The organism is Albimonas pacifica (assembly GCF_900113695.1).
Classification (GTDB): Bacteria; Pseudomonadota; Alphaproteobacteria; order Rhodobacterales; family Rhodobacteraceae; genus Albimonas; species Albimonas pacifica.
In genome coordinates this window covers 217,722-274,226 of record NZ_FOQH01000010.1, presented here as the reverse complement: position 1 = coordinate 274,226, position 56,505 = coordinate 217,722, and the positions used below count along the sequence as shown (strand labels likewise).

General features: G+C 71.9%; 50 protein-coding genes (2 of these 50 running past the window's edge). 22 read left to right on the top strand and 28 right to left on the bottom strand.

Features of this window, described 5'->3' with window-relative positions; all coding sequences use genetic code 11:
• From BM064_RS21550 to BM064_RS21525, 8 genes are all read right to left on the bottom strand, one after another.
• Nucleotides 1-95: the start of a hypothetical protein gene (locus BM064_RS21550; RefSeq protein WP_092863723.1), read on the bottom strand. Its footprint begins 145 nt before the window's first position; the window shows 95 of its 240 coding nt (coding positions 1-95); the start codon lies at nt 93-95; its stop codon lies off the left edge, out of view.
• Nucleotides 85-516: a hypothetical protein gene (locus BM064_RS21545; RefSeq protein ID WP_143103409.1), complete on the bottom strand. Its 432-nt coding sequence runs from the start codon at nt 514-516 to the stop codon at nt 85-87. The genes BM064_RS21550 and BM064_RS21545 overlap by 11 nt, the downstream gene beginning before the upstream one ends.
• Nucleotides 517-1,726: 1,210 nt before the next feature.
• Entirely contained in the window at nt 1,727-4,060 is a 2,334-nt protein-coding gene (locus tag BM064_RS21540) for a DUF5906 domain-containing protein (protein ID WP_177236359.1), read from the bottom strand.
• On the bottom strand, nt 4,057-4,290 hold the full coding sequence (locus BM064_RS27635; RefSeq protein WP_177236358.1) for a helix-turn-helix domain-containing protein: 234 nt from the start codon (nt 4,288-4,290) through the stop codon (nt 4,057-4,059). The genes BM064_RS21540 and BM064_RS27635 overlap by 4 nt, the downstream gene beginning before the upstream one ends.
• A gap of 215 nt (nt 4,291-4,505) precedes the next feature.
• Nucleotides 4,506-4,883 carry a hypothetical protein gene (locus BM064_RS21535; RefSeq protein ID WP_092863714.1) on the bottom strand — a complete coding sequence of 126 codons (378 nt, stop codon included), beginning with the start codon at nt 4,881-4,883 and terminating at the stop codon, nt 4,506-4,508.
• On the bottom strand, nt 4,880-5,044 hold the full coding sequence (locus tag BM064_RS28520) for a helix-turn-helix domain-containing protein (protein WP_143103414.1): 165 nt from the start codon (nt 5,042-5,044) through the stop codon (nt 4,880-4,882). The genes BM064_RS21535 and BM064_RS28520 overlap by 4 nt, the downstream gene beginning before the upstream one ends.
• A 264-nt stretch (nt 5,045-5,308) precedes the next feature.
• Entirely contained in the window at nt 5,309-6,439 is a 1,131-nt protein-coding gene (locus tag BM064_RS21530; protein WP_092863711.1) for a tyrosine-type recombinase/integrase, read from the bottom strand.
• A 265-nt stretch (nt 6,440-6,704) separates the two neighbouring features.
• A complete protein-coding gene (locus BM064_RS21525; RefSeq protein WP_092863708.1) occupies nt 6,705-7,583 on the bottom strand; it encodes a LysR substrate-binding domain-containing protein in 879 nt (292 codons plus the stop codon).
• A gap of 141 nt (nt 7,584-7,724) precedes the next feature.
• Between BM064_RS21525 and BM064_RS21520 the strand changes: the two genes are divergently transcribed.
• From BM064_RS21520 to BM064_RS21510, 3 genes are all read left to right on the top strand, one after another.
• Complete coding sequence (locus BM064_RS21520) at nt 7,725-8,954, top strand: aromatic ring-hydroxylating oxygenase subunit alpha (protein ID WP_092863705.1); 1,230 nt, start codon at nt 7,725-7,727, stop codon at nt 8,952-8,954.
• Nucleotides 8,951-10,027 (top strand): FAD-binding oxidoreductase, encoded by a 1,077-nt coding sequence (locus tag BM064_RS21515; RefSeq protein WP_218161099.1) that lies wholly within the window; start codon nt 8,951-8,953, stop codon nt 10,025-10,027. The genes BM064_RS21520 and BM064_RS21515 overlap by 4 nt, the downstream gene beginning before the upstream one ends.
• 193 nt (nt 10,028-10,220) lie before the next feature.
• Nucleotides 10,221-12,260, top strand: coding sequence for an NADH:flavin oxidoreductase (locus BM064_RS21510; RefSeq protein WP_092863702.1), 2,040 nt, complete (start codon nt 10,221-10,223; stop codon nt 12,258-12,260).
• 255 nt (nt 12,261-12,515) lie between these two features.
• Here the strand turns inward: BM064_RS21510 and BM064_RS21505 are convergent, their stop codons facing one another.
• Nucleotides 12,516-13,409 carry a helix-turn-helix domain-containing protein gene (locus BM064_RS21505; RefSeq protein WP_092863699.1) on the bottom strand — a complete coding sequence of 298 codons (894 nt, stop codon included), beginning with the start codon at nt 13,407-13,409 and terminating at the stop codon, nt 12,516-12,518.
• Nucleotides 13,410-13,586: 177 nt separating this feature from the next.
• Between BM064_RS21505 and BM064_RS21500 the strand changes: the two genes are divergently transcribed.
• The 11 genes from BM064_RS21500 to BM064_RS21450 all read left to right on the top strand — a co-directional run bounded on the left by BM064_RS21500 (nt 13,587) and on the right by BM064_RS21450 (nt 28,684).
• Entirely contained in the window at nt 13,587-14,864 is a 1,278-nt protein-coding gene (locus BM064_RS21500; protein ID WP_092863696.1) for an amidase, read from the top strand.
• A 90-nt stretch (nt 14,865-14,954) separates the two neighbouring features.
• Nucleotides 14,955-16,631 carry a class I adenylate-forming enzyme family protein gene (locus BM064_RS21495; RefSeq protein ID WP_092863693.1) on the top strand — a complete coding sequence of 559 codons (1,677 nt, stop codon included), beginning with the start codon at nt 14,955-14,957 and terminating at the stop codon, nt 16,629-16,631.
• 14 nt (nt 16,632-16,645) lie between these two features.
• Nucleotides 16,646-17,656, top strand: a complete 1,011-nt coding sequence (locus BM064_RS21490) for an NADPH:quinone oxidoreductase family protein (RefSeq protein WP_092863690.1) — start codon at nt 16,646-16,648, stop codon at nt 17,654-17,656.
• A 273-nt stretch (nt 17,657-17,929) separates the two neighbouring features.
• Nucleotides 17,930-18,919 (top strand): TAXI family TRAP transporter solute-binding subunit, encoded by a 990-nt coding sequence (locus BM064_RS21485; RefSeq protein WP_092863687.1) that lies wholly within the window; start codon nt 17,930-17,932, stop codon nt 18,917-18,919.
• A gap of 217 nt (nt 18,920-19,136) precedes the next feature.
• Nucleotides 19,137-21,059, top strand: coding sequence for a TRAP transporter permease (locus BM064_RS21480; protein ID WP_092863684.1), 1,923 nt, complete (start codon nt 19,137-19,139; stop codon nt 21,057-21,059).
• The gene (locus BM064_RS21475; protein WP_092863681.1) at nt 21,049-23,373 is read left to right on the top strand and encodes a xanthine dehydrogenase family protein molybdopterin-binding subunit; all 2,325 of its coding nucleotides are present in this window, start codon (nt 21,049-21,051) and stop codon (nt 23,371-23,373) included. The genes BM064_RS21480 and BM064_RS21475 overlap by 11 nt, the downstream gene beginning before the upstream one ends.
• Nucleotides 23,370-25,712 (top strand): xanthine dehydrogenase family protein molybdopterin-binding subunit, encoded by a 2,343-nt coding sequence (locus BM064_RS21470; RefSeq protein ID WP_092863678.1) that lies wholly within the window; start codon nt 23,370-23,372, stop codon nt 25,710-25,712. Before BM064_RS21475 ends, BM064_RS21470 begins: the two co-directional genes overlap by 4 nt.
• Nucleotides 25,709-26,434: a class II aldolase/adducin family protein gene (locus tag BM064_RS21465; RefSeq protein WP_092863675.1), complete on the top strand. Its 726-nt coding sequence runs from the start codon at nt 25,709-25,711 to the stop codon at nt 26,432-26,434. The genes BM064_RS21470 and BM064_RS21465 overlap by 4 nt, the downstream gene beginning before the upstream one ends.
• Entirely contained in the window at nt 26,431-27,303 is an 873-nt protein-coding gene (locus BM064_RS21460; protein WP_092863672.1) for an FAD binding domain-containing protein, read from the top strand. The genes BM064_RS21465 and BM064_RS21460 overlap by 4 nt, the downstream gene beginning before the upstream one ends.
• Nucleotides 27,300-27,782 (top strand): (2Fe-2S)-binding protein, encoded by a 483-nt coding sequence (locus tag BM064_RS21455; RefSeq protein ID WP_092863670.1) that lies wholly within the window; start codon nt 27,300-27,302, stop codon nt 27,780-27,782. Before BM064_RS21460 ends, BM064_RS21455 begins: the two co-directional genes overlap by 4 nt.
• A gap of 11 nt (nt 27,783-27,793) precedes the next feature.
• Nucleotides 27,794-28,684: a polysaccharide deacetylase family protein gene (locus BM064_RS21450; protein ID WP_092863667.1), complete on the top strand. Its 891-nt coding sequence runs from the start codon at nt 27,794-27,796 to the stop codon at nt 28,682-28,684.
• A gap of 134 nt (nt 28,685-28,818) precedes the next feature.
• Here the strand turns inward: BM064_RS21450 and BM064_RS21445 are convergent, their stop codons facing one another.
• Nucleotides 28,819-29,418 carry a thiamine pyrophosphate-dependent enzyme gene (locus BM064_RS21445; RefSeq protein ID WP_092863664.1) on the bottom strand — a complete coding sequence of 200 codons (600 nt, stop codon included), beginning with the start codon at nt 29,416-29,418 and terminating at the stop codon, nt 28,819-28,821.
• Nucleotides 29,412-29,948, bottom strand: a complete 537-nt coding sequence (locus tag BM064_RS21440) for a thiamine pyrophosphate-binding protein (RefSeq protein WP_092863662.1) — start codon at nt 29,946-29,948, stop codon at nt 29,412-29,414. The genes BM064_RS21445 and BM064_RS21440 overlap by 7 nt, the downstream gene beginning before the upstream one ends.
• 284 nt (nt 29,949-30,232) lie before the next feature.
• Here BM064_RS21440 and BM064_RS21435 point away from each other — a divergent pair, with 284 nt between their 5' ends.
• The gene (locus tag BM064_RS21435; RefSeq protein ID WP_092863659.1) at nt 30,233-31,783 is read left to right on the top strand and encodes an acetolactate synthase large subunit; all 1,551 of its coding nucleotides are present in this window, start codon (nt 30,233-30,235) and stop codon (nt 31,781-31,783) included.
• Nucleotides 31,784-32,058: 275 nt separating this feature from the next.
• Here BM064_RS21435 and BM064_RS21430 read toward each other — a convergent pair whose 3' ends face one another.
• From BM064_RS21430 to coxB, 9 genes are all read right to left on the bottom strand, one after another.
• A complete protein-coding gene (locus BM064_RS21430; RefSeq protein ID WP_092863656.1) occupies nt 32,059-33,396 on the bottom strand; it encodes a TrkH family potassium uptake protein in 1,338 nt (445 codons plus the stop codon).
• Between the two features lie 7 nt (nt 33,397-33,403).
• Nucleotides 33,404-34,063, bottom strand: a complete 660-nt coding sequence (locus tag BM064_RS21425; RefSeq protein ID WP_092863653.1) for a potassium channel family protein — start codon at nt 34,061-34,063, stop codon at nt 33,404-33,406.
• 72 nt (nt 34,064-34,135) lie between these two features.
• Nucleotides 34,136-35,182, bottom strand: coding sequence for an MBL fold metallo-hydrolase (locus BM064_RS21420; protein WP_092863650.1), 1,047 nt, complete (start codon nt 35,180-35,182; stop codon nt 34,136-34,138).
• A gap of 317 nt (nt 35,183-35,499) precedes the next feature.
• Entirely contained in the window at nt 35,500-36,189 is a 690-nt protein-coding gene (locus BM064_RS21415; RefSeq protein WP_092863647.1) for an SURF1 family protein, read from the bottom strand.
• A 152-nt stretch (nt 36,190-36,341) separates the two neighbouring features.
• On the bottom strand, nt 36,342-37,142 hold the full coding sequence (locus tag BM064_RS21410; protein ID WP_092863644.1) for a cytochrome c oxidase subunit 3: 801 nt from the start codon (nt 37,140-37,142) through the stop codon (nt 36,342-36,344).
• 51 nt (nt 37,143-37,193) lie between these two features.
• Nucleotides 37,194-37,808 (bottom strand): cytochrome c oxidase assembly protein, encoded by a 615-nt coding sequence (locus tag BM064_RS21405; RefSeq protein WP_092863642.1) that lies wholly within the window; start codon nt 37,806-37,808, stop codon nt 37,194-37,196.
• A 1-nt stretch (nt 37,809) separates the two neighbouring features.
• The gene (locus BM064_RS27630; RefSeq protein WP_177236357.1) at nt 37,810-37,962 is read right to left on the bottom strand and encodes a hypothetical protein; all 153 of its coding nucleotides are present in this window, start codon (nt 37,960-37,962) and stop codon (nt 37,810-37,812) included.
• A gap of 24 nt (nt 37,963-37,986) precedes the next feature.
• Entirely contained in the window at nt 37,987-38,961 is a 975-nt protein-coding gene (locus BM064_RS21400) for a heme o synthase (RefSeq protein ID WP_092863639.1), read from the bottom strand.
• A gap of 199 nt (nt 38,962-39,160) precedes the next feature.
• Entirely contained in the window at nt 39,161-40,063 is a 903-nt protein-coding gene (gene coxB / locus BM064_RS21395) for a cytochrome c oxidase subunit II (RefSeq protein WP_245779240.1), read from the bottom strand.
• 261 nt (nt 40,064-40,324) lie between these two features.
• Between coxB and tldD the strand changes: the two genes are divergently transcribed.
• The 4 genes from tldD to BM064_RS21375 all read left to right on the top strand — a co-directional run bounded on the left by tldD (nt 40,325) and on the right by BM064_RS21375 (nt 44,087).
• Complete coding sequence (gene tldD / locus BM064_RS21390) at nt 40,325-41,758, top strand: metalloprotease TldD (RefSeq protein WP_092863633.1); 1,434 nt, start codon at nt 40,325-40,327, stop codon at nt 41,756-41,758.
• Nucleotides 41,759-41,953: 195 nt separating this feature from the next.
• Nucleotides 41,954-42,832, top strand: a complete 879-nt coding sequence (locus tag BM064_RS21385) for a calcium-binding protein (protein WP_092863629.1) — start codon at nt 41,954-41,956, stop codon at nt 42,830-42,832.
• A gap of 409 nt (nt 42,833-43,241) precedes the next feature.
• Nucleotides 43,242-43,595 carry a hypothetical protein gene (locus BM064_RS21380; protein ID WP_092863626.1) on the top strand — a complete coding sequence of 118 codons (354 nt, stop codon included), beginning with the start codon at nt 43,242-43,244 and terminating at the stop codon, nt 43,593-43,595.
• Nucleotides 43,596-43,637: 42 nt separating this feature from the next.
• On the top strand, nt 43,638-44,087 hold the full coding sequence (locus BM064_RS21375) for a hypothetical protein (RefSeq protein WP_092863623.1): 450 nt from the start codon (nt 43,638-43,640) through the stop codon (nt 44,085-44,087).
• A 16-nt stretch (nt 44,088-44,103) separates the two neighbouring features.
• Here the strand turns inward: BM064_RS21375 and BM064_RS21370 are convergent, their stop codons facing one another.
• From BM064_RS21370 to BM064_RS21360, 3 genes are all read right to left on the bottom strand, one after another.
• On the bottom strand, nt 44,104-45,489 hold the full coding sequence (locus BM064_RS21370; RefSeq protein ID WP_092863619.1) for a glutamate--cysteine ligase: 1,386 nt from the start codon (nt 45,487-45,489) through the stop codon (nt 44,104-44,106).
• A 92-nt stretch (nt 45,490-45,581) separates the two neighbouring features.
• Nucleotides 45,582-46,157, bottom strand: a complete 576-nt coding sequence (locus BM064_RS21365; RefSeq protein ID WP_143103407.1) for a hypothetical protein — start codon at nt 46,155-46,157, stop codon at nt 45,582-45,584.
• A complete protein-coding gene (locus BM064_RS21360) occupies nt 46,154-46,945 on the bottom strand; it encodes a 16S rRNA (uracil(1498)-N(3))-methyltransferase (protein WP_092863613.1) in 792 nt (263 codons plus the stop codon). Before BM064_RS21360 ends, BM064_RS21365 begins: the two co-directional genes overlap by 4 nt.
• 10 nt (nt 46,946-46,955) lie before the next feature.
• On the opposite strand from BM064_RS21360, the gene ubiA reads away from it, so the two are divergent.
• Nucleotides 46,956-47,945 carry a 4-hydroxybenzoate octaprenyltransferase gene (gene ubiA, locus BM064_RS21355; protein ID WP_092863610.1) on the top strand — a complete coding sequence of 330 codons (990 nt, stop codon included), beginning with the start codon at nt 46,956-46,958 and terminating at the stop codon, nt 47,943-47,945.
• Between the two features lie 95 nt (nt 47,946-48,040).
• The gene (locus BM064_RS21350) at nt 48,041-49,327 is read left to right on the top strand and encodes a CAP domain-containing protein (RefSeq protein WP_092863607.1); all 1,287 of its coding nucleotides are present in this window, start codon (nt 48,041-48,043) and stop codon (nt 49,325-49,327) included.
• A 221-nt stretch (nt 49,328-49,548) separates the two neighbouring features.
• On the opposite strand, the gene BM064_RS27110 is transcribed toward BM064_RS21350, so the two are convergent.
• The 4 genes from BM064_RS27110 to BM064_RS21330 form a co-directional block, all read right to left on the bottom strand.
• Nucleotides 49,549-50,730 carry a leishmanolysin-related zinc metalloendopeptidase gene (locus tag BM064_RS27110; protein WP_143103406.1) on the bottom strand — a complete coding sequence of 394 codons (1,182 nt, stop codon included), beginning with the start codon at nt 50,728-50,730 and terminating at the stop codon, nt 49,549-49,551.
• A 161-nt stretch (nt 50,731-50,891) separates the two neighbouring features.
• Entirely contained in the window at nt 50,892-51,941 is a 1,050-nt protein-coding gene (gene lipA, locus BM064_RS21340; protein WP_092863604.1) for a lipoyl synthase, read from the bottom strand.
• An 81-nt stretch (nt 51,942-52,022) separates the two neighbouring features.
• Nucleotides 52,023-52,856, bottom strand: coding sequence for a metallophosphoesterase (locus BM064_RS21335; protein ID WP_092863601.1), 834 nt, complete (start codon nt 52,854-52,856; stop codon nt 52,023-52,025).
• A 52-nt stretch (nt 52,857-52,908) separates the two neighbouring features.
• Entirely contained in the window at nt 52,909-55,221 is a 2,313-nt protein-coding gene (locus tag BM064_RS21330; protein WP_342741387.1) for a xanthine dehydrogenase family protein molybdopterin-binding subunit, read from the bottom strand.
• Between the two features lie 343 nt (nt 55,222-55,564).
• Here BM064_RS21330 and BM064_RS21325 point away from each other — a divergent pair, with 343 nt between their 5' ends.
• Nucleotides 55,565-55,819 (top strand): DUF3253 domain-containing protein, encoded by a 255-nt coding sequence (locus BM064_RS21325; RefSeq protein ID WP_092863598.1) that lies wholly within the window; start codon nt 55,565-55,567, stop codon nt 55,817-55,819.
• Between the two features lie 388 nt (nt 55,820-56,207).
• Here BM064_RS21325 and BM064_RS21320 read toward each other — a convergent pair whose 3' ends face one another.
• Nucleotides 56,208-56,505, bottom strand: the 3' end of a protein-coding gene (locus BM064_RS21320) for an NAD(P)(+) transhydrogenase (Re/Si-specific) subunit beta (RefSeq protein ID WP_092863595.1). It continues 1,136 nt past the right edge of the window; 298 of the gene's 1,434 nt are visible here — the last part of the coding sequence; its start codon lies beyond the right edge, outside the window — the gene reads right to left on this strand; its stop codon occupies nt 56,208-56,210.

Sequence of the window (56,505 nt, the reverse complement as noted above, 5' to 3'; positions counted from 1 at the left end):
CCGTCGCCGTTCCCTGGGGCGCATCGGACGCGGACCCCAGCCATCATGTAGCACCCGTCCTCGCCGATGAACTGAACGTAAACCTCAGCCGTCATGGGCCTGCTCCCCTTCCGCGCTCTCCGCCTCGTCCACGTCGAGACGCCTCCCGTCGACGCCGACGAGAACGACTTTGTGGGTCTGCGCGGTCACGTGGGGCGTCGAGTTGATGGAGACGACGTTGGTGACCGGCGAAGAAGGAGGCTCGAGAGAGGAGCGCATTTCCCGTCTGGTCCCGTTCAGGTCCTTCAGGGGGATGGTGCTGACCTTGATCCTCTCGAAGTTCTCGTCGAGGACATAGTTGCCGTCGCCGTCGCGCTTGTATTCCCACCCGTCGTCGAGATGCATCTCGATGTGCTGGTCCACCTTGAAGCCAAGCCGGGTCGCCCGATCCTGCGAGGCGAAGGCAAGCGCCTGCTGGAGGCGCCGGTCGAACTCGGCGTCCCGCTCCCTGTGCCGATACAGGACCACTCTGCTCATGCCCGCCCTGCGGCACGCGTCCGAAATGTTCCCGCCAGTCTCGAGGACCAGCGCCAGAAATTCGTCGGCGCGCTCAGGGACGGCCAGGATGGCGGGACTGTCGACCGGAAGCGGGATGATCCGATCCGCGGCCCTGTTGTGCTCGTCGCCCATCCTTCTCGACCCTCCGCTCGGTGTCCAACTCTGTGCTCGCCAGGCCTGACGGGTCGCAACCCATTGCCCTCAATGGACTTCCGGGCGCAGCGCCCTCTGATCCTTGATCCCTGGGGCTCCAGGTTCGGCGGGGACTGAGAGGGCGGACGCGGCGACCATACGCGTGCGCGAAGCAGAGTGCCGCCATGCGGGCGCCTAGTAAGCCAGCAATTAAGCCCCTGTAACCCTTGCAACCCCTGTAACCCTTGCAACCCCTGTAACCCTTGCAACCCCTGTAACGCCCCCCCCCCTGTAACGCCTCGCCGAAAAGGGCGAAATCCATAGAATAGAGGCGCGTCTTCCAATCCAATCGATCCCGGTGACACGTTGACGCTTAGGCCCAAGAAGGGAGGCTCTAAGCGTCAACGGGCTAAGGGGTTGTTTTATTTAATCTATTTCTTAGTTGATGACACTTATGACACTTATGACACTTATTTTTAACTTACGGCCGGATAAACATCGCACCGGACCCCTGGTTGTAACGCCCCTCATGACCGGGAGAGCGACGCGCGGTCTGCCGGAAACTTAAAAATAAGCGTCAACGTAGCGCAAGCGTCATTATGTAGCGATTTCATGCACTTAGGTAGTGACGCTTGTTTTTCCCATGTGTCATAAGCGTCACCACTCATCGCGAGGCCCATTAGCTCCGCTCCGAACTCGGGGTCTTTTCTCAGCCTTGCGAGCCTTACAAGCCTTCCCGCTCTTCCCGCCCTTCCCGCTCTTGCCGCCCCCTTGGGCTCCCCTGCCGAAATCAGCGCCCCTTAACGCCCGGACGATCTTGGTCACGACCACCTAAGGCGCCCAGCCCAATCAGCCTCCCTGGGTCCATCCAGGCGCGGCCCTGCGCCCCCTAACGCCCGGACGATCTTGGTCACGACCACCTAAGGCTCCCAGCCCAATCAGCCTCTCTGGCCCCTCGCCGAAAAGAGGAAAGCTCGACGCGGAGTTTCCATTCCACGCCGAGCCCATCCTGTATGCTGGAGCGGCCCCAAGCCAAAGGCGCTAGGGCGCCAGGGCGTCAGTCCTCGCCGTCGAAATACCCCGCCGAGAGGCCGAAGTGCTTCTCGAACCTCCTGCGCGCTTCAGCGAGAGGTGGCACCACCCAGCGCCGCTCGCTCCCTCCCCGTCGACGCGGCGTCGTATCCAATCCCAGGCACCTCCCCGCCCCTAGGAGCGCTTTGTGGCTGACCTTGGTGGCGAGGGCGCGCCTCTTGAGAACGAAGGCCTCGGCGGCGTCGAGGAGGGCGGTCTTCTGCGCCGGACTCAGCTCCAGCGCCTGGTCGCATTCCTCGGACCATTCGACGTCTTCGTCTACCTGCAAGATTAGGCTCGCAAGATCGCCACGGGCGAGACGCTGCTCCCAGAACTGGGTGAGGGGATCGGCGCTCATCAACTTCTGCTCGCCAAGAGCGGAGGTGGAGGGAGGGTTCGCGGGCGTCCAGTCGCCCAGGTCCATCGCCAGCATGTCGTGAAGCATGGCCTCGTAGCCGCCCGCCTCCATCTGCTTCCAGAGGCGCCCGAAGAACCCGCGATCGTTCCGCCTGGCGTCCGAGACCTCGGAGACGTAGTAGCGACGGGCCTCGGGTCCCGCGGGCACCACCCAACGCTCGTTCGACGCCATCATGATGTGGACCATGTTGCGCCCGGGGACGATGTCCTTGCCCTTTCCCTCGTAGGAGATGACGGGCTCGGTGACCAACTGCTTGAGGACCGAGTTGCCTTCCTTGTCGGTGGGCGCCACCGCCTCGTCGGCGAACAGGAAGACGACGTCCCGCAGGTGGGCGTTGAAGCGTCCCGCGAACTGCTGGCTGCTGGAGACGGTCAGTCCGTGGGCGCCGGCGATGCGCATGAGCGCCCTGGCCAGCGTGCCCTTGCCCGTGCCCTCCTTGCCGCGGAAGACGATGGCGGCCTCGGGGCTCAGCCAAGGCTTCTGGAACATGTAGGCGATCCAGCGGCGGACGTATCGCGCCCCCTCCCTGTCCCCGTCGCACAGGACCTTGTCGATCAGCTCCCGCATAAGCGACCAGTCGCCCGGCTTCGGCTCCACCGCCCAACCCCTCCAGAGGTTCAGCTTGGCGTCGTTCTCCCTGCGGCTCTCCGGGTCCAGCACGATGCCCCGATATTTTCGGCGATCGGGGCTCTTGAGCCAGACGTCCGCCTTGCTGGGGAACTTCGACCTGGGCGTGTCGGGCAGCGGGACCCTCTCGTCTTCGTAGAACTGGGCGAACGCCTCGCGGCTATAGGGCACCCAGACGTCGCGATGGAAGGCGTCGTCGTGCTCCATCATGAAGACCTGGAACTTGCCCCCGTGGAGAACGCCGCAGTGCGTCTCGTTCATCTCGGCGACGAGGGCGTCCTGGGGCTTGCCCGAGGCTTTCGGCGCCTCGGCGCCTAGGTCGACCTCGAGGTCGTCGTCGAAGTCGTCCGCGGCGTCCCCCGTCATGCCGGGGATAGCGTCCTCGCGGCCGGCGTCGCGCAGCGCCTTGTGCAACGTGCGATAGGTCACGCCGTCCGCCCTGGAGGCGTCCAGGCTGTCCCACCTGCGGCCGATGATCCAGGCGTCTTCCGCATACTTGGGGTCGCCGGTGGACCACTCCACGAACTCCGTCCTGCCTTCGCCGGCGGTGGCATGATGGCAGGCCTGCATGAGGGCGAGCCAGGCAGCCTGGTCCTGGAAGTCCTCGGGCTCCAACGCGCCGAGCATGTCCGCCAGCTCTTCGGCCGTATGCTGGCCAGGCTCGACGGGGGCGCCGATGGACCGCTCGGGCCTGCGGGCGACGTCGAGGATCGCCTCCGGCGCCTCGGGCAGGCCCAGGAAGATGTCGTCGGGATCGGCCTCCCACACGCCTTCGACCTTCAGCCACTCATACGGCCTGCCCTGATCGGGATGGATCGACCCGGGGGCAACGACCTGCCTGCCCCTGGTCTTGAACTCGACGCCCGGAAAGGCTTCCAGGCTGTCGATCAGCAGGACCTCGGGGGGCTTGGCCAAGTAGATATGGAGGCCGCCGCCGCCGGTTTGAACGGCGGGCCACAGGAGAGGATCGGCGCCGGTCCAGAGGATCAACTCGTCGAGGGCCGATCCGGTGGGGTCGTTGCGAGGATCGTAGTCGATGACCAGGTGCTCGGAGCCCAGGCGGACCCCCACGTTGATCCCCGTCTTCGCCGCTTCGGCCATGACCTGGTCCGCGACGTAGGGGCGCCGAACCCAGTCTTTGTCCCGGGGACGCTTCCCGTCCTTTCGGTCCCGCCCCTGCTTGTCGCTGCTGGTTCGGTTCCAAGGGTGAAGCGGGATCAGGGGAAAGCCGGCGTCGGCCAGCGGGCGCATCTGCGACGTATCGACGGACGTCATTTGCCCGCCCTCCGCCGCTGGAGCCATGCCTCGCACTCGGCCTGGGAGTAGAAGATGGAGCCCTGGACCCGCTGGAACGCGGGGCCTCGGCTCAGGCCCTTCTTTCGAAGCTGGCGATACTGGGCCAACGTGGCGACGGTCAGGCCGCAGAATTCGGAGGCTTCCCGCACGTCGAGCCAGACGTGCTTTGCTGGTTTTTCTGCGCGAGCGGGCGCGTTATCATAATCCATGTTCGACCCTGTGTGTTCTAGGCGCCTGGAGAAGGGCGCAGGGGTTGAGCGGTCAGTTGTCCAAACTGTCATTCGGCGCGGTGGTGTTGCTGGCCCACCGCGCCGACACTTCTTCAGAATGTCGAGTTCGACTCTTGCGGGTGACCAGCAAAACGCAGCGGAGCGCAAAACGCTGGCGCGCTGGAGGCCTGTTCGCTCGCCAGCGAAAGACCCGATCAGCTCTCCGCCCGCCCCCTCTCGATACGACGCGCCCACTCGACGACGTCCGGCCCCAGGTGTTCGAAGTCCAGATGATGGCTCGAATTGAGGAGCCCCCTGGCGTCGGCGTAATAGTCCCCCGAGCGCACGTAGAAGATGCCCCACACGCTGGCGAGGGTGTCGTCGACCAGCCAGTGATGCTTGCCAAGGCCCGCCTCTTCGGCGGCGTCTTCAAGGCTCCGGCGAACCGCGAACCTCGCCTCGTCTGCGTCTTCGAACGGTGGGTGGAGCGACAGGATTTCCGCCGACCTGTTCATCAGGTAGACGCAGGCGTTCCAGTCGTCGATGGGCCAGTCGTTCAGCGACCCTGCGGGCGGTCTCTCCGAGGTCTTCATCGCTGGACCTCCCCGCGCGCGAAGGCGTCGAGGTCGTCTCGGTGGTAGCGCACAAGGCGCCTGCCGACGACCTGGTAGTTCGGGCCCTTCCCCTTACAGCGCCACGCCTTCATCGTCGCGGGGCGGAGCACCAAGTAAGAGGCGGCGGCGTCGGTATCCATCCAGGGGGATGTTGAACCTCGAGCGCCCTCGAGAGGGCCGTTTTCGACAGACATGCAAGTTTCCCGCATAAGGGTTTCAGACGAACTTCCCCTCGCTTTCTATGTCGCGATCGGTCCCTCGCCGCCTTGCTCTCGGCGGCGAGGGACCGGTCGCACGTCATGGGTGGTCAATGCTTGTCGAGGTTGCTGAGGTGTGTTGAAGTATACTGGCGCATGCGAGGGGGAAGATACTAACGTTTGCGTCCCCCTCGCGATTGTCGCCCGCTAGCGCGCGTCGACCTTAGCCCCCTTCAAGACGAGGTCCTCGAAGGCCTGAGCGTGGGGGCGGAGGCTTTCGACGAGCATCTGCGGGTGGACGTAGCCTCCAGATGCGCCTGGAAGGCGTTGACCAAGCAGGAGGGCGGACTCGGCGTATCCAACCCCTGCGGCGATCATCATGGACCTGGCGACGTGGCGCAGCCTGTGAGGAGACGGAACGCCCTCTCGCTTGGGCTCCTCGATGTGGCCGCTGGCGCTGGTTGGGCTCGGCCAAATCCATTCCAGCGCCAGGGGCTCGTCGTCCAGCATCCGCCTCTCCAGCATCCGCGATAGCCAGCGTCCAGTCGGGAACATCAGCGATCCGCCCGCCTTCATGTGGGTAAAGGTCAGGATGCGGCGCTCGGGGTCGAAGTCGGCCCTCCTGGCGTTCAGCAGAGAGGATCGCCTGGCCCCTGTGAGAAGGAACGCTCGCTGGAGGTCGCGCATGACGGGCGAGAGCTCCTCGGTGCGGACCCAGAAGGCCGAGAGGTCCAACTCATCCACCTGCCGTTTCGGCGTGGTCGGCAGGCGCAGCGCCTCGACGGGATTGCCCTGGATGCTCTCGTCCAGCCGCATCGCGGTGTTGATGGAGGCTCGAACCGTCCGCATGACCGAGGCGGCGGTGGTCCTGCCATGCCTGCGCTCGAGGGTCTCGAAAAGCTCCCGGCAGTCGCTTCGCGAAATGTCGGCCACGGCCCGCTTTCTGAAGCGGGCGAGGTAGCGGTCCAGGTGGTAGCCGTATCCCTTGACCGTCGCAGGCGAGAGGTCCCGCTCGGCAATGTGGGCCTCCAGCGCCTTCTCCAACGTAATGCCGGTTTCCTCCTGCTTCGCCGAAGGGTCCACTCCCGACTGTATCGTGGACATGATGACCTTGGCCCTGCGCTTGGCCTCGGCCAGGCCTATGCGGTCGATCCTGTCGATCTTCACCCGCACGGTGCGCACATGCCGCCCGTTCCGTCGGACGTCGCCCTGGCAGGCATAAGACTTGGTGGTCTTGTGGCAGATGACCATCAAACCCTTGACCTCGGTGTCCCTCCAAATACCGCTGCCTAGCGGCAAGGCCCTTATCTTGGCCTCGGTAAGTTTCATCACGGCCATCTCGCCGCCCTCCTAAGACAAACACAGACCCGAGCACCGAACCGGCGCAGCCCTAAACTGCCCTCGGTAGCTCTCGGCATGCATGAGTTTGTCAAGAATAGAAGGGAATGCGGACCACGATTTGCTTGGATATACGCCGATACAACGAAGTCGTGCGAACTCTTAATCAGCGGGTCGTAGGTTCGAGCCCTACATCACCCACCAAACTCCCCCTGCGGGATCGAAGACGGCGCGCCCCCGGGCGCGCCGTTTCCGTTTGCCCCCCTCACCCCCGCGCCCCCGTCAGCCAGTCCGCGAAGACCCGCGCCTCGGCCGAGGCGCGGGGGTGGACCGTCAGGACGAAGGCGTGGGGGGAGGGGATGGAGGCGGGCGTCAGGGGGACCAGCGCGCCGCGGGCGAGCAGGTCGCCCACCAGCCCGTCCCAGCCCAGCACCGCGCCGGCCCCGTCGCGGGCGAGCTGCAGGGCGATCATGTAGTTGTCGACCGCCGCCCGGCGCCCCTGCGGGGCGGGGCGGCCCAGGGCCGCGAACCAGTCGGGCCAGCCGGTCCAGTCCGTGCCCTCGGCCTGCAGGTGGATCAGGGGCGCGTCGAGCAGATCCTCGACCCGCGCGATGCGGTGGCGGGCCTGGTACTCGGGGCTGCCCAGCGCCAGGATCCGGTCGCGGAACAGCTCGCGCTTCTCGCCCTCGCCGCGCGGGGGGCCGTAGCGGATCGAGAGGTCGGGACGCCCGCCCGGCGGCTCCACGTCGGTGACGTTCTGGGAGACGACGATCTCCGGCCGGGTCTTCCAGAAGGCGGTGATCTGGGGGGTCAGCCAGAAGGCGGAGACGGCGGTGGTGGCCTGGACCACGACCTCGCCGGCCTCGGGGCGGCCGCGCAGCTCGTGGACCGCCTCGGACATGCCGGCGAAGCCGCGCTGCAGGGCCACGAAGAGGAAGGCGCCGGCCTCGGTCAGTTCGACCCCGCGGTGCTGGCGCAGGAACACGGCGCGGCCCAGTTCCGCCTCCAGCGCGCGGATCTGGTGGCTGACGGCGGCGGGGGTGACGTTCAGCTCGGCCGCCGCCTCCTTGAAGCTGAGACGACGCGCCGCGGCCTCGAACACCAGCAGCGAGGTCATCGAGGGCAGGTCATAGGGCCGGGTCACGTCGCATTCGCTCCGCCTCGCGTCGCAATCGCGACAGGTGAATTCAGCTCATCCCAGTTGAATATTTCTGCCCTTGTGCGGCGCAATAATCAAGCGCAACGGCTCAAGTGAAATAACCTTGCCAGCCGGAGCCAGCCCCCGATGACCGCCCCCCTCTCCGACCTGCTCGCCCGCCGCCGGCCCGGCCATGCGCTGGAGCGGCCGTTCTACACCGACGCGCAGATCTTCCAGCAGGACCTGGAGCTGATCTGGCAGCGCGAGTGGCTGTTCGCCCTGCCCGCGGCCCAGCTCGACAAGACCGGCGCCTATCACCGGCTGAAGGTCGGCGCCTGGGACGTGATCGTGGTGAAGGGCGCGGACGGGGAGATCCGGTCCTTCCACAACTCCTGCCGGCACCGCGGCTCGATCCTGTGCAAGGCGCAGACCGGCAAGGTGGCGAAGCTTGTCTGCCCCTATCACCAGTGGACCTACGAGCTCGACGGCCGCCTGCTGTGGGCGCGCGACATGGGGCCGGAGTTCGACGCCTCGAAGCACGGGCTGCGTCCGGTCCACACCCGGCAGGTCGCGGGCCTGGTCTTCATCTGCCTGGCCGAGACCGCGCCCGACTTCGACGCCTTCGCGAAGCTCGCCGAGCCCTATCTCGCCGTCCATGACCTCGGCCGCGCCAAGGTCGCCCATACCTCGACCATCGTCGAGAAGGGCAACTGGAAGCTGGTCTGGGAGAACAACCGCGAATGCTACCACTGCTCGGGCTCGCACCCCGCGCTGTGCCGCTCCTTCCCGCTGGATCCGGAGGTGGCGGGGGTGAACCCGGACGGGTCCGTCTCGCCCCGGCTGCAGGCCCATTTCGACCGTTGCGAGGCCGCCGGCGCCCCGGCGCAGTTCCGCATTTCGGGCGACGGGCAGTATCGCCTCGCCCGGATGCCGCTGTCCGCCCCCGCCATCAGCTACACGATGGACGGCAAGCCCGGCGTGCGCCGGCCGCTGGGGCGCGTGGCGCTGCCGGACGCGGGATCGCTGCTCGCCTTCCATTACCCGACGCTGTGGAGCCACTTCCTTCCCGACCACTCGCTGACCTTCCGGGTGACGCCGATCAGCGCCACCGAGACCGAGGTCACCACCTGGTGGCTGGTCGACAAGGACGCGGTCGAGGGCGTGGACTACGACCTCGACCGCCTGACCGAGGTCTGGATCGCGACCAACGACGAGGACCGCGAGATCGTCGAGATGAACGCGGCCGGCATCAACTCCCCCGCCTACACCCCCGGCCCCTACAGCCCGCAGGAGGAGTCGGGCGTGATCCAGTTCGTCGACTGGTACGCCCAGACGCTGGAGCGGGCCCTCGGCCCCCGCGCCCTGGCCGCGGAGTGAGCGCCGTGAACGCCCGCGCCCAGCCCGCGCTCGCCTTCTGGACCGACGCAGAGCCGCTGGAATGCGTCGCCCGCCTGCCCGAGGCGCGCGACGTGGTCACCTTCACCTTCCAGGCCCCCTCCGGCGCGCTCTTCGCCTTCCGCCCCGGCCAGTTCCTGACGCTGGAGCTGCCGGTGGCCGGCGGGCCGCTGCACCGGACCTACACGATCTCGTCCTCGCCCTCGCGGCCGACCTCGCTGACGGTGACGGTGAAGGCGCAGGAGGGATCCCTGGGCACGCGCTGGATGCTGGAGAATCTGCACCCCGGGACCCGGCTGCGGGCCATCGGCCCGGGCGGACGGTTCTCGTTCTTCGAGACGCCGGCGAAGAAGCATCTGTCCATCTCGGCGGGCTCGGGGATCACCCCGATGATGTCGATGATCACCCACATGTACGACGGCGGGCGCGACCCCGACGTGGTGCTGATCAGTTGCGCGCGCCGGCCGTCGGAGATCATCTTCCGCGACCGGCTGGAGCACATGGCCTCCCGCACCACGGGCATCGAACTCGCCTGGGTGGTCGAGGAGGCGGACCCCTACCGCCCCTGGACCGGCTACCGCGGCCGCTTCAACCAGCTGATCCTGGGCCTCGCCGCGCCGGACTACCTCGAGCGCGAGGTCTACTGCTGCGGCCCCGAGCCGTTCATGACCGGCGTGCGCGAAGCGCTGGCGGGCCTGGGCTTCGACATGGCCCGCTACCATCAGGAGAGCTTCACGGCGCCCCTGCCCGAGACCGGGGACGTCCCCGACGACGTCACCCCCGACGAGGCGATCGGCGCGCAGATCGAGTTCGCGGCCTCGGGCGTGGTCCACGACTGCGCCCAGACCGACACGATCCTGGCGGCGGCGCGGGCGGCGGGGCTGAACATCGCCTCGGGCTGCACCTTCGGCGTCTGCGGCACCTGCAAGGTCCGCAAGACCGCGGGCGAGGTCCACATGGTCCACAACGGCGGCATCACCGAGGAGGACGTCGAGGAGGGCTGGATCCTCGCCTGCTGCTCGAACCCCATCGGCCGCGTGACGGTGGACGTCTGACGCGCGCCCCGGGGGCGCCCCTCGGGCCTGACCCGGGGCCTCTCCCGTCCCCCGCCGCGGGCCGGACCGGGGGGGCAGAGGCCGCGCCCCCGCCGCCACGCCCGCCAGCGGGCCGCGCGAGGCCCCGGGTCAAGCCCGGGGCGCGCATCCTCCGAACCCGCCGCCGACCCCAAACCGTTCCCGAGAGGCCGAGATGAGCACCGATCCGCTGCTGCAGCCCTACCAGCTGAAGCATCTGACGCTGAAGAACCGGCTGATGATCACCAGCCACGAGCCCGCCTATCCCGAGGACGGGATGCCGAAGGCCCGCTACCGCGCCTATCACGCGGAACGGGCCCGGGCGGGGGTGGCGCTGACGATGACGGCGGGCTCGGCCTCGGTCTCGCGCGACAGCCCGCCGGTGTTCAACAACATCCTCGCCTGGAAGGACGAGGTGGTGGGATGGATGCGGGAGCTGGCGGACGAGTGTCACGAGCATGGCTGCGCGGTGATGATCCAGCTCACCCACCTCGGCCGACGCACGCGGTGGGACAAGGCCGACTGGCTGCCGGTGGTCTCGGCCGGGCATGAGCGCGAGCCCGCCCACCGCGCCTTCCCCAAGGCCGCCGAGGACTGGGACATCGCCCGCCTGATCGAGGACTATGCCGCCGCGGCCGAGCGGATGGCCGCCGCCGGCCTCGACGGCATCGAGATCCAGGCCTACGGCCACCTGATGGACCAGTTCTGGTCGCCCCTGACCAACGCGCTGGCGCCGCCCTGGGGGGGGCCGTCGCTCGACGACCGCCTGCGCTTCACGATGGAGACCCTGCGCGCCATCCGCCGGCGGGTGGGCGAGGATTTCCTCGTCGGCGTGCGCTACACCGGAGACGAGGACCTGCCCGGCGGCCTGACCAAGGCGGACGGGCTGGAGATCTCGCGTCGCCTGAAGGACTCCGGCCTGGTCGACTTCCTCAACGTCGTGCGGGGGCATATCGACACCGACGCAGGGCTCACGGACGTGATCCCGGTGCAGGGCATGGCGAGCGCGCCGCACCTGGATTTCGCGGGCGAGATCCGGGCGGCGACGCAGTTCCCCACCTTCCACGCCGCCAAGATCCAGGACGTGGCCACCGCCCGCCATGCCATCGCGTCGGGCAAGCTGGACATGGTCGGCATGACCCGCGCCCATGTCGCCGACCCCCATATCGTCGCCAAGATCCTGCGCGGCGAGGAGGACCGCATCCGCCCCTGCGTCGGCGCGAACTACTGCCTCGACCGGATCTACCAGGGGGGGATGGCGCTGTGCCTGCACAACCCCTCGACGGGGCGCGAGCTGGAACAGCCCCACGAGATCGAGCGCACCGACGCGCCCCGCCGCGTGACCGTGATCGGCGCCGGCCCCGCAGGGCTGGAGGCCGCCCGCGTCGCCTCCGCCCGCGGCCACGCCGTGACGGTGCACGAGGCCGCCCCCCGCCCCGGCGGCCAGATCCGCCTGACCGCCCTGACCGAGCGGCGGCGCGAGATGCTCAACCTGATCCAGTGGCGCATGGACGAATGCGAGCGCCAGGGCGTCGCCTTCCGCTTCAACAGTTTCGCGGATGCCGAAACCGCGCTGGCCGACGCGCCCGACGCGGTGATCGTCGCCACCGGCGGCCTGCCGCATGTCGATGTGCTGGGCGAGGGGAACGACCTCGTCGTCTCGGCCTGGGACATCCTCTCGGGCGACGCCGCGCCCGGGCGCAACGTGCTGATCTACGACGACGCCGGCGACTACCCGGCGCTGCAGGCGGCCGAAAAGCTGGCCGCCGCCGGCGCGAAGGTCGAGATCGTGGGCCGCGACCGGGCCATCGTGCCCGAGGTCATGGCGATGTCGCTGACCCCCTCGCTGCGCCTCCTCCAGGCGCTGGACGTGACCTTCACGCCCGCCTGGCGGCTCGACGCCGTGCGGCGGGACGGCAACGGGCTGACGGCGGTGCTGGGCAGCGACTACGGCCCCACGCGGCGCGAGCGGCAGGTCGACCAGGTGGTGGTCAACCACGGCACCCGCCCGCTCGACGAGCTCTATTTCGAGCTGCGGCCGGGGTCCTCGAACCTCGGCGAGGTCGACTACGAGGCGCTGATCGCCCGCCGCCCGCAGACGGTCGCCCGCAACCCCGAGGGCGCCTACCAGCTGTTCCGCATCGGTGACGCCGTCTCCGCGCGCAACACTCATGCGGCGATCTACGACGCGTTGAGGCTGGCGCGGACGCTCTGAACCGGCACGGGCGCCGCGCGCTTGGCGGGCGGAGGCGCCGCGTCGGGCGCGTCGCCCGTGGGGTCGGTCCGGCTCGCGGCGCGGGGCGGGCTTGGGCGCATGCGGCCCGGGGGACCGGGTCGGGCGGCGGGGCCTGTCCCGGCGGCTGCGACAGGCGGCGGGCCGCGAGAGGCCCCGGATCAAGTCCGGGGCGCCCGTGGGGCGGGCGTCTCGCGTGGACGGCGGGGGAGAGCCGGGCCGGGAGGCCCGGCGGGATCAGCGGCCCTCGCCCTCGGCGGCGGCGATGATCTCGCGCATGTGGGCGGCGGCCTCCTTGCCCTTCAGGGCGCGGCGCCAGAGCTCGTCGACCACCCGCTCGTGCAGGGTCACCGCCTCCTGGGTGGAGGTGATCATCGCCACGCCCAGCGAGACGTTGGGCTGTTCGCCCAGGCGGAAGGGGCTGATCGACAACGTCTTTCGGTCCCCCGCCCGGAAGATCTGGAAGCCGGTGTGGGGCAGCGTGCCCGGCACCAGGCCGATCTGCACCCCGATCGGCTCTGCCTCGATGATCGAGGCGAAATGCGCGAGCTCGGCGCGCGCCAGCGCCCGGCGCTCGGCGATCACATGCTCGCGCACGAAGGTGCGGCCGGCGAAGCCCGAGCGCACCATCCGCTCGACGTCCACCGCCGAGATCAGGTTGACGATGGCGGGCCGGCGGCGGGCGTAGATCTCCTTGCGCTCGGCGAGGATGGCGATGATCCGGGCGATGTCGGCCAGCGCCTTGTCGCGGCCGGGCATGTCCTCGGCCACCGTCTCTCGCAGGATCTCCTCGAGCATCGCCGCGAAGCGCTCGGAGGCGAGCAGGAACGAGATCGGGCCGGCCAGCACCACGATGCGGTCGGCCGTCTCCTCGAGCTGGCGCAGCCGCTCGAAATAGGTCACGGCGTTGGAGAGATATTCGATCTCCACCCCCAGCAGGGTCGCCAGCGACACCCCCAGAAGGTCGGCCAGCGAGGTCAGGGTCTCGATCTTCACGACCTCGCCCTTCTCGAACCGGTAGAGCGCGGTGCGCGAGATGCCGATGCGCTTCGCCACCTCCTCGGCGCTGAGGCCGGAGCCCAGCCGGAACGCGCGCAGCCGCTGGCCGATCTCTTCGTATTGCAGGCTCACCCGGTCCCTCCGTCTCGGTCCGGAAAACGGTATCGACGGCAAGACGCCCGCGGACAACCCCGAATCCGAAGCGGCCCGCGCCGGAATTCCATTCTTGATCGCTCGTCCTTTTTTTGGCACAGACCGAGAGCAGGCGACACGGCCTGTGCGCCGCCCGTCCCGAGCTCCGGAGCCCCGATGACCCGCCCCGCGCCCTTCGACCGTGCCGACGCCGCCCCGGGGGTCGTCGAGATCCGCGACGCCGTGCGCGCGGGCCGGGCGAGGCCGCAGGCGGCGGTCGAGGCCTGCCTCGCCCGCATCGCCGCCCGCGACGTGGCGGTGCGCGCCTTCGTCGAGGTGGGGGCCGAGGCGGCGCTGGCCGCGGCCGGGACCGCGCCGACCGACGGCCCCCTCGCCGGCGTGCCCTTCGCGGTCAAGGACGTGCTGGACGTGGCGGGGCTGCCGACCCGCATGGGCTCGCGCGCCGGCGATCCGCGCCCGGCGGCGCGGGACGCGGGCTGCGTGGGGCTGGCGCGGCTGGCGGGCGCGATCCCGCTGGGCAAGACCGTGACGGCGGAGTTCGCGGGAACCCAGCCGACTCCGGTGCTGAACCCGCGCGCGACCTCGCGCACGCCCGGGGGTTCGTCCTCGGGCTCGGCCGCGGCGGTGGCGGACGGGATGGTCCCGCTCGCCCTCGGCACCCAGACCGGCGGTTCCGTCCTGCGGCCGGCGGCCTTCTGCGGGATCGTGGGGTTCAAGCCGAGCTTCGGGCTATACCCCGTCGCGGGCATGAAGCCCGCCGCCCACAGCTTCGACACGGTCGGGATCCTGACCCGCTCTGTCGCCGACGCCGCCGCGGCGCATGCGGCGCTGGTCTCGGACGCCGAGGCCGAGGCGGCCGGCGCCCCCACGCTGGGCCTCTTCGCGAGCCACCTGCAGGAGACCGTGGAGCCGGAGACGCAGGCGGCCTTCGACGCCGCCCTCTCGCGCCTCTCCGCCGCCGGCGCCCGCATCGTCCCCGTCGCCCCGCCGCCGGGCTTCGACCGCATCACCGAGCATCGCGCCACGATCAACGCCTACGAGCGGGCCCGGGACCTCGCGGGCGAATGGCGCGCGGCCCGCGACCGCCTCTCCGACGAGACGCTGGCGGTCTGCGAGCGGGGCTTCGCGATCCCCGCCGCCGACTACCTGGCCGCGCGCGAGGCCGTGGACGCCTTCCGCGAGCGCTGCGCGGGCCTGCTCTCGGGCGTCGACGCGCTCGCCACGCCCACCGCTCCCGGCCCGGCGCCCGAGGGCCACGCCTGGGCCGGCGATCCGCGCCTGCAGGAGCTGTGGACCCTGCTGCACCTGCCGAGCCTGTCGCTGCCGATGCCCGCGGGCGCCCCCGCGCCGCTGGGCCTGCAGCTGATCGGCCCCCGCTACCGCGACCGCGCGCTGCTCTCTACCGCCCTGTGGGCCGAGGCGGCGCTCGCCTGACGCGCCCCCCCCGGGGCCCACCGCATCCGGCGCCCCTCGCCGGGCGCCATCGAAGTACCGGCGGCCGAGACCGCATCGACGGAGGAACGCATGGGCGAGCGCACCGCACCCCTCTCTCAGAACCTGCTGACCCGGCTGAGCTTTTCCGACCTGCAAAAGTTCCGCGCCGAGGGGTTCTGGGCCGAGGACACGCTTCACGACCTCGCCCGCGCCCAGGCCGAGGCCCGACCGGACGCGGTCGCGATCCGCGACGGCGGCTGCGTGCTGACCTGGGCCGAGCTGGCCGCGCTCGCCGAAACCGTCGCCGCCGACCTGCGCGCCGCGGGCCTGCGCCCGGGCGACCGGGTGGCGGCCTGGCTCTCGCCGCGGGTGGAGACGGCGGCGGTGCTGCTCGCCTGCTCGCGCGAGGGGTGGGTCTGCTGCCCCTCCCTCCACCGCAACCACACGGTCGCCGAGATCGAGGAGCTGCTGGTCCGCATGAACGCCGCCGCCCTGGTGGCCGAGACCGGCTACGGCGCCGACGCCGGGCGCGCCGACGTCTTCGCGCGGGCCGGGGCGCTGCCCTCGATGCGCCGGGTGATCGCTCTGGCGCCTCCCGCGCCGCGCTCGGCTGCGCAGATCGCGGGCGCCTTCCGCCCCACGGACGCGCCCGCGCCGCCGCCGGCCGGCGCCGCGGACCATGTGGTCTACCTCGCCTTCACCTCGGGCACGACGGGCAAGCCCAAGGGGGTCATGCATTCCAACAACACGCTGCTGGCGAACGCGCGGGCGCTGGCCGGGGACTGGGGGTTCGACGCGGCCTCGGTGATCTACACGCTCAGCCCGCTGAGCCATAACCTCGGCTTCGGGGCGATGGTGCTGGGGATCCTGACGGGCGCCGAGCTCGCCATCCACGACCTGCCCAAGGGCGCCTCGCTGCTGGCCCGCCTGCGGGAGCTGGGGGCGACCTTCGTCTTCGGCGTGCCCGCCCACGCGATGGACCTGCTGGCCGAGATCGAGGCCGCCGGCGACGCCGCCCTGCCCTCGCTGCACGGGTTCCGCATCTCCGGCGCCGCCGCGCCGCGGCCGCTGGTGGAGGGGCTGCTCTCCTACGGCGTCCGGCCCCAGAGCGGCTACGGCATGACCGAGGCCTGCTCCCACCACTACACCCTGCCCGGCGACCCGCCCGCCGCCATCGCCGGCACCTCGGGGCGCGCCTGCCCGGGCTACGAGATCGCGATCTTCGACGTCGAGGATCCCGACCGCCTCGCCCCGCAGGGCGAGATCGGCCAGATCGGCGGCCGCGGCGCCTCGCTGATGCTGGGCTATTTCGACGACCAGTCCGCGACCGAGCGCAGCTTCAACCGCGAGGGCTGGTTCCTGACCGGCGACCTCGGGCGGCTCGACCCCGAGGGCCGGCTGCAGATCACCGGCCGGATCAAGGACATCATCATCCGCGGCGGCCACAACATCCACCCCGCCCGCATCGAGGCGCTGGCCGACCGCTTCCCGGGCGTCGAGCGCGCCGCCGCCCTGCCGGTGAAGGACGAGCGGCTGGGCGAGAAGGTCTGCCTGGTCGTCATGCCCCGCAACGGCGCCGAGATCGACCCCGACGGGCTGCTCGCCCATCTCGATGCGCAGGGCCTGTCGCGCTACGACATGCCCGAGTTCTTCCTGCAGGTGCCCGAGATCCCGCTGGGCCCGTCGGGCAAGATGCTCAAGCGCGCCCTGCTGCCGGAGATCGCGGCGGGCCGCCTCGCCCCCCAGCCGATCCGCTTCCGCGGCTGAGACCGGAGGTCCCGATGAAAGCCGTGCTCATGAAAGCGGTTATGGTCCGCGACTTCGGCGCCCCCGGCCTCGCGCAGGTCGAGGAGGCGCCGGTCCCGACGCCCGGCCCCGGCGAGGTTCTGCTGCGCGTGGCCCTCGCCCCGGTGAACTTCGTCGACCTGCTGGTGATCGAGGGCAAATACCAGTTCCTGCCGCCGCGCCCCTTCTCCCCCGGCAAGGGCCCCGTCGGCACGATCGAGGCGGTGGGCGAGGGCGTGACGACCCTCGCCGCCGGCGACCGGGTGCTGGCGATGGCCGAGCAGGGGGGCTACGCCGAGTTCTGCCTCGCCCCCGCCGACCAGTGCTACGTCCTGCCCGATGCGGTGGGCTTCGAGGCGGCGGCGGCGCTGTCGCTCGCCTACGACACCGCCTGGTTCGCGCTCCACGCCCGCGGCCGGCTGGCGGAGGGCGAGACGGTGCTGGCGCTGGGCGCCTCGGGGGCGGTGGGCGACGCCACGGTGCAGCTCGCGAAGGCCGCGGGCGCGCGGGTGCTGGCGGGCGTGTCCTCGATGGCCAAGGCCGAGGCGGCGCTGGCCGCCGGCGCGGACGGGGCGGTGGACCTCTCGGCCCCCGACCTGCGCGCGTCGCTGCGCGCGCAGGTGCAGGCGCTGAACGGCGGGCGGGGCGTGGACGTGATCGTGGACCCGCTGGGCGGCGACGTCTTCGACGCGGCGGTGCGCGCGCTCGACTGGTGCGGGCGGCTGGTGGTGGTCGGCTTCGCCGCGGGGCGGATCGCCGAGCTGAAGACCAACTACCTGCTGGTCAAGAACATCGAGGTCAGCGGCCTGCAGATCTCCGACTACCGCAAACGCCGCCCCGCGCAGGTCCGCGCCTGCTTCGACGAGGTCCTCGCCCTTGCCGCCGCCGGCCGCATCGCGCCCCGCCCGGTCGCGGCCTACCCGCTCGCCGACTACGCGACGGCGATGGAGGACCTGCGCGCCCGCCGCGCCCAGGGCCGCGTGGCGCTGCGCATGGGCGAGGGCTGACAGGCCGCCGCCCTCCCCCCGACGTCTCGAGAGCCGACTCGGCCCCCGCCCCCGGCGATCCCGTCGCCGGGGGCGTCCTCGCGCGCCGTCGCTCCGCTGAAAATCCGGACAACACTGCCCAAGAAACAGGACCATTTTCGAGAGTCGTCCCAAAAACGGGATATTTCGTTGAAATCCGTTCAGGACCGTGCTTGCATCACTCCACGACGCGGAGGCCCAGCCGCGCAGGCAGAACGACGGCGGGCCGCTCGAACCAGCTGGGAGCCACGCACGATGATCCGCACCCCCCTCAAGACCGGCGCGCTGCTCGCAGCGCTCGCCGTCCCGCTCGCGCCGCTGTCGGCGGCCGAGGTCAACGAAAGCGTCTGCGGCGCCAGCCCCGGCGGGCTGTGGTCGCTGGTGGGCGCGGGCCTCGACGCCGCGCTGAAGGCCGAGGCGCCGGGCTCGGTGATGACCTACCAGACCTCCTCGGGCGGGCTCGCCAACGTGGTCCAGGTCAAGAACGGCGCCTGCGCCTTCGGCATGGCCAACGACGGCGACCTCGCCTTCGCCAAGGCCGGGACCGAGCCGTTCAAGGCCCCGGTCGAGGGGCTGCAGGCGATCGCCGTCCTCTACGACTGGGCCCCGGTGTGGTGGATCGCGCGCGCCGACGTGGCCGAGGAATACGGGCTCGAGAGCCTGGCGGACATCGCGCAGAAGAAGCCGCCGCTGCGCATCGTCTTCAACCGCAAGGGCCTGCTGACCTCGGCGATCACCGAGAGCACGCTGGAGGCGCTGGGCGTCACCATCGCCGACGTCGAGGAATGGGGCGGCTCGGTCCAGTTCCAGGCCTCGGGCGAGCAGACCGACCTGATGATCAACGGCCGCGCGGACCTGCTGGCCAACACGCTGTTCGAGGGCCACCGCTCCTTCGCCGAGATGACCGCGGCGACGCCGCTGAAGCTGCTGTCGGTGCCCGACGACGCGGCCGCGGCGGTGATCGAGAAATACTCGCTGAAGCCCTGGACGATCTCGGCCGAGGCCAATCCCGGCGGCGACGAGGCGGTGAAGACCGTCACCACCTCGATCATCCTCTTCGCCGACGCCTCGATGGACGAGGAGACGGCCTACACCGTCACCAAGGCGATGCTCGACAATCCCGACAAGATGGCCGCCGTCTCGGCCGCCATGCAGCGCTTCACCCCCGAGGGGATGAAGGACCAGTCGGTGATCGAGTTCCACCCCGGCGCCCTGCGCGCCTACCGCGAAGCCGGCCTGATGTGATCGCCGCCCGGCGCGGGAGGCCCCCGCGCAGGGCGCGAGTGCGCTTGCCCCGCGCGCCCGGCCCACCGCGGGCCGGGCGCGGCCCCGCCGGCCAGGGGCCGGCAGACCGCTTCTCCGGCCCCGGGCCGGCTGACCTGCCTCCCCGGCCTCCGGCCGGGGGACCAGCCTCCCCGGCCTCCGGCCGGGCGACTTGATCGACAGACCGGACGCTCCCACGATGCTTCTCGCCCGCCTCGCCGTGACCACCGGCGTCCGCCGCCAGTTCGGGGCCGGTCCCCTCGCCCGGATCGCGCAGGCCTTCGCCGTGGGCGTCGCGGCCTACACGATCTACGCCGCCACCTGGTCCACCTGGGACATGCTGGCGCGCACCATCGTGTTCCTGTGCCTGATGCTGACGCTGCTGTTCCTGCTGGTCGGCGCGCGCGAGCGCTCCGACCCCACGCGCCCCAGCCGCGTCGACTGGGTCCTGTCGGGGGCGAGCCTAGCCTGTCTCGCCTTCTTCGCCTGGAACATGCAGGCGGTGGCCGAGCGGATCACCCTGTTCGACCCCCTGCCGCTGAGCTGGTGGATCTTCGGCTACGGCCTGCTCGCCCTGTCGCTGGAGGCGGCGCGGCGCACGGTCGGCGTGGGGCTGACGCTGATCGTGGTGATCATCATGGCCTACAACCTGGCCGGCCATCACTTCGACGGGCCCCTGAAGCACGGCTACATCAGCTTCGCGCATTTCCTCGACGTGACCGTCTTCACCTCCGACGGGATCTTCGGCACCCCGATCCAGGTCACCGCCACCTACGCCTTCCTCTTCGTGATGTTCGGAACCCTGCTGGAGAAGGCGGGCGGCGGGGCCTTCTTCTTCGACATCGCCGCCGCCTTCACCGGCCGCCGCCCCGGCGGGCCGGCCAAGGTCGCCGTGTGCTCCTCGGGTCTGTTCGGGATGCTCTCGGGCAGCCCGACGGCGGATGTGGTGACCACCGGTTCAGTCACCATCCCGGCGATGAAGCGCCTGGGCTACGACGCGCGGCTGGCCGGCGGGGTGGAGGTCGCGGCCTCGACCGGCGGCTCGATCCTGCCGCCGGTGATGGGGTCCGCGGTCTTCATCATGGCCGAGTTCACCGCCATTCCCTACGTCGACATCGTCATCGCGGGGATCGTGCCGGCGCTGCTCTATTATCTCTGCGTGTTCCTGCAGGTGGACTTCCGCTCCCGCAAGCTGGGGCTGGACGCGCTGCCCGAGGACCGGATCCGCCGCCCCGGCCCGGTGCTGCGCGAGGGCTGGCTGTTCCTCGCGCCGCTGGGCGTGCTGTGCTGGGCGCTGGCCGAGCACTATACGCCCACCTACGTGGCGCTGTTCGGCCTCGCCTCGATCCTGGCGATCTGGGCGATCCGGTTCCGGACGTTCTCCCTGCGCGCGCTCTACGACGGGATCGGGCAGACGACGCTGTCGATGGTGGCGGTCACCGGGGCCTGCGCGGCGGCGGGGATGGTGATCGGCGGGATCACCATGACCGGGCTCGCCGGCAAGGTGGCCGAGCTGCTGGTGCTGATCGCCGGCTCCTCGACCCTGCTGACGCTGCTGATCGCGGGGGCCATGACCATCCTGCTGGGCATGGGGATGCCGACGCCGGCCGCCTATGCGCTGGCCGCCGCCCTGCTGGGGCCGACGCTGACGGGGGAATACGGGTTCTCGCTGATGCAAGCGCATCTGTTCCTGCTCTATTATGCGGTGCTCTCGGCGATGACGCCGCCGGTGGCGGTCGCGGCCTATGCGGCGGCGGGCATCGCGGGGGCGAATCCCATCGCCATCGCCGCCACCGCCTGCAAGATGGCCGTGGCGGCCTTCGTGCTGCCCTTCGCCTTCATGTATGGACCGGGCGTGCTGCTGATGGCCGACCTGCCCTCGATCGTCACCGCCATCGTCACCACCACCGCCGCGGTGGTGCTGATCTCGATGGCGGCCGAGGGCTTCGTGCGCCGGCCCCTGCCCGGGGTCACGCGGCTCGCCTTCGCCGTCGGCGCGCTGTTCCTGCTGGCGCCGGGCGTGGTCGCCGGCCTGATCGGGGCGGCGCTGGCCGCGGCCGGCGGGCTCTTCGCCCGGCGAAGCTTCGCGTCGGAGGCGGCGGAGGTTCCCGATGCCCGCTGACGCCCTGCCCGCCGGGGCCCGCAACCGCCGAAGCTGGATCGGCCGCTCGGTCCCCCGGCTGGAGGACGGCCCGCTGGTCCGGGGCGAGGGCCGCTTCGTCGCCGACCTCTCCTTCCCCGGGGAGCTGCACGCCCGCGTCGTCCGCTCCCCCTACGCCCACGGCCGGATCGTGGCGATCGACGTCGAGGAGGCCCGCGCCGCCCCCGGCGTCGTCGCCGTCTGGACCGCCGGGGACCTGGGCGCCCTGCCCCCGATCCCCTTCCGCGCCACCGCCATCCAGGGGCTGGAGCCCTACTGCCAGCCCGCCCTCGCCCGCGACGTCGTCCGCTACGTCGGCGAGCCCGTGGCGCTCGTCGTCGCCGACGACCCCTACCGCGCCGAGGACGCCGCCGAGCTGGTGATGGTGGAGGTCGAGGACCTTCCCCCCGCCCTCTCGGCCGTCGAGCCCCCCTCCGACTGGGCGCCGGGCCTCTCGACCGAGCCCACCGTGATCCGCAAGGGCTACGGCGAGGTCGACGCCGCCTTCGCCGGGGCCGCGCATGTGGTCGAGCTCGACCTCTCCATCGGCCGCCACTCGGCGGTGATGCTGGAGACGCGCGGGCTGCTCGCCCGCTTCGACGCGGCGCGGGGCGTGCTGGAACTGCACGGCGCCGCCAAGCGCCCGCACTGGAACCGCGACCGGCTGGCGGAGCTGTTCGACCTGCCCCCCTCGGCCGTCGAGCTCTATGAGAACCACGTCGGCGGCGGCTTCGGCGTGCGCGGCGAGATCTACCCCGAGGACCTGCTGGTCTGTTTCGCCGCCCTGCGCCTGCGCCGCCCGGTCAAGTGGATCGAGGACCGGCGCGAGCACATGATGGCCGCCAACCACTCGCGCGAGCAGACCCACGCCATCCGCGCCGCGGTGGACGGCGAGGGCCGGCTGCTGGCGATCGACGAGGTCCTGCACCACGACCAGGGCGCCTATGTGCGCACCCACGGCGCGCGGGTCGCCGACATGACCATCGGCCTGCTGCTGGGCCCCTACCGGGTTCCCGCCTACCGCGCCGTCGCCCATTACCGCCTGACCAACAAGACCCCCGCCGCCACCTACCGCGCGCCGGGGCGCTTCGAAGGCTCCTTCGTGCGCGAACGGCTGATGGACGCCATCGCCCAGCGCCTGTCGCTGGATCCCGCCGAACTGCGCCGCCGCAACCTGATCGCGCCCGAGGAGATGCCCTACGAGCGCGGCCTCTCGGCGCTGGAATCCGAGGTGATCCTCGACTCCGGCCTCTACGACGACCTGCTGACCCGGGCGCTGGATTTCTCGGGCTACGCCGGGATGCAGGCCGCCTGCGCCCGGCGCCGGGAGGCCGGCGAGGCGGTCGGCTGCGGTCTTGCGATGTTCGTGGAGAAGAGCGGCCTCGGCCCCTCGGAACTTGTGGAAATCTCCGTCGACGCCGCGGGCTGGGTCGAGGTGCTGACCGGCGCCGCCTCGGTCGGCCAGGGGATGGAGACCGCGGTCGCCCAGATCGTCGCCGAGACGCTGGGCTGCGACTACCGCCGGGTCCGGGTCCTGCATGGCGACACCGCCCGCATCCCCTTCGGCTTCGGCGCCCACGCCTCCCGCGTCACGGTGATGACCGGCGAGGCCGCCCGCCGCGCCGCCGAGGCCGTGCGCGACAAGGCCCTGGAGTTCGCCGCCGCCCTGCTGGGCGAGCCTGCGGACACCCTCGACCTGATCGAGGGCCAGGCCTCCGCCCCCTCCGGCGCCTCGATCCCGCTTGGCGTGCTGGCGGCGAAGCTGGGGCCGGCCTCGGCGGATCGCGGCGAGCGCGAGCCCGGCCTTTCCGCCTCCGCCTGGTTCCACTCGAAGCACATGAACTACCCCTACGGCGTGCACATCGCCCAGGCCGCGGTGGACCGCGAGACGGGAGGCGTGCGGATCGAGCGCTATGCGGTCGCCTACGACGTCGGCCGCGCGGTGAACCCGGCGATGGTCGAGGGGCAGATCCAGGGCGGCCTCGCCCAGGGCCTGGGCGGCGCCCTGTTCGAGGAATTCGCCTACGATCCCGACGGCCAGCCCCTGTCGGTGACCTTCCAGGACTACCTGATGGTGACGGCCGCCGAGATGCCCCCGCTCGACGTGCTGATCCGGGAGGATGCACCCTCGCCCCTCAATCCGCTGGGCCTGAAGGGCGCGGGCGAGGCCGGCGTGAACGCCGCCGGCGCGGCGGTGGCGGCGGCCATCGACGACGCCCTCCAGCGCCCCGGCTTCGTCACCCGCCTGCCGATGACGCCCCAGCGCCTGCGCGCCGCGCTGAAGGCCGCGCCATGACCCGCGCCCCCGGCAAGCTTTTCGGCCGCTCCGTCCCCCGGATCGAGGACCGCGCCCTGGTCTCCGGCCGCGGCCGCTACCTCGACGATCTCGCGCCCGAGGGCTGCCTCGCCGCCGCCTTCGTGCGCAGCCCCTACGCGCACGCGATCATCGAGGGCATCGACGCGGCCGAGGCGCGCGCCCTCCCCGGCGTCCACGCGGTGCTCACGCTTGCCGACCTGCGCGCCGTCCTGACCTCCGACCGCCTCGTCACCGCCCTGCCCTCCCCCGCTTTCGCCTTCCAGCTCGACCGCCCCGTCCTGGTCGACGCCGAGACCGTCCATGTCGGCGAGCCCGTGGCGCTGGTGATCGCCGACACCCGCGCGCTCGCCGAGGACGCCGCCGAGCTGGTGGAGGTCGACTACGCCCCCCTCCCCGCCGTCGCCGACGCGGTCGCGGGGCTGGCCGAGGGCGCCCCCTCCGCGCACCGCGACCTGCCCCACAACCGCGTCGCCCGCTTCGGCTTCGACTACGGCCCTGTCGACGCCGCCTTCGCCTCCGCCCCCCATGTCGTGCAGGGCGCCTACCAGGTGCACCGGGGCGGGGCGCATTCGCTGGAGGGGCGGGGCGTGCTCTCCCGCCCCGACGCGCTGACCGGGCGGCTGGAGGTGTGGTCCTCCACCCAGACCCCGCACGCCCTGCGCCGTGCGCTGGCGGGCCTGCTGGGGCGGGAGGAGGAGGCCGTCCTCGTGACCGCCCCCGACCTCGGCGGCGGCTTCGGGCCGAAGCTGGTGACGTATCCGGAGGAGATCGCGGTCGCCGCCGCCTCCCTGCTGCTGTCCCGCCCGGTGAAATGGGTCGAGGACCGGCGCGAGCATTTCCTCTCCACCTGCCAGGAGCGGGACCAGGACTGGACCATGGAGATGGCGCTGGATGCGGAGGGGCGTATCCTCGGCATCCGCGGGACGCTGGTGCATGACCACGGCGCCTACACGCCGCGGGGTCTGAACGTGGCCTACGGGGCGGGGGTGACTCTGCCGATGCCCTACAACGTGCCGGCCTACCGGCTCGACATCCAGGTGGCGCTGACCAACAAGGTCCCCGTCACCCCGATCCGCGGCGCCGGCCAGCCCCAGGGCGCCTTCGTGATGGAGCGTCTGCTGGACCGCGCGGCCATGGCGCTGGGGCTCCCGCGAGACGAGATCCGCCGCCGCAACCTCGTCCGCCCCGAGCAGATGCCCTGCGAAAAACCGATGCGCATGCGCGGCGGCGAGGCCGCGGCGCTCGACAGCGGCGACTACCCGGCCACCCAGGCCGAGGCGCAGGCGGCCGCCGACTGGGCCGGTTTTCCGACACGCCAGGCCGAGGCCCGGGCGCAGGGCCGCCGGCGGGGCATCGGGATCGCCAACTACGTCGAGGGCACCGGCCGCGGGCCCTATGAGACCGCGACCGTGCGCATCGCGCGGTCGGGCCGGGTGCTGATCTCGACCGGCGCCGCCGCCATGGGCCAGGGCACCGCCACGATGATCGCCCAGGTGGCGGGCGAGCAGCTGGGCGGCGACCTCTCGCGGATCGACGTGACCTGCGGGGATACGCGCCAATCCCTGGGCTTCGGCGGCTTCAACAGCCGCCAGACGGTGACCGCCGGGGCCTCGGCTCATGCCGCGGCGCTGGAGGTGCGGGGGAAGCTGCTGAAGGTCGCCTCGCACCTGCTGGAGGTCTCGCCCGACGACCTCGACATCGCCGGCGACCGGGTGGCGATCAAGGGGGCGGAGGATCGGTTCCGGACCTTCGCCCAGCTCGCCGCCGCCGCCGCCGGCCTGCCCGGGTTCCCCCTGCCGGGCATCGACACGCCGGGGCTGGAGGCCTCGGCCCAGGTCGACGTCCCCGCCATGGCCTATTCCAACGGCACGGCCGTGGCCGAGGTCGAGGTCGACCCCGACACCGGCCGGGTGCGCGTCCTGAACCTGGTCCTCGCCCATGACTGCGGGGTGATGGTCAACCCGATGACCGTCGAGGGCCAGGTGGCGGGCGGCGTCGCCCACGGGCTCGGCGGCGCGCTCTACGAACGCATGATCTTCGACGAGGACGCCCAGCCCCTGACCGCCACGCTGGCCGACTACCTGATGGTCACCGCCGCCGAGATGCCGCCCCTCCAGATCCTCCACCGCGAGAGCCCCAGCCCCCTGAACGTGCTGGGCCTGAAGGGCGTGGGCGAGAGCGGGGTGATCCCGATCGCCGCCGCGGTGCTGTCGGCCGTCGACGACGCCTGCGCCGACCTCGGCCTTCACGCCGCCCGGGCGCCGCTGTCGCCCGCCGACCTCCGCGCCCTGATGCGCGCAGCCAGGAGCGCCGCATGACCGCTCGCCCCGAGGCCCTTCTGGCCGACCTCGCCCTCCTGCACCGCCTGCTGGTGGCGCAGGGCGTGCTGGACGCCTTCGGGCATGCCTCGGTCCGCGATCCCTCGGACCCGGGCGTGTTCTGGCTGACCGCCGCCCAGCCGCCCAGCGCCACGCGGGCCGCGGACTTCCTGCCCCACGACCTTTCGGGAGGCGTCCGCGCCGAGGCGCCCGGCCCCCTCTTCGCCGAACGCTGGATCCATGCCGAGGTCTACGCCCAGCGCCCGGACGTGCACGCCGTCGTCCACCACCACGCGCCCGCGATCCTGCCCTTCTGCCTGTCGGACGTGCCGCTGGTCCCGGTCAGCCAGACCGGCGGCTGGATGGGGGGCGCGGTCCCGGTCTGGGACTCGGCCACGCATTTCGGGGACACGGGGATGCTGGTCTGCGACCCCGCGCAGGCGGCCTGCCTCGCCCAGACGCTGGGGAACGCGCCGATGGCGCTGATGCGGGGACATGGCGCGGTGGTGGTGGCCGCCGACCCGCGCGAGCTCGCCTTCCGTGCCGTCCACGCCTGCCGCGACGCCGACCACCAGCGCCGCGCCCGGGCGCTTGGCGGCGCCTTCCGCCCCCTCTCCCCCGGCGAGGCGGCCCAGTCCGGCGCCGTCGCCCGCGGCGCGATCGAGCGCTGCTGGAGCCACTGGACCGCCGATCTCTCCTCCACCTCAGGAGCCCCAGAATGAAGCCCGCCCCCTTCATCCTCCACCGCCCGGGCAGCGTGGCCGAGGCGGTGAGCCTGCTCGCCGCCACCGCGGAGGAGGGCGGGCTGATCCTCGCCGGCGGCCAGACCCTGACGCCGATGATGGCGCTGCGGGTGGCCTTCCCGCCGGACGTGATCGACATCAACGCCATCCCCGGCCTCGACCGGGTGGAGGAGGCCGAGGGCGCCCTGCGCATCGGCGCCGCGGCCCGCCACACCGCCTTCCGCCGGCCGGTCACGGCCAACCCGCTGGGCGCGCTGCTCTCGGACGTCTGCCGCCACATCGCCCACGTCCCGATCCGCGAGCGGGGGACGTTCTGCGGCAGCCTCTGCCACTCCGACCCCGCCTCCGAGTGGTGCCTGGTCGCCGCCGCCCTCGACGCGAGCTTGCACCTCGAGGGCCCCGAGGGCCCCCGCGACGTCGCCGCCGCCGACTGGTTCGAGGGCCCGATGACCACCGCGCGCGAGCCGGAAGAGATGCTGACCGCCGTCTCCCTTCCCCTGCTGGCCCCCGCCGCCCGCCACGGCTTCTACGAGTTCAACCGCCGCGCCGGCGATTTCGCCCTGGGCATGGCGCTGGCGGTGGTCACGCTGGACGGCGGGCTGATGAAAGACGTCCGCCTCGGCCTCGGCGCCGTCGAGGACCGCCCCCGCCGCCTGGCCCAGGCCGAGGCGATGCTGGAGGGCCAGCCGCCCTCCGAGGCGCTGTTCGCCGAGGTCGCCGAGGCGGTCATGCCCGGCCTCGACCCGATGGGCGACCCCGCCACCCCCGCCGACTACCGCCGCGACCTGGCCGGGACCGCGATCCGCCGCGCCCTCGCCGCCGCCCTGACCGCCCAGAGCCCCGCATGAGCAAGCATCCCGTCACCCTGACCGTGAACGGCCGGCCTCACGCGATCGAGGTGGAGCATAGAAAAACCCTCGCCGACGCGCTGCGCGAGGACTGCCGCCTGACCGGCACGCACCTGGGCTGCGAGCATGGCGTCTGCGGCGCCTGCACGGTGATCGTCGACGGCGCCCCCGTCCGGTCCTGCCTGATGTTCGCCCACCAGGCCGAGGGCGCGCAGATCCGCACCGTCGAGGGCCTGGCCGAGGGCGAGACGCTGCATCCCCTCCAGCAGAGCTTCATCGACCACCACGCCCTGCAGTGCGGCTTCTGCACGCCCGGCTTCCTGATGCTGGCGGTGGCGGCGCTGGAGCGGGACCCGGAGATGAGCGACGAGGAGCTGGTCGAGGTCCTCTCCTCCAACCTCTGCCGCTGCACGGGCTATGTGAACATCCTCAAGGCGGTGCGCGCCTGGGCCGGGGCCCGGACCGCCGCCCCCGCCTGAAGGGAACCGCCATGCCGATGATCGACCTCAAGACCCACGACCGCTTCGGCTTCTCGGCCCTGCCCGACCGGCCGGATTTCTCCTGGCCGGAGGGCAAGCGCCTCGCGGTCTGCATCTGCAACAACATCGAGGTGTTCAGCTACCTCGACGGGCTGGGCTCGGACAGCGCCCAGGTCGGGGCGCCGCAGACCACCCGCAACTACGCCTGGCGGGAATACGGCAACCGGGTCGGGCAGTGGTATCTGTTTGACCTGCTGGACGAGCTGGGGTTTCCGGCCTCGCACAACTTCAACTCGCTGCTGCTCGACCGCCACGCCCGCATCGCCGAGCGGATCCTGGAGCGGGGCGACGAGTTCGTCGGCCACGGCCGCACCAACGCCGAGCGGCAGGACACGCTGCCCGAAGCCGAGGAACGCGCCCTGATCGAGGAGAGCCTCGCGGCGATCCGCGCCTTCGCCGGGACCGCGCCGAAGGGCTGGCTTGGCCCGTATCTCGCCCAGACCCCGGTGACGCTCGACCTGCTGAAGGAGGCGGGGCTGGACTATGTGCTCGACTGGCCCGCCGACGACCAGCCGTTCTGGATGCGCACCCGCTCGGGGCCGCTGCTCTCGGTGCCCTATTCCATCGAGGTCAACGACAGCCCGGCCATGGTGTTCCGCCAGCAGGGCGCCGCGGATTTCGAGCGGATGATGGTCGACCAGTTCGACGAGATGCTGTTCCAGTCCGGGAAATACCCGCTGGTCTACACGATCGTCCTGCACCCGTTCGTCATCGGCCAGCCCTACCGCCTGCGCGCCCTGCGCCGGGCGCTGGCCCATGTCGCGGCCTTCCGCGACAAGCTGTGGATCACCACGCCGGGCCAGGTGGCGGCGCACTACGCCTCCCTCCACCCGCCGGCTTGAGAGGCGCGCCGCCCGCCCCACGCGCGCCCCAGGCCTGACCCGGGGCCTCTGCGAGACGCCCGCGCCGGACGCCGTGGAGGACGGCGGGCACGAGGCCCCGGGTCAGGCCCGGGGCGCGCTCGGCCGGCGAGGTTTCAGCCGGGCTTGAAGCCCAGCGCCTCCCGGAACCGGGTCTTGAGATACGGCGCGTCCCGCGTCGGCAACGAGCGGGGGGGCGCCTCGACCCCGATCTTCACCACGAAGAGGCGGGGGCCGTTGGCGGGCTCCGCCAGGCGGGCGCCCAGCGTTTCGACCTCCGAGAGGCTGCGCGCGACGGCGGTCTCGGCGAAGCCGCAGGCGCGGGCGACCTCGGCCATGTCCACGCCCCGGCCGGTGTGGGAGGGCTGGGCGCCGGTCTCGGCGTAGTGCTCGTTGTCCAGCACCACCACAGTCAGGTTCGAGGGCTTGGCGGCCCCGATGGTGGCCAGCGCGCCCAGCGCCATCAACTGCTCGCCGTCGCCGGTCAGGGCGATCACCCGGCGGGCGGGCTGCGCCTGGGCGACGCCCAGCGCCACCATCGCGGCGCCGCCCATGGCGCCCCACAGGTAGAAGTTCTCCGGCACGTCGCCGGCGGCGTGCAGGTCCCAGGTCGGCGAGCCGAGGCCGCTGACCACCAGGGCCCGGGCCTCGCCCTCTCCGCGCTCCGCCAGCAGGGCGGCGACGGCGGCGCGACGCTCGACGGTCTGGCTCACCATGTCTTCGCTCCCAGCAGCTTCTGTCCCAGCAGCACGGCGATGCGCTGGTCGGCCCCGTAGGCCATCGCGGCAGCCTGGGCGACGGTGGGGGCCACGTCCTGCGCGGCCTCGACCCGCAGCACGGTCATGCCCATCGCCTCCAGCGTCGGCTGGACCGCGCGGCTCATCGGGACCTGCCAGGGATTGAACTCGCCCCACTCGCCCCGCATCGTCACCAGCATCAGCAGCGGCATCCGCGCCTGCGCCGGCAGCGACAGCATGTTGATGCAGTTGCCGACGCCCGAGGACTGCATCAGCACCACCGAGCGCATCCCGCCGAGCCAGGCGCCGCAGGCCAGCGCCACCCCCTCCTCCTCGGTCGAGAGCATCACCTCGATCGCCTCGGGATCCTGCTGGAAGCGGCGGATCAGCTCGGCATGGCCCGCGTCGGGCACGTAGGAGGCATGGCGCACGCCGGCGCTTTTCAGCGCGGCGTAGAGCTGGGCGGGCCAGGCGGCCGCCTCGGTGGACAGGGGTGGGGCGTCGGTCAATTCGGTCCTCCCGTCAGGCGCCGCGGCCGGCGCCGCGCGCGGCGCAGGGGACGTCCGTGCGGCTTCGCCCTCGCCGGGGCGTTCACGGCGCAGCCTAGGGCGCCCGGCGCGCGGGGGGGAAGCCTTGTCGGCGCGAACTGTCGACGATTGCTCTCGACATCCACCGGCCGGCCGGTCCACTTTCGGCCGCCCTCCTTCCGCCGCGGCCCTGCCGGCGGCGGTTTCCTTCCCGACGCCCGACGCCCTGCCGCGCCGCGCCCCCCAAGACCCTGGAGCCAAGACCGATGAACGGCGCCGACCTTCTCTGCGACACGCTGCTGGCGAACGACGTGGACGTGTGCTTCTCCAACCCCGGCACGTCCGAAATGCACTTCGTCGCGGCCCTCGACCGCAAGCCCCAGCTCCGCTGCGTGCTGGGCCTGTTCGAGGGCGTGGTGACCGGCGCCGCCGACGGCTACGCACGCATGGCCGACAAGCCGGCGGTGACGCTGCTGCACACGGGGCCGGGCCTCGCCAACGGTCTGGCGAACATGCACAACGCCCGGCGCGCGCGCACGCCGATGATCAACGTGCCGGGCGACCATGCCTCGTGGCACCTGGCCGCCGACGCGCCGCTGACCTCGGACATCGACGGGCTGGCCTGGCCGATGTCGCACTGGGTCGGGCGCGCCACCTCGCCCGAGGACGTGGGCCCGAAGACGGAAGAAGCCTGGACCCAGTCCATCGCCACCCGCGGCCCCGTCACCCTGATCCTGCCCGCCGACTCCGCCTGGGGCGAGGTCGAGGCGCGCACCCCCTCCAAGCTGCCGATGCCGGTCCCGCCCGCCATCGACGAGGGCCCGCTGAAGGCCGCCGCCCAGGCGCTGAAGTCCGGCAAGCGCTGCGCGCTGTTCCTGCAGCACCGCGCGCTGCGCGAGCGGGCGCTGGAGTGGGCGGGCCGCATCGCGCTGGCGACCGGCGCCGACCTCTTCCACCCCCAGTCCGACCGCGGCCAGCGCGGCGCCGGCCGGGTGGCCGTGCGGATGACCCCCTACAACGTCGACATGGCGATCCAGGCGCTGGAGCATGTCGAGGTCGCGATCTGCATCGGCGCGAAGAAGCCGGCGGTGTTCTTCGGCTACCCCGGCAAGCCCTCCTCGCCGCTGCCCGACGCGGCGGAGGTGATCCAGGTCGCCGAGCACGAGCATGATCTCGAGGCCGCGCTGCAGCAGCTCGCCGAGGCCATCGGCCTGACCGCCAAGTCCCCCTTCAAGGCCAACGCCTTCGTGCAGAACGAGATCGCCGAGCCCACCGGCGCCCTGACGCCGGCCACCATCGCCGCCGCCGTGGCCCGGCGCCTGCCTCAGAACGCGATCGTGGTCGAGGAGTCGGTGACCTCCGCCGGCCCGCTGGCGGCGCTCTCCCCCGGCCTGCACCCCCACGACCACCTGCCCCTCACCGGCGGCGCCATCGGCGAGGGCATCCCGCTCGCCATCGGCGCCGGCATCGCCTGCCCCGACCGCAAGGTGGTGGCGATGCAGGCCGACGGCTCGGGCATGTACACGGTGCAGGGCCTGTGGACCCAGGCGCGCGAGGAGCTGGACGTGGTCACCATCGTCTACGCCAACCGCAAGTACGCGATCCTGCAGGGCGAGATGCGCAACGTCGGCGTCAACGACTTCGGCGAGAACGCCCGGCGGATGCTGGACCTGGACCGTCCCGACCTCGACTGGGTGCTGATGGCGAAGGGCATGGGCGTCGACGGCGGCCGCGCCGAGACGATCGAGGAGTTCTGCAAGCTCCTCGACCACGCCATGAAGACCAAGGGCCCGTTCCTGATCGAAGCCCGGATCTGACTCTTCGCAATCCTCCCCGGCCCTCGGGCCGGGGATTCCCGGGCCCACAGGCGCCCTGCGGGCGGGCTTGGGCCCGTGGCGGGCGCGGCGCCCTTCCGGCAAGGCCCGCGCCCCCTGCCGGCCGTCGGGGGCCCCGGGTCAAGCCCGGGCGCCCTCCCCCCTGCCCCCAGACGCAACGTCTGCGGCGCCGGCGCGCGCCGGGCCGGTGGGCGGGGGTGGGCGGGCGGGCCGACCGCCGGGTCGGCGCGCGCCGGCGCCTCGCGCCCCCTTCCGGCTCAGCCCAGGAACACCCGCCCGCCGGGATAGCGCACCCGCGGGGGCGCCTGGGTGGCCAGGAAGAAGCCCAGCGTCAGCGGACCGACGCGCCCCACGAACATCAGGAACACCACCGCGGCCCGGCCGAGCCCGTCGAGCTCCCCCGTGGCCCCCCGCGACAGGCCCACGGTGGCGAAGGCCGAGACCGTCTCGAAGGCCAGGTCCAGGAACTCCCCGTCGTGCATCACCGACAGCACGAAGGTCGCCCCCATCACCGTCAGCAGGCTGACCATCGCCAGCGCCAGCACCTTCATCACCTCGTCCACCCCCAGCGAGCGGCCGAAGGCGTGCAGCGTGTCGCGCCTGCGGAAGAAGGCGACGGTGGCGAGGATCAGGACGATGAAGGTGGTGACCTTGATTCCCCCCGCGGTCGAGGTCGAGCCGCCCCCGATCATCATCAGCGACATGAACATCAGCGCCGTCGAGTCGTGCAGCGCCCCGATGTCGACCGTGTTGAAGCCCGCGGTGCGGGTGGTGGCGGACTGGAACCAGCTCGCCATCAGCTTCTCCCACCAGGGCATCGGGCCGAGCGTGCCGGGGTTGGTCCACTCCAGCGCCGCGAAGGCGACCATGCCCCAGGCCAGCAGCGCGCCCGTGCCGATCAGCGTCAGCTTGGAATGCAGGCTCATCGCGCGCCAGGGCGTGCGGTTCAGGATCTCGTGCAGCACCATGTAGCCCAGCCCCCCCACGATCAGCAGGGCCGGCGTCGCGAGGTTCACCACCGGGTTCGCCGCGAAGCCCGAGAGGCTGTCGGAATAGAGCGAGAACCCCGCGTTGTTGAAGGCCGAGACCGAGTGGAAGACCGCCGACCACAGGCCCGGCCAAAGCCCCTCCGCCGGCACGAAGACCGCCGCCAGGGCGGCGGCGCCCGCGGCCTCGCAGACCAGCACCACCTTCAGGATCAGGCGCACCAGCCGGAACAGCTCGGAGATCGAGGTCTGGTTGAGGTCCTCGCGCAGGAAGCTGCGCGACGAGAACCCCATCGGCCGCCCCAGCATGGTCAGCACCAGCGCCGCGAAGGTCATCAGCCCCAGCCCGCCGAGCTGGATCAGCCCCAGGATCACCGCCTGCCCGAACAGAGTGAAGCCCGTGCCGGTGTCGACCACCGCCAGCCCCGTGACCGTGACGGCCGAGGCCGAGGTGAACAGCGCGTCCCCCCAGCCGATCGGCTCGACCGTCGCGCCCGGCAGGCTCAGCAGCCCCGCCCCCAGCGCCACCAGCGCGGCGTAGAGCAGCGCCAGCGCCGCCGGAGGGGGCAGCCGCACCCGCTTTCGGAACACCGCCTGCCCCTTCGCCATCGGCCGCTCAGAGCACGTCGCCGAAGCGGCGGAAATCCTCGCGCCGCCCCAGCAGGAGGAGCTTGTCCTCGGCCTTCAGCTCCGTCTCGGGGGAGGTGCAGGGCACGAACTCGGTCCCCCGCATCAGGCCCAGCGCGCGCAGGTCCTGGTAATCGTCGAGCTTCAGGCGATCCAGCGTCCAGCCGTCCATATCCTCGGAGGCGACGTACTCGACGACATGGAAGCCGTTCCCGAGGCTGACGTAGTCGCGCACCTGCGGATTGCGCAGCACCTGGGCGGCGTGGCGGCCGATCTCCTGCTCGGGCAGGATCACCCGGTCGGCGCCGATCTTGAGCAGGATGCGGTGGTGGGTGCGGGTCTTGGCCTTCACCCAGACCCGCTTCACCCCCAGCAGGCGCGCGTTCATGGTGGCGAGCAGGCTCGCCTCCAGGTCCTCGCCGATGCCGACGATGACGGTGGCGTAGGCGCCCACGCCGGCCTCGCGCAAGGCGTCCTCGTCGCGGGCGTCGGCGATGATCGCCTCCGACAGCTCGTCGGCCACCCGCGCCACGTGCCGCTCGTGCCGGTCGATGCCCAGCACATGCTCGCCGGCGCGGGCGAGCTCGGTCGCCACCGTGGTGCCGAACGTGCCCAGGCCGATGATCACGAACCCTTCGCCGCGGGCCATGCGCGCCCCCTTCGCCCCGTTGCTGACGCCTTCAGGGTAGGAGGCCGCCCGCCCCCGTCAACCGCGCGCCCCTCAGGCGGAGCGGAAGCGCGGCCCGTCGGGCTCGCCCACGTCCACCAGCCGCCCCTCGCGCAGCAGGCGGTTCACATGCGCCAGCGTCTCGGAGAAGGCGAAGGAGAACATGTGCTCGTCCATCTGCCGGGTGAACAGGATCGGGGTGATCTCGGCGCAGCTCAGCACCTTGTCGCGGCAGGCGTTCAGCACGATGTCGCAGCGCTCGTCATGGTGGGCGATCAGCTCGCCGATGCGCTGGTGCAGGTGGGTGATCGGCAGGTCGTGGCCCGGCAGGGTCAGCGTGCCGTCCGGGATCGCCGCGCGCAGCGAGGCGAGGCTGTCGAGATAGCGCCCCAGCGGATCCCCGTCCGGCTGCACCGAATGCACCGAGATGTTGGGCGTGATCCGCCCCAGCACCTGGTCGGCGGCGATGAAGAAAGTCTCGTCCTCGCAATGCAGCATCGCCTGGTTCCACGAGTGCCCGCCGCCGGTGTGGACCTGGAAGGTCCGCCCGCCGATCTCGAACGGCTCCCGCGGCTCCAGCGCGTGGAACGAGGACGGCAGGCCGGTGATCATCTCCAGGTACATGTGGCCGCGGCCGGTGACGGCGGCGGCGCCGCTCTCGGTCATGCCGTGGTTCTGGTAGAAGATCCGGTGGGCGTCGCCATGCACCGCGTCGTGGCCGGTGCCCAGGTAGCGGCCCATGAAATACTCGGTCTCGGTCATGTGGACCGGGATGCCGAACTTCTCCGACAGCCACCCCGCCGAACCCATGTGGTCGGGGTGGTGATGGGTCAGGATCAGCCGGGTCAGCGGACGGCCCTTCAGGGGGCCGGCGAACAGGCTCTCCCAGACCTCGCGGGTCAGGTCGTCGCCGATGCCGGTGTCGACCGCGGCCCAGCCGGCGCCGTCCTCGATCAGGTAGACGTTCACGTGGTTCAGCGCGAAGGGCAGCTTGAAGCGCAGCCACAGGAGGCCGGGGGCGACCTCGAGGACCTCGCCCGGCTTCGGCGCCTCCGGGAACGGATGCGCGGGGGCGGGCTGGGCGCGGTGGTCCTTGGGCATGAAGGTCTCCCTCAGCGTTCGTTGTGCGGCGCGGCGCGGCCCTCGCGGAGCCTGCAGCCTGCGCGCGTCGATCCGATTCGTTCGAGTCATACCATGCCGTAAGCCCGGCTGATGACCTTGTCGACCGGCCGAACGGTCAGTAACGCCGCAGCGCGGCGCCGCGGCCCCGGCCGCACGCCCCCGGGCGCCCCTGCCCAGGCCCGCCCCCCTGCGCCCCGCTCCGCGGCGTCGGCGCGGGCCGGGTCGGCGGGCGGGGGTGGGCGGGCGGGCCGTCCGCCGACCCGGCGCGCGCCGGCGGCGGGCGCGCCGCCCGCCGCTCAGGCCCGCCGGCGCATCCCGAAGGCGATGGACATGCCGGCCCAGACCGCGGCCAGACCGAACCAGGTGATCGCGTATTCCAGGTGGTCGTTGGTCAGGTTCACCGTCAGCGGCCAGGCGGCGGGCAGCGCGTCGGGGGCGGCGGCGGGGTCGGCCTCGGCCACCACCAGGATCGGCTCGGCGTCCAGCGCCTGGGCCATCGCCGGCAGGTCGCGGGCGAACCACATGTTGGCCTCGCGGTCCGGATCGGGGGTGAAGCCGTCGACCTCCTGCGGCCAGAGCAGCGCGCCCGTGACCTCGACCCCCTCGGGCAGCGTCCGCGCGGCGCCCTTTTCCGTCTCCGGCACGAAGCCGCGGTCGACCAGGATCCGCCGGCCGGCCTCGGTCTCGAAGGGGGCGACGATGCGGAAGCCGGGGCCCCAGGGCTTGCGCGAGGTCAGGACGTGGATCTCGCCGGGCCGGTAGTCGCCGGTCACGGCGACGCGCAGGTACTCGTCCCGCGCCTCCGTCGGCGCCTCGGGCAGGGCCTCGGGCGCGGCGGCGAGCCGCCCTTCCAGTTCCGCGATCAGCCCCTCCTTCCAGGCCAGGCGCTGCACCTGCCAGGTCCCCAGGGCGCAGAGGATCGCCACCCCGCCCAGGCCGATGACGAGGGCGAAGACCAGGCGGGCGCGGGGAGTGCGGGAGGACATGCAGGCTCCTGGGATCGGAGGAGGGGGCCCGCCGGCGCGGCGCCGGCGGCGGAAGGGGCGACGGGGCCCCGAACGCGGAAGGGGCGGCCGAGGCCGCCCCTTCGGGATCGTCGCGCGACGGGTCGCGGCGGGGGGCGGGACGAGCCGGCGGCTCAGGCGCCCCAGATGTAGACGGCCGCGAACAGGAACAGCCAGACCACGTCGACGAAGTGCCAGTACCAGGCCGCCGCCTCGTAGCCGATGTGCTTCTCGGCGGTGAAGTGGCCGGCGAAGGCGCGCAGCATGCAGATCGCCAGGAAGATGGTCCCGATGATCACGTGCAGGCCGTGGAAGCCGGTCGCCATGAAGAAGGTGCCGCCGTAGATGTTGCCCGAGAACGAGAACGTGGCGTGCTGGTACTCGTAGGCCTGGCAGATGGTGAACACCACGCCCAGCGCCACGGCGCCGATCAGGGCCTGGGCCATGGTCTTGCGGTCGTTGTCATGGGCGATCGCATGGTGCGCCCAGGTGGCGAAGCAGCCCGACAGCAGCAGGATCAGCGTGTTGATCAGCGGCAGGTGCCAGGGGTCGAAGGTCTCGATCCCCTGCGGCGGCCAGGTGCTGAACTCGACCGGCTGCTCGGCGCCGCCGGGGTAGAGCGCGTGCTTGAAGAAGGTCCAGAACCAGGCGGCGAAGAACATCACCTCGGAGATGATGAACATGATCACGCCGTAGCGCAGGCCCAGCTGCACCACCGGGGTGTGGTCGCCGGCCCGGCTCTCGATCACCACGTCGCGCCACCAGCCGAACATGACGTAGAGCACGCCCAGGAAGCCGATGATGAACAGCCAGGGGCCGCCGTCGTGCATCCACATCACGGCGCCGAACAGCATGACGAAGGCGCCGAGCGAGCCCAGCAGCGGCCAGGGGCTGGGGCTCAGGATGTGGTAGTCGTGGTTCTTCTCGTGGGCCATGGCGTGTCTCCCCTCGGAAAGTCGGTCCCGGCGCGCGCCGTCCTGATGCCGTCAGTTGACGTCCTGCGCAGGCGCCGGCAGCACCGCCGAGGCGTCGGTCGCCTCGGTGGTCCGGTCCTCGTCCTGGACGTCGGTTTCGTGGAACGTATAGCTCAGCGTGATCGTATGCACATGCTTCGCCTCGCGGTCCTGCACGATCTCCGGGTCCACGAAGAACGTGACCGGCATCATGATGGACTCGCCCGGCTGCAGCACCTGGTAGGTGAAGCAGAAGCAGTCGATCTTGGTGAAGTAGTAGCCCGCCGAGAAGGGCGCGACGTTGTAGGACGCCTGCCCCGCGATCGGACGGTCGCTGTTGTTGGTCGCCTCGTAGAAGGCCAGGCCCGTCTCCCCGATCCTGATCTCCATCTCCCGGGTCTCGGGCTTGAAGGTCCAGGGGAAGCCGCGCTCGACGTTGGCGTCGAAACGGACCTTGATGGTCTGGTCCAGCACGCCCTTCTCGTTCACCGCGGCGACGTTGGTCTCGCCGCCGTAGCCGGTCACCCGGCAGAACCACGAGTAGAACGGCACCGCCAGCACGGTCAGGGAGGCCATCACCGCCAGCAGCCCGAGGCAGCGCAGCGCGGTGCGCGCCTGCGGCTCGAGCCCTTTCCACCACCCGTTCATGTCAGTAGCCCTGCAGAGAGCCGATCTGGCCCTCCGACAGCTTGACGATGGTGACGGCGAAGACCAGCAGCACGAAGGCCAGCAGCGCCCCGCCCAGCGCGAAGTTGCGCCCGCGGCGGCGGCGGTGGAGCTCGTGTTCCTCCTTGGGGATCATCGGACTTCCCTTTCTCCCCTCGGCTCAGAAGAGCTGCATGGCGGCGGCGTAGTCGCCGAGCGCGGCGCGCAGCGCGGCCTCGCCCAGCAGCGCTGCGAAGGACCAGAACAGGAAGTGCAGCGAGAGGCGGAAGAACGCCTTCTCGGCCGCATACTTGTCGGCCTTCGCCTGCGCCTCGTCCCTCCGGCGGAGCCGCCAGGCCCCCGCCGCGAAGCGCGCGTTGAAGTAGAGCGCCACCGCCAGATAGAGCGGCCCGCCCGCCACCGTGAAGGCGGGGGCGATCGCCACCGGGGCGAGCAGCAGCGCGTAGATCAGGATCTGCCTGCGGGTCTCGGCGTCGCCGGCCACGTTGGGCAGCATCGGCACGTCGGCCTTCTCGTAGTCCGTCTCCGCAAAGAGCGCGAGCGCCCAGAAATGCGGCGGGGTCCACATGAAGATCAGCCCGACCATCAGCAGCGGCGCGATCCCGACCGAGCCCGTCGCCGCCGCCCAGCCGACCAGCGGCGGCAGCGCGCCGGCCAGCCCGCCGATGACGATGTTCTGCGGCGTCGAGCGCTTCAGCCACATCGAGTAGATCACGACGTAGAAGAAGATGGTGAAGGCCAGCAGCCCCCCCGCCAGCGGGTTCGTGAAGACGGCCAGCATCATCACCGACAGCACCGACAGCGCCAGGCCGAAGGCCAGCGCCTCGCCCGCGGCCATGCGGCCGTCGGGGATCGGGCGGCCCGCGGTGCGGCGCATCTTGGCGTCGATGTCGGCGTCCCACCACATGTTCAGCGCGCCCGAGGCGCCGGCCCCGACCGCGATGCACAGGATCGCGGCGAAGCCGACCACCGGGTTCAGCGACGCCGGCGCGCAGAGCATCCCCACCAGCGCCGTGAAGATCGACAGCGACATCACCCGCGGCTTCAGCAGGCTGACGTAGTCGCGGACCGACGGCTCCTTCGGCTGGCCGGAGACCGGCTCGCGGGCGGTGTCGATGATCGAGGCGTCGGTCATGGGGCGGCGTCGGCGTCCTGGCTCTCGCGCCCCGCGCGGATCGCGGCGAGGGCGGCGGTGGCGGTCGTGGGGGCGGGCGTCGGGCGCCGCGCTCCGCTCGGGCCTCCCGCTCGGGGGAGGCCGCGCCGCGGTCCGGCGAGGCGGCCCGCGGCGGAGGAGGTCGGGCGGGCGGGGCGCGGGGCCCCGTCCGCGGGTCGGATCAGTCGGCCAGCGCCGCGACCGAGACGTCGCGGGTCACGCCGGCGTACATCTCCTTCGACTCGGCCAGCCAGGTCTCGTACTCGGCCTCGGAAACGGCCTTGACCGAGATCGGCATGTAGGCGTGGTCCTTGCCGCAGAGCTCCGAGCACTGGCCGTAGTAGATGCCGGGCTCGTCGACCTGGAACCAGATCTCGTTCAGGCGGCCGGGGATGCCGTCCATCTTCACGCCGAAGGCGGGCACGGTCCAGGAGTGGATCACGTCCGAGGCGGTCACCTGCATCCGCACCACCTTGCCCACCGGGACCACCACGAAGGTGTTGGTCTGCAGGCGGTAATTCTCGCGGGTGACGCCGGCGGCCTGCATTTCGTCGCCGACGTTGGCGACCGCGGTGTCGTAGTCCTTGTAGCCGTAGCCGACCATCATCGCGTCGAAGGCGAAGTCCTCCTCGCCGTTCGGATCGGGATACTCGTAGGACCAGTACCACTGGTTGCCGGTGGCCTTGATGGTCAGGTCCGCCTCGGGGATCGTCACCTGCTTGGACAGCAGCTGCAGCGAGGGGATGGCGATCGCCACCAGGATCACGATCGGCACCACGGTCCACACCACCTCGACCAGCGAGTTGTGGGTGAAGGTCGCGGGCTTGGGGTTCGCCTTCTCGTTGAAGCGGAACACCACGAAGGCCATCAGCGCGGTGACGAACAGCACGATCACCGTGATGATCACCAGCAGGAACCCGTCCAGCCAGTGCAGGTCGGAGGCCAGCTCCGTCGCCGCATGCTGGAAGCCGGTGCCGCCGGGATGCGGGATCCCGATGATGGTGGCGGCGTCCTGCGCGAAAGCCGCGGGCGCGGCGACCGCGGCGGTCAGGCCGCTCGTCAGCCCGGACAGGATCGACGCCATCTTGCCAGCTCGCATGTCCGATCTTCCCCCTTGTTCTTCGGCGGCCGGGAAAGGCCGCTCCGGCGATCGCCGGTTCCTTGGCATGGCGGGGGCGGCATACGCCAGACCCTTCGCCTCAGGCTAGTGAATTTCGCCGCGGAAACGATCATATGCGAGACGGTTGAGCAATGCGGCGCATTGCGCCACGTGTAGGGCAGCCCGCCCTCTCAGACCCGGGCCGTTTCTCTCCGAACCGGTCCGCCCCCGCGCGAAGGAGCCCTCATGACCCGGTCCCGCGACCCGTTCCGCCCGTTCGAGACCGCCCTCGACGAAGCGGAGGCGCTCGCCATCCTGCGCGAGGCTGTCGCAGGCGCCGACGACGGCGAACTGTATCTCGAGCGTCGCCGCTCCGAGGCGCTGGCCTTCGACGACGGCCGCCTGCGCACCGCAAGCTACGACGCCGGCGAGGGATTCGGCCTGCGCGCCGTCTGCGGCGAGGCCTCGGGCTACGCCCATTCGACCGAGCTCTCCGCCGCCGCCCTGAAACGGGCCGCGCAGACCTGCCGCCTGGCCGCCCGCGACGGCGGCGGGACCGGTCCGGCCGCGCCCCCGCAGGCCACCAACCGCCGCCTCTATTCCGACGACGACCCGCTGGAGGGCCCCGACTTCCAGGCCCGCGTCACCCTCCTCTCGGAGCTCGACGCCTACGCCCGCGCGCGGGAGCCGAAGGTTGCGCAGGTCACGGTATCGTTAGCCTGCTCGATGCAGGAGATCGAGATCCTGCGCCCCGAGGGCCGCCGCGTGGCCGACGTCCGCCCGCTGGTGCGCATGAACGTCTCGGTGATCTGCGAATCGGGCGGCCGGCGCGAGAGCGGCTCCGCCGGCGGCGGCGGCCGCTTCGGCGTCGAGGCGGTGATGGACCCCGAGCACGGCAGGCGGCTCGTGGACGAGGCCACCCGCCAGGCGCTGGTCAACCTCGAGGCCGAGGACGCCCCCGCCGGCGTGATGGACGTGGCCCTCTCCTCCGGCTGGCCCGGCATCCTGCTGCACGAGGCCGTGGGCCATGGGCTGGAGGGCGATTTCAACAGGAAGAAGACTTCGGCCTTCGCGGGCCTGATGGGCCAGATGATCGCCGCGCCGGGGGTGACGGTGGTCGACGACGGCACCATCCCCGACCGCCGCGGCTCGATCACCATCGACGACGAGGGCACGCCGTCCGCGCGCAACGTGCTGATCGAGGACGGCCGCCTGGTCGGCTACATGCAGGACCGCCAGAACGCCCGCCTGATGGGCGTCGAGCCCACCGGCAACGGCCGGCGGCAGAGCTACGCCCACCCGCCGATGCCGCGGATGACCAACACGATCATGCTCGCCGGCGACGCGAGCCCGCAGGACGTGGTGGCGGGGGTCGAGGACGGCATCCACGCGGTCGCCTTTGGCGGCGGCCAGGTGGACATCACCAACGGCAAGTTCGTGTTCTCCTGCACCGAGGCCTACCGGGTGAAGAACGGCCGCGTCCTGCACCCGGTGAAGGGCGCGACGCTGATCGGCGACGGGGCGACGGCGTTGCAGAAGATCCGGGCGGTGGGGACCGACATGGCGCTCGACCCCGGCATGGGCATGTGCGGCAAGGCCGGCCAGTGGGTGCCGGTGGGCGTCGGCCAGCCGACCCTGCTGATCGGCGGCCTGACCGTCGGCGGCGCCAGGGCGGGCTGAGCCCCGCCGCGCCCGGCCCCGGCCGGGCGCGGCCGAGCCCCCCCCGGCGAAGCGCCCCGACAGGCAGGATAGGACGATTCATCCCGACCATTCGCCCCCGGTCTCCCTTCCGCAACGTTCATCTCTCTGCTAACGACTTCGCGCGGCCCGATATCGTCTGATCATCCGGCCGTCGCTGCGGAAACCGACGGGGGGATGGCCATGGCCAAGGTGAAGGTCCGGTACACGAAGGGCTGGGACATCAGCCTTCAGGAATTCATGGAAGAGCTCGGCAACATCCTGCTGGGCGACGGCACGCAGAACAGCTCTTCCAAGGTGACGATCCGCTACGACGACACGGTCACGATCCTCACCGGCTCGGGCATCAACATCAACGGCCGGGGCGCCGGGACCGTCGACACCTGGAAGACCTCGGTCGACGGGAAGCTGGCGGTGACGATCTCCAACGCCGACTTCTCCGTCCGCTCGCTGATCTCGGCGATCAAGGGCGAGGACTCGGGCTCCGACATCCGGGCGTTCGAGAAGTACTTCCTCAAGAATTTCTCCTGGAACTACGTCGGCAACGACGTGGCCGACATCGCGCGTCCCGGCGACAAGACCAGCGACGGCTACCCCGTCGACTTCGAGGGCGCCGACGTCTTCGACCTGCGCGGCGGCGCCGACAAGGTCGGCGGCGGCCGGGGGAACGACCTGCTCAAGGGCGGCGACGGCAAGGACCAGCTCTGGGGCGAGGAGGGCAAGGACAAGCTCTTCGGCCAGGCCGGCAACGACCGGCTGTGGGGCGGCGACGCCAACGACCTGCTCGACGGCGGCGCCTCCAACGACGCGCTCTGGGGCGGCGGGGGGAACGACAAGTTCCGCTTCGTGAAGGCCTTCGGCCGCGACGTGGTGAAGGACTTCGGGGACGGCGACGTGCTCGACCTGCGCAAGACCGCGGCCCCGGGCGGCTTCAACAAGCTGATGAAGTCGGCTGACGACACCCGCGCCGGGCTGGTCCTCGACCTCGACGGCGGGCGGATCCTGCTCGCCGGGGTCGAGAAGGCCGACCTCGACGCCTCCGACGTCCTGCTCTGACGCGCATGGGGGGAGGGCGGCGGCCCCGCCCTCCCCCGCCCCGGCCCTGCGCGAAAGCCGCCGCGGCGCCTCTGGCGGCGGCCGGCCGGGCGGCGTAGCCTCGCCCCCCATCGCCCAAGCGGCGCAGGAGACCGGGCATGACCCTCCCCCCACCGTCCCGCCGCGCGGGGCCCCGATCCTGAGACGCGCCCCCGTCTCCGCCCCCGCGGGAGAGGCGCCGCGGCGCGGGCCGTCGCCGGACGCCCCGCCCGGCGGCCGCGCCCGTCCCCGCGCCTTCGCGCCGGGGATCGCGCCGGGGCTGGTCTTCGCCGCCCTGTTCCCCTTCGCGCCGCTGGGCGGGCTCGCCGCGGCGGCCTACGCGCTGGCGCATCCGCCGCTGGCGGCGATCACCGGCCTCGGGCGCTGGGACGTGCACACGGCGTTCTCGGCGCTGGGGGCGGCGCTGTCGCTGTGGGTGGTGCTGGGCCCCGCGCTGGCGCTGATGCTGGCGCTGCTCCGGCTGGCGGGGCTGCGCTCCGCCCTCCTCTCCGGCCTCGCGGCCTGGCTGCTGGCCTTTCCCGGCCTGTCGCTGCTGGGCGGCGCGCTCGCCAACGGCGGCTTCGCCTGGCCCGGCATCGCCACCGAGGTCGTCGGCTGGGCGGTGGTGCTGATCGTCCCCGTGACGCTGGGCGCGATCTGGACCGCGGCCTGCGTCGCCGTCGCCTGGCGCCGGCGGCTGCGCGTCGCGCGGCGCGGGCTGGCGCCGGGAGGCGACGCGTCCTAGGCTCCGCCCCACCAAGCGAGGCGCGCGACGAGCGGAGGGGCCATGGCGAACCTGGGACTGGACTGGTGGCCGGCGGAGGCGAAACGCCCCGTCCTGAGACTCGTGGCCGGGCTGGCGCTGGCGCCGGTGCTGATCGGCGCGCTGACCGCGCCGCTGGCCTTCGTGGTGGCCGGCATGACCCTGCCCGACGGCGCCATGGTGACCCAGGCCGCGACCAACGTGGCGCTCACCGCGCTGTCGGCCTTCGTGGTGTTCTCGGCGACCTTCGGCCTGCTGGCGGTGCTGGGCCTGTGGCTCGCCCGCCGCCGCACGGCGCTGGCCTTCGCGCTTGCCGGCATCGCGGGGGGCGTGCTCTTCGCGCTCGCCTCCAGCCTCGTGTTCGGGGTGGGCCTGACGCTCGCCCAGCCGCTGATCCTGGGCGGCATGGGCGCGGCCAGCCTGCTGATCGTGCGCTGGATCGCCGGGGTGCGGGAGCTGCCGGCGGCGGCCTGAGCCGCCGGCGCCGCGCTCAGTAGCTGTATTCGCCGTAGATCTTCGAGAGGTCCCCGCCCCAGTCGCCGTGATAGCGGGCGAGCAGCTCGTCCGCCGGCGTCTGGCCGCTGTCGACCGTCTCGCGCAGCGCGTCGAGGAAATGCCCCTCGTCCGGGATCAGCCCCCCGGCGCCGGGACGCGCCCGGGCCTTGAGGCCGGCCCCGGCGATGTCGAGCACCTGCCCCGCCAGCTCTCGCATCGAGCGGCCGCGGATCTCCGCCTCCAGCCCCCGCTTGGCGGCGTCGCGGCGCAGGGCCTCGCGCTCCTCGGCGGTCCAGTCCCTGGCGAGGTCCCAGGCGGCGTCGAGCGCGCCCTGGTCGTAGAGCAGCCCCACCCACAGCGCCGGCAGGGCGCAGATGCGCCGCCACGGGCCGCCGTCGGCGCCGCGCATCTCGATGAACTTCTTGATGCGCGCCTCGGGGAAGGCGGTGGTCAGGTGGTCGGCCCAGTCCGACAGGGTCGGCGTCTCGCCCGGCAGGGCCGGCAGTTTTCCAACCAGGAAGTCGCGGAACGACTGGCCCAGGGCGTCGATGTACTTGCCGTCGCGGTAGACGAAGTACATCGGCACGTCGAGCGCGTAGTCCACCCAGCGCTCGAACCCCATCCCGTCCTCGAAGACGAAGGGCAGCATGCCGGTGCGGTCGGGATCCAGGTCCTGCCAGATGCGCGAGCGCCAGGACTTCTGGCCGTTGACCTTGCCCTCGAAGAAGGGCGAGTTGGCGAACAGCGCTGTGGCCACCGGCTGCAGCGCCAGGCCCACGCGCAGCTTCTGGACCATGTCGGCCTCGGACCCGAAGTCCAGGTTCACCTGGATCGTGCAGGTCCGGTACATCATCTGGGTGCCCCAGGGACCGATCGACTGCATGTAGCCGGTCATCAGCCGATAGCGCCCCTTGGGCATCATCGGCATCTCCTCGTGGCGCCATTCCGGAGCCGCGCCCAGGCCGATGAAGCCGGCGCCGATCTCGTCGGCGATCTCCTTCACCTCGGCCAGGTGACGGTTCGACTCGTCGCAGGTCTGGTGCAGCGTCTCCAGCGGCGCGCCCGAGAGCTCGAGCTGCCCGCCCGGCTCGAGGCTGACGTTGGCGCCGTCCTTGGTCAGGCCGATCAGATGGCCCGATTCCTCGATCGGGTCCCAGCCGAAGCGGTCGCGCAGACCCTCCAGCATCGCGCGCACCGAGGCCGCGGGACCGTCCGCCGGCGTCTCGTAGGGCAGCGGCGCATGGCTGCCGCGGACATAGCCGAATTTCTCGTGCTCGGTCCCGATGCGCCACTGGTCGGCGGGTTTGCAGCCGGAGGCGAGATATTCGGCCAGCTGCTCGCGGCGCTCGATCGGGCCGCCGCCGCTCTGAGGTATCGACATGCCCGCTCCCGGCGCCGTCTTCGCCGCGCGAACCGGCGGCCATCGGCAGACTTAGAAGGGGCGGCCTGAGGGGGCAACCCCGTTCGGACGGCTTACAGAAAACCGCGCCCGTGGACCGAGCGCCGCCAGATCGGGCGCACCCCCAGCCCGCCATGCTCGAAGGCCTTGGCGGCGCGCATCACCGAGAAGCCGGGCAGCGCGGTCAGCGCCTCGGGGATCCGGTCCGCGCCGCGGGCGCCGACCGAGATCACCACCGGCAGCCCGTCGATGGGCCGCAGCCGCCAGGCGAGGCCGGCGTTGCGCTTGAGCAGCACCGCCTCGACGGTCCACAGCTCCTCGACGCGCACCACGCCGCCCCAGAACTGCTCGTGCCCCTCGGGCGCGAGATAGGCGATCCGGCCCTCGGCGACCTCGACCACGCCCGGGCCCTCGCCCGCGCCCTTCAGGCGCCCGCGGCTGAAGGCGACGACCGCCCAGGCGGCCGCCGGCAGACCCAGCGCCGCGATGCCCCAGCCCAGCCAGCCGCCGTTCAGCCCCGCGCTCACGCCCACGCCCAGCAGCGTGACGGCCAGGGCGCCCGCGATCAGCGTCTCCGCCCAGCGCGCCAGCAGGGCGGCGCCGGAGCCGCCTCCCATTCCCGGCCAGGTTCCACCCATGCCCTCGCTCATGTCCTCGTCCCCTCGGCCATCGCTTCGCCTTCGGCCGTCCAGTCGCCCAGCACCGCCTGCCAGATCGTCAGCGCCGCCACCGCGGCGGTGTCGGCCCGCAGCACCCGCGGTCCCAGCGAGACCGCCTCCACCTGCGCGAGGCCCCTCAGCCGCGCGGATTCCGCTTCGTCGAAGCCCCCCTCGGGGCCGATCAGCACCGCCCAGGGGCCGGCCTCGCCCCCGTCGGCGGGCCTGTGCGCGGCCAGCGCCTGCGCTGCGGGGGGCGCGTCGCGCCGCTCGTCGCAGAACAGGATCCGCCGGGCGGGGTCCCAGTCGTCGAGGACCCGATCGAGGCGCTCGGCCTCCAGCAATTCGGGCACGGTGAGAAAGCCGCACTGCTCGGCGGCCTCCACCATGTGGGCGCGCAACCGGTCGGGGCGCAGGCGCTCGGCGTTGGTGCGTTTCGTGAACACCGGGCGCAGCGCGGCGCAGCCCAGCTCGCAGGCCTTCTCGACGATGAAGTCGGTGCGGGCCTTCTTCACCGGGGCGAACAGCAGCACCAGGTCGCGCGGCCGGGTCTGCGCCCGCACCCGCTCGCGGCAGGTCAGGACGCCGCCCTTGCGGGTCGCCTCGCTGACCTCGGCCAGCCACTCGCCGTCGCGGCCGTTGAACACCAGCAGCGGGTCGCCCGCCGCCAGGCGCATGACGTTGAACAGGTAATGCGCCTGCTCGCGCGCGGGTTCGATCCGCGCCTCCGGCGACAGATCGTCCGGCACGCAGAGCCTGACCTTGGCGGCCTTTTCTGCCATAAGCCCCCTCATGAACGCGCCCGACCAATCCACCGCTCCATGGGATACCCCGCCCGCGCCCGACGGTCGAGTTTCCGATTCGACCGATCGCAACTGGGTGGACCGCTTCGCCCCGGGATGGAGCCGCCCCTACCTGCGTCTCAGCCGGGCGGACCGGCCCGCGGGGACCTGGCTGCTGCTGATTCCCTGCTGGTGGAGCCTGACGCTCGCCGTGGCCGCGGACCCCGCCGGGGGGCGCCTGGAAGACCTCTGGATCGCAGGGGTTTGCGCCGTGGGCGCGTTCCTGATGCGCGGCGCGGGCTGCACCTGGAACGACGTCACCGACCGCGACATCGACGGCGGCGTGGCGCGCACCCGCTCGCGCCCCCTGCCCTCGGGCCGCGTCACCGTGAAGCAGGCCCTGGCCTGGATGGTCCTGCAGGCGGTCGTGGCCCTTTTCCTGCTGCTGACGCTGCATCCCATGGCGATCCTGCTGGGCGTGATCTCGCTGGCGCCGGTCTGCATCTACCCGTTCATGAAGCGCGTCACCTGGTGGCCGCAGGTGTTCCTCGGCCTCGCCTTCAACTGGGGCGCGCTGCTGGCCTGGACGGCGCATACCGGGACGCTGGGCTGGCCGGCGGTGCTGCTCTACCTCGCGGGCATCGCCTGGACGCTGTTCTACGACACGATCTACGCCTGCTGCGACGCCGAGGACGACGCCCTGATCGGGGTGAAGTCGACCGCGCGCCTGTTCGCCGAGTCCACCGGACGCTGGCTGTTCGGCTTCCTGGTCGCGGCGAGCCTGCTGGCCCTGGCCGCGGCGGTGCTCGCCACCGCCTGGTCGGGGATCCTGCCCATGGTCCTCGCCATCGCCGGGGTCTGGGCCTTCGCCCTGCGCCTGCACTGGCAGCTGCGCCGCTTCGACCGCACCGACGGCGGCGTCTGCCTGCGCCTGTTCCGCGACAACCGCAACGCGGGCCTGCTGATGGCCGCGGGCTTCCTCGCCGCCGCCCTGCTTTGAGGCGCCGCGTCAACGCTCCGAAAACCATTGGGAAACCGGGCGTAAATCGGCCGGCCCTATAGCTCCTCCCCGGAGCAAGCGAAGGGGAGCGGGCCATGCCGACCGCCAGCGCGTTCGACCAGCACCTGGTCGAGCTGATCAACCGGTTCCGCCTGGACCCGGCCGGGGAATACGAGCGCATCGTCGCCGACACGGGCGGGCGGAGGGCGCACGACCCCGACGTCACCGCCGCCCTGCGCTGGTTCGGCGTCGACCTGCGCACGCTGGAGCGCGAGCTCGACGCGCTCGACCCCGTGCAGCCGCTGGCCTGGAACGGGCGGCTCGCCGCCGCCGCGACCGGCCACAGCCAGGTGCTGCGCCGGGCCGACGTGCAGTCCCACCAGGTGACCTCGCGCGGCGAGGCGCCGCTGGGCGAGCGGATCCGCGACGCCGGCTACGACCCGATCCGGGCGGGCGAGAACGTCTATTCCTACGCCGAATCCGGTCGCCACGCGCATGAGGCCTTCGTGGTCGACTGGGGTCCCGCCGCGGACGGCATGCAGGCCGGCCGGGGCCACCGCGTGAACCTCGTCTACGCCGGCTTCTCCGAGGTCGGGATCGGCGCGCTGCGCCAGGACGACGCCTCGGCCTCCACCGGGCCTTGGATCGTCACCCAGAACTTCGCCGCGCGCGCCGACGCCGGCCCGTTCCTGACCGGCGTCGCCTATCGCGACCGCGACGGGGACGGCGCCTATTCGATGGGCGAGGGCATGAAGGGCCTGAAGGTCGCGGCCGAGGGGCGCGGTCAGGCCGCCTCCGCCAAGGCCGGCGGCTGGTCGCTGGAGGTCGGCGAGGGCGAGGCCGCCCTCGCCCTCTCCGGCGCCGCCGTGAAGGGCCGCATCGCCCTCTCGGTCGAGGTGGGGCGCGACAACGTCAAGCTCGACCTCGTCGACCGCGCGATGGTGGCGACCAGCGCCGACCTCGACCTGAAGCGGGGCGGTGCGGGGGCGATCGCGCTGGGGATCGGCGACGTCGACCTCTCCGGCAAGGGCGGCCGCGACCGGCTGCAGGGCAACGCCGGGCGCAACGCGCTCGACGGCGAGGGCGGGGCCGACCACCTCTCCGGCGGCGCCGGGCGCGACCGGATCGAGGGCGGGCGCGGCGACGACGTCCTCAAGGGCGGCGGCGGGGCGGACCTCTTCGTGTTCCATGCCCGCGACGGCCACGACCGCGTGCTCGACTGGGGCCCGGGCGACGCCATCGCGCTGGGCGGGCGGCTGGAGCGGTCCGACGCCGCCCTCTCCGCGTCCGGCGACGACGCGGTCCTGCGCGTCGCCGGCACGGTGGTGGTGATCGAGGACGCCGCCGGGCGCATCGACCTCGACGACCTGCTGCTGGTCTGACGCAGGCCCCGCGCGGCGCGGCCCCATCGGCCCCGGAGCGCCCCGCTCCGGGGCCTTTCCATGCGCCGCCTCCCCCGGGCGCGCCCCGGCCCCGCGCCGGGGCCTCTCGCCGGCGGCGGCGGGCGCGTCCGGGGATCGTGCAGGCGCACGCCGCGAACGGAAGACGGCCGCCTGGGTTCTCCAGGCGGCCGTCTCTCGCCGGTCCCGTTTCCCGGGCCGGATCAGGCGACCAGGAGCTCGTCGAGCTGCGGCACGGGGGCCAGTGGATCGGCGGCGTCGAAGATCGTGTCGTAGCCCATGTCCTCCAGCGCGGCGACGGTGGTCGCGGCGATGAAGTTGTCGGCGTTGACGTAGCCGGTCATGATCTCCTTGCGGAAGATCATCTCGTCCCAGTGCACGCCCGCGGTGCCCGAACCGCCGTCCATCTCCACCGGCACGCCCGAGGCGGCGCCGGGATCGACGCCGGCCGGGCCGGAGAACTCCGCCTGCCAGGCGAGGGTGGCGTTGGCGCCGGTGAAGCGGGTCTCGCCGGCGACGGTCGCGACCAGGCCCATCTCGTCCCACTGCGGGCCGAAGCCCATGGCGTGCAGGATCTCGTGGAAGGCCACGTCGTCGAGCGTGCCCGCGCCCAGCAGACGCTCCATGTCGCCGCTGTCGAACTGGACCCAGCCGCTCCACGGGATGTCGTCGGCCGCGCGGGCGCCGCTGACCGAGGCGCGGGCCACGGTGCCGTAGGCGCCGTCGATCGCATAGGACGAGAGCGTGATCCGCAGATCGTCGACCGAGCCGTAGTCGGCCACGTCGCCCGTCACCAGGGTCGAGATCATCTCGACCGCGGTCAGGATCGCGCTCTGCTGGGCCACGGTCCAGGCGCCGTTGAACACCACCTCGACGTTGTAGGCGCTGGTCACGCCCAGGTCGCCCTTGCCCGACACGTAGGTGGAATAGAGCCCCGAGGCGTCCGCGGTGTTGTAGGGACCGTCGCCCGGGTCGGTCCCGGGATCCGTGCCCGGGTCGGTTCCGGGATCGGTCCCGGGGTCCGTGCCGGGATCGGTCCCAGGATCGCCGCCGTCGCCGCCCTTCTTGCCGCCGCCCTTGCCCCTGGTCGCGCCGGCGCCGGAGTCGGTGGTCCCCCCGTCCGTGGTCCCCCCGTCGGTCGTGCCGCCGTCCGTCGTGCCGCCGCCCTTGCGGCCGCCGCGGGCCGCGGCCGCGCCGCCGTCGAGATCGTCCGGATCGAAGTCGATCCCGAGCCGGTCGAGCATCTTATCGAGCTTGGAGAGGAGCTTCTCGTGCTTGCCCTTCTCCGCCAGGCGATCGAGCTTGCGCTCCTGCCGGTCGCTCAGAAAGTCGAGCACGTCTTCGGGCAGCCTGTCGGACCAGGCCTCCGCCACGCGGTTACGCATCAGGGTCTCCGTCACGTGAAGGGGTACGCGATTCACGTGGGTGAATAGAGCCTGAGCCCATCCTGACGTCAACATGAACCATGGTTTCACATTGGTTAACAACGGAAACCATGGCCGGGCGGCGTCGCAGCGCGCGCGGTCGGCGCGGGATCAGCCGCCGGTCAGCGGCCGACCGCCTTCAGCCGCGCCTCGCGAAGGCGGGCGAAATCCTCGCCGGCGTGGTAGCTCGACCGGGTCAGGGGGGTGGCCGAGACCATCAGGAAGCCCTTGCCCCAGGCCGCGCGCTCATAGGCGGCGAACTCCGCCGGCTCGACGAACTTCGCGACCGCGTGGTGCTTGCGGGTGGGCTGCAGGTACTGGCCGATGGTCAGGAAATCCACGTCGGCCGAGCGCATGTCGTCCATCACCTGATGGACCGCCGCCCGCTCCTCGCCGAGACCGACCATGATCCCGGACTTGGTGAAGATCGTCGGGTCCAGCTCCTTCACCCGCTGCAGCAGACGCAGGGAGTGGAAGTAGCGCGCGCCGGGACGCACCTCGGGGTAGAGGCCGGGCACCGTCTCGAGGTTGTGGTTGAACACGTCGGGGCGCGCCTCGACGACCATCTCCAGCGCCTCCGGCCCGCACTTGAGGAAGTCGGGGGTCAGGATCTCGATGGTGGTGTCGGGGGCCTTGCGGCGCAGCGCGCGGATGGTGCGGGCGAAATGCTCCGCCCCGCCGTCCTCGAGGTCGTCGCGGTCGACCGAGGTGATCACCACGTGGCTCAGGCCCAGCTTCGCGACCGCATCGGCGACGCGGGCGGGCTCGAAGGCGTCCAGCGCCTCGGGGCGGCCGGTGGCGACGTTGCAGAAGGTGCAGCCGCGGGTGCAGATCTCGCCCATGATCATCATGGTGGCGTGGCCCTGCGACCAGCACTCGCCGACGTTGGGGCAGCCGGCCTCCTCGCACACGGTGGCGAGGCGGTGCTCCTTCACGATGCGCCGCGTCGCCTCGTAGCCCTCGCCGCCCGGCGCCTTCACCCGGATCCAGGAGGGCTTGCGCAGCACCGGCGCGTCGGCGCGGCCCTGCTTCTCGGGGTGGCGCTGGGCGCGGTCCTTGAGGTCGCGCGGGCGGACCAGGCGAGGCGCGGCCGCCGTCTCGGCGGCGATCTCGGCGCCGGTCTCTGCCCCGGTCTCTGCGGCGGGCGCGGGGGGGATCGTGTCGGCAGGCATGGCGGCCCTCCTTGCTCTCCCGTCACCTAGTGCAGTTTCGCCCGCCATGCAAAGCCGAACCGGCCGCCGGCAGGCGCGCGGTCACGAGGTCAGGAAGGCCGGGGCCGCCCCGCTCTCCAGCCGCACGGCCGAGAGCACGCCGGAGTAGTAGGCGCCGGTGTCCACCGCGATGCGCCCGCCGGCGTGGCCGGCCTCGTCCACCACGTAGTGCCCGTAGACCACCCACAGCCCGTCCCGGCGCGGAATCGAGAAGAATCGCGACACGCCCCAGGTCATGGTGCGGTCCGACTGCAGCTCGGGCGGGGCCTCGGGGTCGGCGCCGGCATGGGCGAACAGCACCGTGCCGAAGCGCGCCCAGGCGGGCAGCGCGCGGATCATCTCGATGTCCGGCCCCGCCACGCGCTTCAGGCGCTCGGCCACCTCGACCAGCGCTTCGCCCTCCATGGTGGGCGAGACGCCGCCGACCTCGTAGCTCATCAGGGTCTGCAGGCCGCCGTTGCGCAGCCAGCGGGCGCCGGCCTCGGCGGGCTGGTCCACGAAGGCGACCATCATCTCCTCGTGGTTGCCGCGCAGGGCCACCACCTCGGACGGGCCGCCCTGCCAGCCGCCGTAGGCGAGGATCCCCCGCAGGCGCGCCAGAACCTGGGCCGACTGCTCCCCCCGGTCGACGTAGTCGCCCATGGCGACCAGCCGCCAGGCCTCGAAGCCGCGCTCGCGCGCGTCCTCGTCGATGCGGCCCAGCAGCCGCTCGAGCAGGTCGGCGCGACCGTGCATGTCGCCGATCGCATAGGTCGGCATGTCGATGTCGAGCGGGGCGTCGAAGCCCTGGCCGCCCCTGGCCTTGCCGCCCTTCTTAGGCGCGCCCGCGGACGCGGCGTCGCCGCGGCCCAGCAGCCGCCTGAGGAATCCTGTCATCCGTCCCCCCGGTTCGTCGCCGCGCGGCGTCTGCGCCGCGCGGCGGCTTCGGTCACTCCGCCGCGGTCTTGGCGGCGTTCAGCCAGGACCAGACCCGCTGCGGGGTCAGCGGCATGTCCACATGGGTCACGCCCGCGGCCGAGACCGCATCCAGCGCCGCATTGGTCACCGCGGCCAGCGCGCCGACGGTGCCGGCCTCGCCGCAGCCCTTCATGCCGATCGCGTTCGCGGTCGAGGGCGTGCCCTCGTGGAAGAACGGCATGTCGGGCACCTCATAGGCGCGCGGCAGGGAATAATCCATGAAGGTCGCGGTCAGCAACTGGCCGCTCTCGTCATAGACCACCTGCTCGTTGATCGCCTGGCCCACGCCCTGCACCACGCCGCCGTGCACCTGGCCGATGGCCAGCACCGGGTTCATCAGCAGGCCGAAGTCGTCGACCACGGTGTATTTCACCACCTGGGTGCGGCCGGTGTCGGGGTCCACCTCGACCTCGCAGATATGGCAGCCGTTGGGGAACGAGCGGCCGGGGACGGTGTTCTCGGTCTCATGCACCAGCATCTCGAGGTTGCCGAGGCTGCGGGCCTTGGCGCCCAGCGTCTCCAGCGTGACCATGCGGTCGGTGCCGGCGACGCGGAAGGCGCCCTCCTCGAACACGAGGTCGCCGCCGGAGACCTCGAGCTCCTCCTCCGCCATCGGCCGGAACTTCTCGACCATGTCGTCGGTGGCGGCGTTGATCGCGTTGCCCTGCATGGTCACGGACCGCGAGCCGCCGGTGCCGCCGCCGGTCTTGATCAGGTCGCTGTCGCCCTGGATCACCCGGATCTTCTCATACGGCAGGCCCGAGCGCTCGTGCAGGATCTGGGCGTAGACCGTCTCGTGCCCCTGCCCATTGGACTGGGTGCCGACATAGAGGTTGTAGCCCCCGTCCTCGGCGAACTCGATCTTCGCCGTCTCGTTCTGGGCGCCGAGGATCGACTCGATGTAGGTGGCCAGCCCCCGGCCGCGCAGCATCCCGCGCTTGGCGCTCTCGGCGCGGCGCGCCTCGAACCCGTCCCAGTCGGCCTCCTTCAGGCAGCGGGTCATCACCCGGTCGAAGTCGCCCACGTCGTAGAGCTGGCCGACCAGCGTCTTGTAGGGGAACTTGTCCTTGGGGATGAAGCTCTTGCGGCGGACCTCCGCCGGCGACATCCCGAACTGGCGGGCGGCCGCGTCCATCAGGCGCTCGATCTGGTAGATCGCCTCCGGCCGGCCGGCGCCGCGGTAGGAATCCACCGGGCAGGTGTTGGTGTAGACGCCCTTCACCTCGAAGAGGCCGATCTGCACGTCATAGACGCCCGGCAGCACGTTCTTGGCGACCTCGGAGGGGATGTACTGCCCGAAGGGCGAGTTGTAGGCCCCCAGCCCCGCGATCACCGAGAAGTGGATCGCCTGCAGCTTGTGGTCCGCATCGAAGGCCCCGCGGGCGAGCGTGACGTGATCGCGGCCCATGGCGTCGGTCATCGCGCTTTCGGAGCGGTCGGCCATCCAGCGGGTCGGGCGGCCGAGCTCCTTGGCGGCCAGCGCCACGATGAAATGCTCGGGGTAGTTGAAGGCCTTCATCCCGAAGCCGCCGCCGACGTCGGGGTTGGTGATGCGCACCTGCTCGGGCGCGAGGCCGATCTTCTTGGACAGCTCCCGCTTCAGGCCCCACACGCCCTGGCCGTTGGTCGAGAGGTGCAGCTTCTGGCCGTCCCACTCCGCCCAGGCGCCGCGGGTCTCCATCGGGGTGGCGATGACGCGGTTGTTGATCAGCGGCAGCTCGACGACATGGGCGGCGCCCTCGAAGGCCTGCTTCGTGGCCTCCTCGTCGCCGAAGGCCCAGTCGAAGGCGACGTTCTTCAGGGCCACCTCGGGGTGGACCTCGGGCTGCTCCTGCGCGAGCGCGGTGTCGAAGGCGACGGGCAGCTCCTCGTAGTTCAGCTCGATCAGTTCGGCGGCGTCGCGGGCCTGGGCCTGGGTCTCGGCGACCACGGCGGCGACGGCCTCGCCGACATAGGCGACCTTGTCGGCGGCCAGGATCGGCCGGATCGGGGCCGCGCCCGGCGTGCCGTCGCGGTTCTGCACCACGCCCGCGTCCATCGAGTTGCGCAGCTTGCCCTCGAGGTCCTCGGCGGTGAACACCGCCAGCACGCCCGGCGCCTTGCGCGCCGCCTCGGCGTCGACCTGCAGCAGGCGCGCGTGCGCCACGGGCGAGCGCAGGAAATGCACCCAGGCCGCGCCCTCGGGCGCGGTGTCGTCGACATACCGGCCGCCGCCGGTCAGCAGGCGCAGGTCCTCCTTGCGGGTTACAGGCTGGGCGACGCCGAACTTCACCATGTCGATCATCCCTTGCTTCATTGCCGGCGCCGGGGGTCCGGCGGCCTGTCCCGATCCGAGAACCGATTGCGGGGGGCCGCCGCGGCGCGAGGCGAATTCCTTCGCGCCCGACCCTAGCCGCGCGGTCGGCGATGTCCATATAAAGGCGGGCCGGATTTCTCCGGCGCGTGGGAGGCATGCGGTTTCCGCCTCCCCTCGACGCCCCTCCCGCAGCGCCGTAGCGCCGCCCCGCCGCGACCCCGTCGCGCGGGCCGGCGGCGCCGCCCGGGGGCTCCGCGTGGCGCGTCCCGGCGACGGGGCGCCTCCGGCCCGACGGTGCTATGTTGCCGGGCTCCGGGAGGATCGAATCACAATGAATACGACAGACGACCGAATCGCCGAGACATTGCTCGACCTGGCCCGCAGCCGCGACGCCGATTCCAGCTTCTGCCCTTCCGACGCCGCGCGTGCGCTGAACCCCGACGACTGGCGCCCCCTGCTCGACCGCGTGCGCATGGTGGCGAGTCGCCTGCAGCGCGACGGGCTGATCTCGGTCACCCAGTCGGGCAAGGCGGTCGACGCCCTCTCCGCCAAGGGTCCGATCCGCCTCTCGCGCCCCCTGCACTGACCGCGCGACGCGCCTCTCCGGGCGCCCGCCGGCCCCAGGCCCTGCCGGGAGCGCCTGTTCTCCGGAGCCGTCCATCGCGGATGCCGATCAGAGCGACTCGCCGGGGGCGGTCAAGGATCGCGCAGCGACCGCGCGAAGCGCGGCTTGTCCTTGACCGCCCCCGGCGAGTCGCTCAGGCATCAGACGCGATGGACGGCTCCGGAGGACAGGCGCGGGCTTGTTCTTGGGTGAGTCAGGAGCCCGCCGGAGGCTCCGCCATCAGCCGATTCCTCCCGACGCTCCCACACGCGCAGCGCAGCCATGCCCGCCCGCAGGGCGCCTGTAGACTCCGAACGGGCCGCGCATCCACCGATGCGCGGCCCGTCCCGTTCTCAGATCGTTCGAGGCCTCAGCCCAGCTTCGACAGCAGCGCGTCGATCGAGGCCTTGGCGTCGCCGTAGAACATCCGCGTGTTGTCCTTGAAGAACAGCGGGTTCTCGATGCCCGAGTAGCCGGTGCCCTGCCCGCGCTTGGACACGAACACCTGCTTGGCCTTCCACACCTCCAGCACCGGCATGCCGGCGATGGGGGAGTTCGGGTCGTCCTGCGCCGCGGGGTTCACGATGTCGTTCGCCCCGATGATGATCACCACGTCCGTCTCGGGGAAGTCCTCGTTGATCTCGTCCATCTCCAGGACGATGTCGTAG

Bases quoted from the DNA above. Each gene is read 5' to 3' on its own strand.
- BM064_RS21545 (WP_143103409.1), bottom strand. From the start codon at position 516: ATGAGCAGAGTGGTCCTGTATCGGCACAGGGAGCGGGACGCCGAGTTC.
- BM064_RS21540 (WP_177236359.1), bottom strand. From the start codon at position 4,060: ATGACGTCCGTCGATACGTCGCAGATGCGCCCGCTGGCCGACGCCGGC.
- BM064_RS27635 (WP_177236358.1), bottom strand. From the start codon at position 4,290: ATGGATTATGATAACGCGCCCGCTCGCGCAGAAAAACCAGCAAAGCAC.
- BM064_RS21535 (WP_092863714.1), bottom strand. From the start codon at position 4,883: ATGAAGACCTCGGAGAGACCGCCCGCAGGGTCGCTGAACGACTGGCCC.
- BM064_RS28520 (WP_143103414.1), bottom strand. From the start codon at position 5,044: ATGGATACCGACGCCGCCGCCTCTTACTTGGTGCTCCGCCCCGCGACG.
- BM064_RS21530 (WP_092863711.1), bottom strand. From the start codon at position 6,439: ATGGCCGTGATGAAACTTACCGAGGCCAAGATAAGGGCCTTGCCGCTA.
- BM064_RS21520 (WP_092863705.1), top strand. From the start codon at position 7,725: ATGACCGCCCCCCTCTCCGACCTGCTCGCCCGCCGCCGGCCCGGCCAT.
- BM064_RS21510 (WP_092863702.1), top strand. From the start codon at position 10,221: ATGAGCACCGATCCGCTGCTGCAGCCCTACCAGCTGAAGCATCTGACG.
- BM064_RS21500 (WP_092863696.1), top strand. From the start codon at position 13,587: ATGACCCGCCCCGCGCCCTTCGACCGTGCCGACGCCGCCCCGGGGGTC.
- BM064_RS21495 (WP_092863693.1), top strand. From the start codon at position 14,955: ATGGGCGAGCGCACCGCACCCCTCTCTCAGAACCTGCTGACCCGGCTG.
- BM064_RS21490 (WP_092863690.1), top strand. From the start codon at position 16,646: ATGAAAGCCGTGCTCATGAAAGCGGTTATGGTCCGCGACTTCGGCGCC.
- BM064_RS21485 (WP_092863687.1), top strand. From the start codon at position 17,930: ATGATCCGCACCCCCCTCAAGACCGGCGCGCTGCTCGCAGCGCTCGCC.
- BM064_RS21480 (WP_092863684.1), top strand. From the start codon at position 19,137: ATGCTTCTCGCCCGCCTCGCCGTGACCACCGGCGTCCGCCGCCAGTTC.
- BM064_RS21475 (WP_092863681.1), top strand. From the start codon at position 21,049: ATGCCCGCTGACGCCCTGCCCGCCGGGGCCCGCAACCGCCGAAGCTGG.
- BM064_RS21470 (WP_092863678.1), top strand. From the start codon at position 23,370: ATGACCCGCGCCCCCGGCAAGCTTTTCGGCCGCTCCGTCCCCCGGATC.
- BM064_RS21465 (WP_092863675.1), top strand. From the start codon at position 25,709: ATGACCGCTCGCCCCGAGGCCCTTCTGGCCGACCTCGCCCTCCTGCAC.
- BM064_RS21460 (WP_092863672.1), top strand. From the start codon at position 26,431: ATGAAGCCCGCCCCCTTCATCCTCCACCGCCCGGGCAGCGTGGCCGAG.
- BM064_RS21455 (WP_092863670.1), top strand. From the start codon at position 27,300: ATGAGCAAGCATCCCGTCACCCTGACCGTGAACGGCCGGCCTCACGCG.
- BM064_RS21450 (WP_092863667.1), top strand. From the start codon at position 27,794: ATGCCGATGATCGACCTCAAGACCCACGACCGCTTCGGCTTCTCGGCC.
- BM064_RS21445 (WP_092863664.1), bottom strand. From the start codon at position 29,418: ATGGTGAGCCAGACCGTCGAGCGTCGCGCCGCCGTCGCCGCCCTGCTG.
- BM064_RS21435 (WP_092863659.1), top strand. From the start codon at position 30,233: ATGAACGGCGCCGACCTTCTCTGCGACACGCTGCTGGCGAACGACGTG.
- BM064_RS21430 (WP_092863656.1), bottom strand. From the start codon at position 33,396: ATGGCGAAGGGGCAGGCGGTGTTCCGAAAGCGGGTGCGGCTGCCCCCT.
- BM064_RS21425 (WP_092863653.1), bottom strand. From the start codon at position 34,063: ATGGCCCGCGGCGAAGGGTTCGTGATCATCGGCCTGGGCACGTTCGGC.
- BM064_RS21420 (WP_092863650.1), bottom strand. From the start codon at position 35,182: ATGCCCAAGGACCACCGCGCCCAGCCCGCCCCCGCGCATCCGTTCCCG.
- BM064_RS21415 (WP_092863647.1), bottom strand. From the start codon at position 36,189: ATGTCCTCCCGCACTCCCCGCGCCCGCCTGGTCTTCGCCCTCGTCATC.
- BM064_RS21410 (WP_092863644.1), bottom strand. From the start codon at position 37,142: ATGGCCCACGAGAAGAACCACGACTACCACATCCTGAGCCCCAGCCCC.
- BM064_RS21405 (WP_092863642.1), bottom strand. From the start codon at position 37,808: ATGAACGGGTGGTGGAAAGGGCTCGAGCCGCAGGCGCGCACCGCGCTG.
- BM064_RS27630 (WP_177236357.1), bottom strand. From the start codon at position 37,962: ATGATCCCCAAGGAGGAACACGAGCTCCACCGCCGCCGCCGCGGGCGC.
- BM064_RS21400 (WP_092863639.1), bottom strand. From the start codon at position 38,961: ATGACCGACGCCTCGATCATCGACACCGCCCGCGAGCCGGTCTCCGGC.
- coxB (WP_245779240.1), bottom strand. From the start codon at position 40,063: ATGGCGTCGATCCTGTCCGGGCTGACGAGCGGCCTGACCGCCGCGGTC.
- tldD (WP_092863633.1), top strand. From the start codon at position 40,325: ATGACCCGGTCCCGCGACCCGTTCCGCCCGTTCGAGACCGCCCTCGAC.
- BM064_RS21385 (WP_092863629.1), top strand. From the start codon at position 41,954: ATGGCCATGGCCAAGGTGAAGGTCCGGTACACGAAGGGCTGGGACATC.
- BM064_RS21375 (WP_092863623.1), top strand. From the start codon at position 43,638: ATGGCGAACCTGGGACTGGACTGGTGGCCGGCGGAGGCGAAACGCCCC.
- BM064_RS21370 (WP_092863619.1), bottom strand. From the start codon at position 45,489: ATGTCGATACCTCAGAGCGGCGGCGGCCCGATCGAGCGCCGCGAGCAG.
- BM064_RS21365 (WP_143103407.1), bottom strand. From the start codon at position 46,157: ATGAGCGAGGGCATGGGTGGAACCTGGCCGGGAATGGGAGGCGGCTCC.
- BM064_RS21360 (WP_092863613.1), bottom strand. From the start codon at position 46,945: ATGGCAGAAAAGGCCGCCAAGGTCAGGCTCTGCGTGCCGGACGATCTG.
- ubiA (WP_092863610.1), top strand. From the start codon at position 46,956: ATGAACGCGCCCGACCAATCCACCGCTCCATGGGATACCCCGCCCGCG.
- BM064_RS21350 (WP_092863607.1), top strand. From the start codon at position 48,041: ATGCCGACCGCCAGCGCGTTCGACCAGCACCTGGTCGAGCTGATCAAC.
- BM064_RS27110 (WP_143103406.1), bottom strand. From the start codon at position 50,730: ATGCGTAACCGCGTGGCGGAGGCCTGGTCCGACAGGCTGCCCGAAGAC.
- lipA (WP_092863604.1), bottom strand. From the start codon at position 51,941: ATGCCTGCCGACACGATCCCCCCCGCGCCCGCCGCAGAGACCGGGGCA.
- BM064_RS21335 (WP_092863601.1), bottom strand. From the start codon at position 52,856: ATGACAGGATTCCTCAGGCGGCTGCTGGGCCGCGGCGACGCCGCGTCC.
- BM064_RS21330 (WP_342741387.1), bottom strand. From the start codon at position 55,221: ATGATCGACATGGTGAAGTTCGGCGTCGCCCAGCCTGTAACCCGCAAG.
- BM064_RS21325 (WP_092863598.1), top strand. From the start codon at position 55,565: ATGAATACGACAGACGACCGAATCGCCGAGACATTGCTCGACCTGGCC.